This is a genomic window from Corynebacterium sp. 401_CJEI, from assembly GCF_001076435.1.
Classification (GTDB): domain Bacteria; phylum Actinomycetota; class Actinomycetes; order Mycobacteriales; family Mycobacteriaceae; genus Corynebacterium; species Corynebacterium jeikeium_D.
The window spans coordinates 57,672-99,265 of the sequence record NZ_JVIP01000023.1; the positions used below are offsets into that span (position 1 = coordinate 57,672).

At 60.0% G+C, this 41,594-nt stretch carries 33 protein-coding genes (1 of these 33 only partly in view); 26 read left to right on the forward strand and 7 right to left on the reverse strand.

The window, feature by feature from the left end; translation table 11 throughout:
* Positions 1 to 3,326 carry the 3' portion of a methionine synthase gene (metH, locus tag ADM64_RS06005; protein WP_049193510.1) on the forward strand. 334 nt of this gene lie to the left of the window's left edge, so 3,326 of the gene's 3,660 nt are visible here — the last part of the coding sequence; the start codon falls outside the window, past its left edge; its stop codon occupies positions 3,324 to 3,326.
* Positions 3,327 to 3,333: 7 nt separating this feature from the next.
* Here metH and ADM64_RS06010 read toward each other — a convergent pair whose 3' ends face one another.
* Positions 3,334 to 4,239, reverse strand: coding sequence for a thioesterase family protein (locus tag ADM64_RS06010; RefSeq protein WP_049193529.1), 906 nt, complete (start codon positions 4,237 to 4,239; stop codon positions 3,334 to 3,336).
* A gap of 155 nt (positions 4,240 to 4,394) precedes the next feature.
* Between ADM64_RS06010 and ADM64_RS06015 the strand changes: the two genes are divergently transcribed.
* The 5 genes from ADM64_RS06015 (at position 4,395) to ADM64_RS06035 (ending at position 9,338) form a co-directional block, all read left to right on the forward strand.
* Complete coding sequence (locus ADM64_RS06015; protein ID WP_080985620.1) at positions 4,395 to 5,078, forward strand: HAD family hydrolase; 684 nt, start codon at positions 4,395 to 4,397, stop codon at positions 5,076 to 5,078.
* 22 nt (positions 5,079 to 5,100) lie between these two features.
* Positions 5,101 to 5,364, forward strand: coding sequence for a phosphoribosyl-ATP diphosphatase (locus tag ADM64_RS06020; RefSeq protein WP_005510825.1), 264 nt, complete (start codon positions 5,101 to 5,103; stop codon positions 5,362 to 5,364).
* A gap of 14 nt (positions 5,365 to 5,378) precedes the next feature.
* On the forward strand, positions 5,379 to 6,224 hold the full coding sequence (gene hisG, locus ADM64_RS06025; RefSeq protein ID WP_016422792.1) for an ATP phosphoribosyltransferase: 846 nt from the start codon (positions 5,379 to 5,381) through the stop codon (positions 6,222 to 6,224).
* A 312-nt stretch (positions 6,225 to 6,536) separates the two neighbouring features.
* Complete coding sequence (gene aspA / locus ADM64_RS06030) at positions 6,537 to 7,985, forward strand: aspartate ammonia-lyase (protein WP_049193512.1); 1,449 nt, start codon at positions 6,537 to 6,539, stop codon at positions 7,983 to 7,985.
* A gap of 39 nt (positions 7,986 to 8,024) precedes the next feature.
* Entirely contained in the window at positions 8,025 to 9,338 is a 1,314-nt protein-coding gene (locus ADM64_RS06035) for an anaerobic C4-dicarboxylate transporter (RefSeq protein ID WP_049193514.1), read from the forward strand.
* A gap of 178 nt (positions 9,339 to 9,516) precedes the next feature.
* Here the strand turns inward: ADM64_RS06035 and ADM64_RS06040 are convergent, their stop codons facing one another.
* Entirely contained in the window at positions 9,517 to 10,404 is an 888-nt protein-coding gene (locus ADM64_RS06040; RefSeq protein WP_049170646.1) for a RecB family exonuclease, read from the reverse strand.
* A 115-nt stretch (positions 10,405 to 10,519) separates the two neighbouring features.
* Between ADM64_RS06040 and ADM64_RS06045 the strand changes: the two genes are divergently transcribed.
* The 15 genes from ADM64_RS06045 (at position 10,520) to ADM64_RS06115 (ending at position 27,720) form a co-directional block, all read left to right on the forward strand.
* A complete protein-coding gene (locus tag ADM64_RS06045; RefSeq protein ID WP_049170556.1) occupies positions 10,520 to 11,362 on the forward strand; it encodes a tRNA (adenine-N1)-methyltransferase in 843 nt (280 codons plus the stop codon).
* A 107-nt stretch (positions 11,363 to 11,469) separates the two neighbouring features.
* Positions 11,470 to 13,047 (forward strand): proteasome ATPase, encoded by a 1,578-nt coding sequence (gene arc / locus ADM64_RS06050; protein WP_241486341.1) that lies wholly within the window; start codon positions 11,470 to 11,472, stop codon positions 13,045 to 13,047.
* Entirely contained in the window at positions 13,040 to 14,617 is a 1,578-nt protein-coding gene (dop, locus tag ADM64_RS06055) for a depupylase/deamidase Dop (protein ID WP_049170549.1), read from the forward strand. The genes arc and dop overlap by 8 nt, the downstream gene beginning before the upstream one ends.
* Positions 14,618 to 14,678: 61 nt before the next feature.
* Positions 14,679 to 14,873: a ubiquitin-like protein Pup gene (locus ADM64_RS06060; protein ID WP_005510795.1), complete on the forward strand. Its 195-nt coding sequence runs from the start codon at positions 14,679 to 14,681 to the stop codon at positions 14,871 to 14,873.
* Between the two features lie 69 nt (positions 14,874 to 14,942).
* On the forward strand, positions 14,943 to 16,403 hold the full coding sequence (gene pafA, locus ADM64_RS06065; RefSeq protein ID WP_049193530.1) for a Pup--protein ligase: 1,461 nt from the start codon (positions 14,943 to 14,945) through the stop codon (positions 16,401 to 16,403).
* A 43-nt stretch (positions 16,404 to 16,446) separates the two neighbouring features.
* The gene (locus ADM64_RS06070) at positions 16,447 to 17,475 is read left to right on the forward strand and encodes a helix-turn-helix transcriptional regulator (protein ID WP_049189894.1); all 1,029 of its coding nucleotides are present in this window, start codon (positions 16,447 to 16,449) and stop codon (positions 17,473 to 17,475) included.
* On the forward strand, positions 17,475 to 18,506 hold the full coding sequence (locus tag ADM64_RS06075) for a helix-turn-helix transcriptional regulator (RefSeq protein ID WP_049170545.1): 1,032 nt from the start codon (positions 17,475 to 17,477) through the stop codon (positions 18,504 to 18,506). The genes ADM64_RS06070 and ADM64_RS06075 overlap by 1 nt, the downstream gene beginning before the upstream one ends.
* Positions 18,507 to 18,580: 74 nt before the next feature.
* Entirely contained in the window at positions 18,581 to 18,892 is a 312-nt protein-coding gene (gene tatA / locus ADM64_RS06080) for a Sec-independent protein translocase subunit TatA (protein WP_049170543.1), read from the forward strand.
* 18 nt (positions 18,893 to 18,910) lie between these two features.
* Positions 18,911 to 20,137 carry a twin-arginine translocase subunit TatC gene (gene tatC, locus ADM64_RS06085; RefSeq protein ID WP_065421641.1) on the forward strand — a complete coding sequence of 409 codons (1,227 nt, stop codon included), beginning with the start codon at positions 18,911 to 18,913 and terminating at the stop codon, positions 20,135 to 20,137.
* 24 nt (positions 20,138 to 20,161) lie between these two features.
* Complete coding sequence (locus ADM64_RS06090; RefSeq protein WP_049193517.1) at positions 20,162 to 22,948, forward strand: DEAD/DEAH box helicase; 2,787 nt, start codon at positions 20,162 to 20,164, stop codon at positions 22,946 to 22,948.
* 89 nt (positions 22,949 to 23,037) lie between these two features.
* Positions 23,038 to 24,153 carry a M24 family metallopeptidase gene (locus tag ADM64_RS06095; protein WP_053093005.1) on the forward strand — a complete coding sequence of 372 codons (1,116 nt, stop codon included), beginning with the start codon at positions 23,038 to 23,040 and terminating at the stop codon, positions 24,151 to 24,153.
* A 32-nt stretch (positions 24,154 to 24,185) separates the two neighbouring features.
* Positions 24,186 to 24,950 carry an SDR family NAD(P)-dependent oxidoreductase gene (locus ADM64_RS06100; RefSeq protein WP_049193518.1) on the forward strand — a complete coding sequence of 255 codons (765 nt, stop codon included), beginning with the start codon at positions 24,186 to 24,188 and terminating at the stop codon, positions 24,948 to 24,950.
* Positions 24,947 to 26,173: a precorrin-6y C5,15-methyltransferase (decarboxylating) subunit CbiE gene (gene cbiE / locus ADM64_RS06105; protein ID WP_049193520.1), complete on the forward strand. Its 1,227-nt coding sequence runs from the start codon at positions 24,947 to 24,949 to the stop codon at positions 26,171 to 26,173. The genes ADM64_RS06100 and cbiE overlap by 4 nt, the downstream gene beginning before the upstream one ends.
* A gap of 45 nt (positions 26,174 to 26,218) precedes the next feature.
* Complete coding sequence (gene cobM, locus ADM64_RS06110) at positions 26,219 to 26,992, forward strand: precorrin-4 C(11)-methyltransferase (protein WP_049193522.1); 774 nt, start codon at positions 26,219 to 26,221, stop codon at positions 26,990 to 26,992.
* Complete coding sequence (locus ADM64_RS06115) at positions 26,980 to 27,720, forward strand: cobalt-precorrin-6A reductase (protein WP_049193524.1); 741 nt, start codon at positions 26,980 to 26,982, stop codon at positions 27,718 to 27,720. The genes cobM and ADM64_RS06115 overlap by 13 nt, the downstream gene beginning before the upstream one ends.
* A gap of 24 nt (positions 27,721 to 27,744) precedes the next feature.
* Here the strand turns inward: ADM64_RS06115 and ADM64_RS06120 are convergent, their stop codons facing one another.
* The 5 genes from ADM64_RS06120 to cobG form a co-directional block, all read right to left on the reverse strand.
* Positions 27,745 to 28,050 carry a hypothetical protein gene (locus ADM64_RS06120; protein WP_038625496.1) on the reverse strand — a complete coding sequence of 102 codons (306 nt, stop codon included), beginning with the start codon at positions 28,048 to 28,050 and terminating at the stop codon, positions 27,745 to 27,747.
* 367 nt (positions 28,051 to 28,417) lie between these two features.
* Positions 28,418 to 28,627 carry a hypothetical protein gene (locus tag ADM64_RS10915; RefSeq protein ID WP_144242501.1) on the reverse strand — a complete coding sequence of 70 codons (210 nt, stop codon included), beginning with the start codon at positions 28,625 to 28,627 and terminating at the stop codon, positions 28,418 to 28,420.
* A 295-nt stretch (positions 28,628 to 28,922) separates the two neighbouring features.
* Complete coding sequence (cobJ, locus tag ADM64_RS06125) at positions 28,923 to 30,533, reverse strand: precorrin-3B C(17)-methyltransferase (RefSeq protein WP_048734064.1); 1,611 nt, start codon at positions 30,531 to 30,533, stop codon at positions 28,923 to 28,925.
* Positions 30,534 to 30,536: 3 nt separating this feature from the next.
* Positions 30,537 to 31,187: a precorrin-8X methylmutase gene (locus ADM64_RS06130; protein ID WP_048734062.1), complete on the reverse strand. Its 651-nt coding sequence runs from the start codon at positions 31,185 to 31,187 to the stop codon at positions 30,537 to 30,539.
* An 11-nt stretch (positions 31,188 to 31,198) separates the two neighbouring features.
* Positions 31,199 to 32,374, reverse strand: coding sequence for a precorrin-3B synthase (cobG, locus tag ADM64_RS06135; RefSeq protein WP_065419943.1), 1,176 nt, complete (start codon positions 32,372 to 32,374; stop codon positions 31,199 to 31,201).
* Between the two features lie 251 nt (positions 32,375 to 32,625).
* Between cobG and ADM64_RS06140 the strand changes: the two genes are divergently transcribed.
* The 5 genes from ADM64_RS06140 (at position 32,626) to ADM64_RS06160 (ending at position 41,283) form a co-directional block, all read left to right on the forward strand.
* A complete protein-coding gene (locus tag ADM64_RS06140; RefSeq protein ID WP_049170527.1) occupies positions 32,626 to 34,188 on the forward strand; it encodes a lipase family protein in 1,563 nt (520 codons plus the stop codon).
* Positions 34,189 to 34,361: 173 nt separating this feature from the next.
* On the forward strand, positions 34,362 to 38,012 hold the full coding sequence (cobN, locus tag ADM64_RS06145; RefSeq protein WP_049193526.1) for a cobaltochelatase subunit CobN: 3,651 nt from the start codon (positions 34,362 to 34,364) through the stop codon (positions 38,010 to 38,012).
* A gap of 98 nt (positions 38,013 to 38,110) precedes the next feature.
* The gene (locus ADM64_RS06150) at positions 38,111 to 38,731 is read left to right on the forward strand and encodes an FxsA family protein (protein ID WP_016422814.1); all 621 of its coding nucleotides are present in this window, start codon (positions 38,111 to 38,113) and stop codon (positions 38,729 to 38,731) included.
* Positions 38,732 to 38,769: 38 nt separating this feature from the next.
* On the forward strand, positions 38,770 to 40,458 hold the full coding sequence (gene lnt / locus ADM64_RS06155; protein ID WP_049193527.1) for an apolipoprotein N-acyltransferase: 1,689 nt from the start codon (positions 38,770 to 38,772) through the stop codon (positions 40,456 to 40,458).
* Positions 40,459 to 40,470: 12 nt separating this feature from the next.
* Complete coding sequence (locus tag ADM64_RS06160) at positions 40,471 to 41,283, forward strand: polyprenol monophosphomannose synthase (protein ID WP_016422816.1); 813 nt, start codon at positions 40,471 to 40,473, stop codon at positions 41,281 to 41,283.
* The last annotated feature ends 311 nt before the right edge of the window (positions 41,284 to 41,594 follow it).

Below are 41,594 nucleotides of genomic sequence, written 5' to 3' on the forward strand. Positions count from 1 at the left end.
GGCCGGGGCGCGAGGGTATGCGACGCTTTGTCCTCGGTTCGCTGGGCCCGGGCACGAAGCTGCCGTCTTTGGGGCACGCTCCGTACGCTCAGCTTCGCGACGCTTACACGGAGGCCGGACTCGGCATGATTTCCGGTGGCGCGGATGCGTTTTTGATTGAGACCTGTCAAGACTTGCTGCAGGTCAAGGCAGCAGTCAATGGCGTCAAGGCCGCCATGCGACAGGCTGAGAAGAAGATTCCGATTGTCGTCCACGTGACTGTCGAGACCACAGGCACCATGCTGATGGGCTCGGAGATTGGTGCAGCCCTGGCAGCGCTGCAGCCGCTGGGTATCGACATGATTGGCCTGAACTGTGCAACGGGTCCGGACGAGATGAGCGAGCACCTACGCTACCTGTCCAATTTCGCCTCCATCCCGGTATCGGTAATGCCGAATGCGGGTCTGCCAGTGCTGGGTAAGAACGGTGCGACCTACCCGCTGACCGCCCCAGAGCTGGCCACAGCGCTGCGCGGCTTTGTTGAAGAGTTTGGCCTGGCGATGGTCGGTGGCTGCTGTGGTACCACACCGGAGCATGTTTCCGCTGTTCGCGATGCTATTACCGGTGCAGGCGCTTACGCTGAGCAGGGCCCTGCTGTTCAGGCAGCACGCCCATCGACGGATCCGGATGCAAAGCCAATCGATGAGGTCGCTTCTCTGTACTCGGCAGCCCCGCTGACGCAGACAACCGGCATCACCATGATTGGTGAGCGCACCAACGCCAACGGTTCCAAGGCTTTCCGCGAGGCCATGCTGGCCGGCGATTGGGAGAAGTGCCTTAACACCGCCCGCGGTCAGGTCACCGATGGCGCACACATGATTGACCTGTGTGTGGACTACGTGGGGCGCGACGGTCGCGATGACATGGCAACCCTGGCATCGCAGATCGCCACCTCGGTGACGTTGCCGGTCATGCTGGACTCCACGGAACCGGAGGTTTTGAAGACTGGCCTGGAGCACCTCGGTGGTCGCTGCGCGGTCAACTCTGTGAACTTTGAAGACGGCGATGGCCCGGACTCGCGTTACCAGCGCATTATGCGCCAGGTTGTTGAGCACGGTGCTGCCGTGGTCGCTTTGACTATCGACGAAGAAGGTCAGGCGCGTACAAAGGACAAGAAGATTGAGATCGCCGAGCGTCTCATCGCCGACATCACCGGCACGTGGGGACTGCGCGAGCAGGACATTATTGTCGACTGTCTGACTTTCCCGATTTCCACTGGCCAGGAGGAAACTCGCCGCGACGGCATCGAAACCATCGAAGCCATCCGCGAGCTTAAGCGTCGCCACCCGAACGTGCACACCACGCTCGGTCTGTCCAACATTTCCTTCGGTCTGAACCCGGCGGCTCGCCAGGTACTCAACTCGGTGTTCCTCAACGAGTGCATCGAGGCCGGCCTGGACTCCGCCATTGCCCACAGCTCCAAGATCTTGCCGATGAACAAGATTGACAACAAGCAGCGCGAAGTCGCTCTCGATATGGTGTACGACCGCCGTCGTGAAGCGGGACACCCCGACGGGGAGTACGACCCACTGCAGGTATTCATGGAGCTCTTTGAAGGAGTCTCCGCCGCTGACGCGAAGGACGCCCGGGCCGAAAAGCTTGCCGCCATGCCGCTGTTCGACCGCCTGGCGCAGCGCATCATCGACGGTGAGCGCACGGGTATCGAGGCTGACCTCGATGAGGGCATGAAGGAAAAGGAACCGCTGGCGATTGTTAACGAGGACCTGCTGCGTGGCATGCAGACCGTTGGTGACCTGTTCGGTTCCGGCCAGATGCAGCTGCCATTCGTGCTGCAGTCGGCCGAGACGATGAAGGCCGCGGTGGGCTACCTCGAGGGCTTTATGGATGCCGAGGATGCCACGGGCTCCAAGGGTTCGATTGTGCTGGCCACGGTGAAGGGCGATGTCCACGACATCGGCAAGAACCTGGTGGAGATTATTCTCTCCAACAACGGCTACACCGTGCATAACCTGGGCATTAAGCAGCCGATCGCTACGATTCTGTCCGCCGCCAAGGAACTGGATGTCGACGCCATCGGCATGTCCGGCCTGCTGGTGAAGTCCACTGTGGTGATGAAGGACAACCTGCTGGAGATCAACTCCGCCGGCGATGCCACCCGCTTCCCAGTACTGCTCGGCGGCGCCGCGCTGACGCGTAGCTACGTGGAAGACGACCTGTCCGAGCTCTACCACGGCGATGTCTACTACGGCAGGGATGCCTTCGAAGGACTGCGCATCATGGACGAGCTGATGGCAGCTAAGAAGGGCCTCGGCCCAGACGAGAATTCGCCTGAGGCCATTGCCGCCCGCGAAAAGAAGGAAGCTCGCCGCGCCCGCCGTGAGCGCTCCAAGCGCATCGCCGCGCAGCGCGCCGCCAAGGCTGCTGCTGAAGCCCCCGAGGTGCCGGAGCGTTCCGATGTCGCCGCAGATGTCCCCGTTGCGACACCGCCGTTCTGGGGAACCCGCATTGTCAAGGGCCTGCCCCTCGACGACTACCTGACCACCCTCGACGAACGCGCTCTGTTCATGGGGCAGTGGGGACTGCGCGGCACCCGCGGCGACGAGGGGCCGAGTTACGAGGAACTGGTCGAATCCGATGGTCGTCCACGCCTGCGCGCATGGCTGCAGCGCCTGCGCGCCGAGAACATCCTCCAGCATGCGGCTGTCGTCTATGGCTACTTCCCAGCAGTTTCTGAGGGCGATACCGTACACGTACTGCCGCTACCTGCGGAAGGGGAGCAGCCCGACCCCGCGGCAGAGCCAGTGGTGTCCTGGACCTTCCCGCGCCAGCAGCGTGGTCGCTTCCTATGCATTGCTGACTTCATTCGCTCGCGCGAAGATGCCATCGCCGCAGGACAGACCGACGTCATGCCGTTCCAGCTGGTGACCATGGGACAGCCCATCGCTGACTTCGCCAACGATATTTACGCCAAGAACGAATACCGCGACTACCTGGAGGTTCACGGTATCGGCGTGCAGCTCACCGAGGCGCTGGCCGAGTACTGGCACCAGCGCATTCGCTCCGAGCTCGCGTTCTCCGACGGCACAAGTGTTGGCGCGGAAGACTCCGACGATACCCAGGACTTCTTTGACCTGAAGTACCGCGGCGCTCGTTACTCCTTCGGCTATGGTTCCTGCCCGGATCTGACCTTCCGTCAGGGCATGATTGACCTGCTGCAGCCGGAGCGCATCGGCGTGGAGCTCTCTGAGGAGCTCCAGCTGCACCCAGAGCAGTCCACCGATGCGTTCGTGCTCTACCACCCGGAAGCGAAGTACTTTAACGTGTAGCTTCGCGTTATCCCTGCGGTCGCACCAGCAAGGTCTGCATACTGCGGCCGATGGGGCCGTGCACATCGTAGAGCTCGCCCGCGGTCATGCCGATTCCGTCCGGCCCAATGGAACCGCGGGCGGCGATGCCCACCCAGCCGCCGTCTTCCGACTGCAACTCCGATTCCGCCAACTTCTCCGAGGCGCCGAGCTGGGGGAGTCGGTGCAGGTGAACCACTAAGTCGGTATTCATAAACGCCCACTGGTGCGGGCTCAGCGTGGCCCCGATACCGTTGGCGGTATCAGCTACCTGCATGACTCGCTCCACCGCAGTCGGCTCCTCCCCGAGCACGATTGGGTACTGCGCGCGAACCCAGTGAATCTGTGTCTCGGCCAGCTCTTCCGTCGCCCCTGCGCGGGCTTCAATTGATTCGATGTAACCTCCACTCCAATCGTCGGTCAGCGGAATGTACTCGGCGCTGCATTCCTCGGGCCCGGGCACCTGCTTGTCGAATGCACGCTCAATATCCCGCGTATCCGCAGTGGCCATCATCCATGCGGACGCCGTGGCAACTGGCCGCCAGGCACCCTTGACGTCGGCAAGCAATTCGGCTTCGACCTTGGCGATTTGCCGCCCCGGGCGCGAGACCCATGAGCGCGCGCGGAGCTCCGTGTACGGTACAGCCGACAACAGATCCACGGCGATGCGAGTAATACGCATCCCCTCGCTTTCCAGACGGCGGCGCTCCAACATGCGCGTCAGCAGCGCCGACGGCGGCGCACCGTGCTGAAACGGCCCCCACGCCCCATAAGTGAAGCTAGTGGGCATGAAGCGCTCGTAGCTGAGCTCGCCTTCGGTGACCGTCCCTAGCGGAATGAAGTATGCCTCGGGTTGGTCGATAGCCTGGGCGAGCGAATCTTCAGTGGTTGTCATAGCGAGTCGATGCCTTTCATTCACGCGGAACACGTTCATGCGGTGGTTTCATGCAGCACCGCAACATACTTTCCTTCCTGAAACTCTAAACCCTCATCCGACGGTTTTCCTGACATAATCGCTAAATGCTTGATTGCCTGGCATAGTCGCATGGTGTGAAAGCAATTTTGTGGGACATGGACGGCAGCCTCATCAACACGGAACCTCTGTGGGAGATTGCCACGTACGACCTCTCGGAATTCGTAGGCCGCCGCCTGACTCCGGAGTTGCGCATGCAGTGCGTCGGCAACACGCTCTGGGACACGCTGTCGATTTGTGCTGATCATGCGGGACGCACGCTTGACGACGAGCTGTTTGCCTCGGGCTCCCAATTCGTCGAAGGTCGCTTCACTGAATTGGTTCTAGAACATGGGGTGGAGTGGCGCCCGGGTGTGCCGGCGATTTTGGACCAGGCCCGGGCTGCTGACATTCCGGTGGTGTTGGTGACCAATACCCGTCGGCACGTGGCGCAACCCTGCATTGATGTCATGGGGGAGCAGCACTTCGCCGCAACAGTGTGTAGCGATGAGGTGGCCAACGGCAAACCGGCACCGGATCCGTACTTGCGTGGCGCAGAGCTAGCCGGATTTGCGCCAGAGGACTGCCTGGCTATCGAAGATTCCTCAACGGGGGTGCGCTCTGCACTCGCTGCGGGATGCACGGTGGTGTGGAATCCAATGCCGGATGTGAGCGTTTCGCAGGCTGATGTGGGGACGTTAGTACCCCCGGCGCGCTTCATTTCGGGCAATTTGGATACCTCGAATTTGGGCTTATTGCGGGCTGCTTTCGCGGGCGAGTAGACGACATGGAACAATAGACCGGGTGAAGAACTTTGATGACCTGTTTGCAGAGCTGAAGGAAAAAGCACAGTCGCGCCCCGAGGGATCGGGCACAGTCAAGGCGCTGGACGCTGGTGTGCATTTCCAGGGCAAGAAAATTGTCGAAGAGGCCGGTGAGGTCTGGCTTGCAGCTGAGCACGAATCTGACGAAGCCCTCGCAGAGGAGATTTCGCAGCTGTTGTACTGGCTGCAGGTGGTCATGGTCGGTCGCGGGCTGAGCCCCGAGGATGTTTACAAGTACCTGTAGGAGAAATCAACACCATGCTGCGTATTGCCGTGCCCAACAAGGGATCGCTGTCCGAGGCGGCAGTCGAAATCCTGAAGGAAGCTGGCTACCCGGGTCGAGGCGACTCCAAGAGCCTGACCATCCACGACGAAGCCAACGACATTGAGTTTTTCTTCCTCCGCCCGAAGGATATTCCTATCTACGTTGGCAACGGCCATCTGGATTTGGGCATCACCGGCCGCGACCTGGCCGCTGACTCGCTGGCTCCGGTCGATGAGGTTCTGAATCTGGGCTTCGGCGCCTCGACCTTCCGCTACGCCGCTCCGGCCGATGAGGAGTGGACCGTAGAAGCTCTGGAGGGCAAGCGCATTGCCACCTCGTACCCGAATCTGGTGCGCGAGGATCTGAAGGCTCGTGGCATTAACGCCACCGTCATTCGCCTTGATGGTGCAGTGGAGATTTCCATCCGCTTGGGAGTTGCCGACGTTATCGCCGATGTTGTCTCCACCGGTCGCACCCTGCGCAAGCAGGGATTGAAGCCATTCGGCGATGTTTTGGTCAGCTCTGAGGCAGTTGTTGTCGGACGCAAGGGTGTAGAGGTCACCGAGGAGCAGCAGGTGTTCCTGCGTCGCATGACCGGCATTCTGCATGCCAAGACGTACTTGATGATTGACTACAACATCCGTGCGTCCGCGCTGGAAGAGGCATCCAAGCTCACCCCGGGGCTGTCCGGCCCGACCGTGTCGCCGCTGGCTAACGAGGATTGGGTAGCAGTTCGCGCGCTAGTTCCGAAGGCAGAGGCCAACCCGCTCATGGACGCACTGGCAAAGATTGGTGCCGAGGCGATCTTGGCTTCGAATATCCGTATCGCGCGTATTTAGTGGAGACGTGACCTGCTCGAGGGGTGAGGGGGCGTGCCGTCTCAAGTAGGGGCCCATTTCGAGATGGATCCCCATCTCGAGCGGGGAACTGACCAATGCATTTTCACTCCCACCTACGTCGACGTAAGTAGTAGGCTTGGCACTGAGCATGCGCACGGCGTTAGCCGTACTGACATAGTCCCCTTATGCCGGAAAAGCGGCAGTTGCGCCAGCACTGTAGTTTTGGCGGTGTAACCAATCATCGCCACTAAATGTGGCCCACAAGGCTGCGTCTACTAGGCCTGCTAAAAGGCTAGAAGGGATTGCTTCCACATGTCCGCAACACGTACCGAGGTCGACCTGCTTGGCTCTATGGAGGTTCCGGCAGAGGCTTACTACGGCATCCACACCCTGCGCGCAATCGACAACTACCAAATCTCAGCCAAGACCATCAACGACGTGCCCGAATTCATTCGTGGCATGGTGATGGTTAAGAAGGCCACGGCCATTGCCAACCAGCGCGTCCACACGCTGCCCAGCGATGTTGCAGACATCATTGTCGCCGCATGTGATGAAATCCTGGAAAAGGGACGCTGCATGGATCAGTTTCCAATCGATGTCTTCCAGGGTGGCGCTGGCACCAGTCTCAACATGAACACCAACGAGGTCATCGCTAACCTCGCTCTGGAACTGCTCGGTCTGGAAAAGGGCCGATACGACGTCATTCACCCCAACGATGATGTCAACCAGTGCCAGTCAACCAACGACGCCTACCCAACAGGTTTCCGTCTTGCTATCCACATGTCGCTACTGAGCTTGCAGAAGCGCTTCGACTCCCTGGTTGAGGCCCTACACGCCAAGGGTGATGAATTCAACGACATCATCACAATGGGCCGCACGCAGCTGCAGGATGCCGTTCCAATGACCCTGGGACAGGCTTTCCACGCATTTGCCCACAACCTTGAGGAAGAGCAGGAGTCCATCGCAACTGCGTCGGCACGCCTGCTGCAAATCAACCTGGGAGCAACCGCTATCGGTACCGGTGTAAATGCGCCGGCAGGCTACCGCGAGGCCGTGACCCAGGCGCTGCGTGAGGTCAGTGGCTTTAAGGTGACCTCTGCGAAGGACCTAATCGAAGCCACCAGCGATACCGGCGCCTACGTCAGCGTGCATGCATCCCTGAAGCGCGCGGCCATGAAGATTTCCAAGATGTGCAACGACCTGCGCCTGCTGGCATCGGGTCCACGAGCCGGACTGAATGAAATCAACCTTCCGGAGCGCGCCGCTGGGTCTTCGATTATGCCGGCAAAGGTTAACCCGGTAATCCCAGAGGTCGCGAACCAGGCCTGCTTCAAGGTCTTCGGCAACGACGTGACCCTGACCTGGGCAGCCGAGGCTGGCCAGTTGCAGCTAAACGTGATGGAGCCTGTCATCGGCGCATGCCTCTTCGAGTCGATTGAACTGCTGCGCAGTGCTACCGACACTCTGCGCGACAAGTGCATTACCGGCATCACCGCTAACCCGGAAGTTTGCCGCGGCTATGTGGAAAACTCCATCGGTATCGTGACCTACCTGAATCCGGTCATTGGCCACCACGAGGGCGATATGATTGGCAAGGAAGCCGCTCGCACTGGCCGCTCCGTCCGGGACATTGTCCTCGAACGCGGGCTGATGGACGAGAAGGAGCTCAACCAGGTCCTGAGCACCGAGAACCTCATGCACCCGGAATACCGGGGGAAGCGCTACGTGGCAGGGGAGTCTCGCCTCGACGATTTGTCCTAAGCGGCAACAAGTCTAACGAGTGACTTTTCGGAGATACACATGTTAGTTGCCGTCCAAATCTCTATCGTTCTAACAGCGATCCTCCTTGGCGCGCGTCTTGGTTCAATTGCTATCGGGTTCGCCGGTGGGCTGGGCGTTTTGGCGCTGGGCATCACCGGGGTTCCGGTCACCAAAGACGACATTCCGTTCGATGTCATCGGCATCATTATGTCGGTAATCGCGGCAATTGCCGCTATGCAGAAGGCCGGAGGCATGGACTATCTCGTCCACATTGCCGAACGGTTGCTGCGCAAGAATCCGCGACACATCACCTACTGGGCCCCGGTTGTCACCTACCTGATGACACTGCTCGCCGGCACCGGCCACACCGCATTTTCCACCCTCCCAGTTATCGCCGAAGTATCCAAGGAGGGAGGCGTTCGCCCGTCCCGCCCGCTGTCCGTGGCGGTCATCGCATCTCAGTTGGCGATTACGGCATCACCCATTTCAGCGGCTGTGGTGCTGATGGCTTCGCTCATGGAACCCCGCGGCGTTGGTTATCTCACACTCCTGGCGATTGTCATTCCTTCGACGTTCCTCGCCATCCTTCCGACCGCCTTTGTCACGAATCACCTAGGCAAAGAGCTTGACGACGATCCGGAGTATCAAAGCCGCTTGGAAAAGGGGTTAGTCTCCAAGCCACGTGGCCAGATGAGCGAATACGTGCCAACCAAGTCGGCCAAGTGGTCCGTGGCGATTTTCCTACTCTCGATTCTCGCGGTGATGGTCTACGCGACCATCAGCACTGAACAGGTCGGCCTCATCGCTGACCCCACGCTCCCACGAAACGAGGCGATCATGTCAATCATGTTGACCGCCGCCACTGTTATCGTGCTGGCCTGCAAGTTGGACGCGGCAACCATTTTGAACACACCGGTGTTCAAATCGGGCATGTCCGCCAGCGTCTGCGTTCTCGGTGTGGCGTGGCTGGGAACCACAATTATCAACCACTACATCGACGACATTAAGGCCGCGTCCGGCAGCCTACTGACCACAATGCCGTGGATGCTGGCAATCGTGCTATTCTTTGCGGCCGCATTGCTGTACTCGCAGGCGGCCACGGCAAAGGCCATCATGCCCGCTGCACTCGCGGTGGGAGTTTCTCCCATCACTGCGATTGCTTCCTTCGCAGCGACTTCCGCGCTATTCGTACTGCCTACTTACCCGACGCTCCTTGCCGCGGTGGAGATGGACGACACTGGCACAACCCGAATTGGCAAATACGTGTTTAACCACTCGTTCATCATCCCAGGCACCTTATGTATTGCCCTGTCCGTCGCGTTCGGTTTCGCCTTCGGCAGCGCACTGCTGTAGTGGGGGGCTACCTAGAACACCGCATAGAGAAACTGACTAGGTTTATGACAAAATCGAAGCGGTTAAGTCCATTCACCTGTCATAAACCTAGTCAGTAACTTGTACTGACACCGTTACCGCCGACGGTGGCACCCCGCGAAAGCTAAGTTCGCCGCGAGAGCCACCCCATCCGCAGCTTTTACTCAGTGCCGCCATCGCCGACAGCACCCGGCCAACCGGGGTACTCCGGTGTGACCCCGCCATAGGCAGGGCACATCTCCTGGAAAGAACACCACCCGCAGAGCTTGGACTTCTTCGGTACAAAGTCACCGTTTTCACCGTCGCGCACGATCGCCGACCACAAGTCGGCAATCTCCGCTTGGAAGGCCTCTAATTCTGTCGCGTTGGGACTCAGCACCAGGTCATCGGCAACCTTCAGGTACATCAACCGCAGCTGTTCCGGGATACGACCGGTGAGCCGCCACCACACCAGCGCGTAAAACCGCATCTGGAAGAGCGCCTCATCCTGGAAGCGAGGAGAGGGCTTCTTGCCCGTCTTGTAGTCGACAATCCGGACCTCACCGGTCGGGGCAATATCGACGCGGTCGATAAAACCACGAAGTGGCACTGACAATGGCACAGTCTGATCCGCATCCGGATCGATAACCAGCTGAACGAACTTTTCCATCTCGGCCGCATCGAAGCCCATGGGGTTTTCCATCATGAAATACCCCTTGAGCAGGCCGCGGCATTCGACCAGGAAGTCGTAGTAATCATCCTCCGGAACTAGCTCAATCAGTTCCTCGTCCTTTGCACGCATGTCCTCCCAGGTCGGCTTCAGCCGTTTCACCGCTGCGGGGTAAGTGCGTTCTTCACGGGGCCAGGCATGCATCTGTTCGAGCACAGCATGCACCAACGTGCCCTTGACCTGCGCGACAGTCGACGGCTCCGGAATCTTGTCAATCGCACGGAACCGGTACTTCAGCGGGCACTGGCGGTAGTCATTAGCTCTCGACGGCGACAGCGCCAACTTAGAGCGGCGGGAAGGCTGAACTGCTGACTTAGAACTTTGGGCATTGTCGGGCATACTAGCCAGGTTAGAGTACCGCCCGGATTTGGCTGCACCCGACACAACCCGACCCAACCAAACCGAACCAGACCCACCCCGACCCAACCAAACCCCAAAAGGAGCCCACACACCTATGGCATTGAGCGGACCATTCCAGGTCGGCGACCGAGTCCAGCTGACTGACTCGAAGAATCGCCACTTCACCGTCATCCTCGAGGAGGGTGGCAAGTTCTTCACTCACCGCGGCACCATCCTCCACGACGACCTCATCGGCGCCAAGGAAGGCACCACCGTCACCTCCAGCGAAGGCACCGTCTACCTGGCCATGCGTCACTTGCTGGTCGATTACGTCCTGTCCATGCCGCGCGGTGCTGCGGTGATTTACCCGAAGGATGCTGCACAGATCATCGTCGAGGGCGACATCTTCCCAGGTGCGCGCGTGTTGGAGGCCGGCGCTGGCTCCGGCGCGCTCAGCCTCAACCTGCTCCGCGCCATCGGCGCTGACGGGCAGCTTATTTCCTACGAGGTCCGCGAGGACCACATCGAGCACGCGGAACGCAACGTTGTCGACTTCATGGGTCACAAGCCCGACAACTGGGACTTGCGCCTGGGCGATCTCAACGAGGCCTCCGTCGAGTCGCTCGGCGGCCCGGTCGACCGAGTCATTCTGGACATGCTCGCTCCATGGGAATGCCTGGACACCGTTTCGAAGGTTCTTCAGCCTGGCGGCGTGCTCATGGTCTATGTCGCCACTGTTCCGCAGCTAATGAAGGTCATGGAGGGCATCCGCGCGCAGAAGTGCTTCACCGAACCACGCGCCTGGGAATCCCTGGTCCGCGACTGGAATGTTCAGGATCTCTCCGTCCGCCCGGCGCACCGTATGCAGGCACATACCGCATTCCTGGTGTGGGCACGCAGGCTTGCCGACGGCACGGTGCCTCCGCGCCCACAGCGACGAAATCAAAAGAAGCTCTAGACCCGCCGCTACCCGCTGGGAGGTGTAGCCGTCGTAACGTGATGCGACACACGGTCTAAATCGACCAAGCAACAACGGCATCTGGCCCTATGGGTAATCTGGGATACATGACAACGCCGTCTGACAAAATCCGTGATCTTGAGCAGAAGAACTACAACCTCGGCATTCGTAATAATCGCCTGGTTGAGCTGTTGCGGGACTCCCGTAACAAGCTAGAGCTACTGCGCCAAGACATGGAGGACATGCTGGAGCCGCCTAGCACGTACGGTATTTTCCTTAAGCCAGGACCGGAGAAGGGCACCGCAGAGGTGTTTACCGGAAATCGACGGATGCGCCTGCGGGTGCAGCCGGAGATTAACGAGCGGGCGCTTCGGCCGGGCGCGCAGGTGCGTCTGAATGAGGGCTCGATAATCGTGGAGGACTGCGGTTATCCGGAAAGCGGCGACATCGCCAATGTTCGTGAGGTGCTGCCGGATCGGGAGCGCATTTTGGCCTCGGATACTCACGGTGAGGAATTCGTGGTGTCTCTGGCGGGGGATCTGTCGCCGAAGCCGGGGGACTCGGTGATGATTGACCGCAAGTCGGGCTATGCGTTTGAGGTCATTCCGAAGTCCGAGGTGGAAAACCTGGTGCTGGAAGAGGTACCGGATGTCACCTACACGGATATCGGTGGTCTGGATAGTCAGATTGAGCAGATTCACGACGCCGTGGAGATGCCGTTCCTGCAGCCAGAACTGTTTGAGCAATACAACCTGCGTCCTCCGAAGGGTGTGCTGCTCTACGGCCCTCCCGGCAATGGTAAGACGCTGATTGCCAAGGCTGTGGCTAATTCGTTGGCTCGCAAGATTGCGCTATCCCGAGGTAAAACCGAGTCGGAGGCGCAGCGGGCGCAGTCGTACTTCTTGAATGTCAAGGGCCCGGAGCTGCTGAACAAGTTCGTGGGTGAGACGGAGCGTCAGATTCGCCTGATTTTTGACCGCGCTCGCGACATTGCTGAGGATGGCAAGCCGGTTATTGTCTTCTTCGATGAGATGGACTCGATTTTCCGCACTCGTGGTTCGGGCATCTCCTCGGATATGGAGAACACTGTGGTTCCGCAGCTGCTCAGTGAACTTGACGGTGTGGAGGGGCTGGAAAACGTCATCGTGATTGGTGCCACCAACCGCGAGGAGATGATTGACCCAGCAATTCTGCGCCCGGGACGCCTGGATGTGAAAATCCGCATTGAGCGCCCGAATGAGGCTGCGGCGAAGGATATCTTCCGCAAGTACTTGCCCCCTGAGCTGCCGTACAACGCAGCCGAGGTGGAAGCGCGCGGTGGGGTGGAGCAGAATGTCGCACACCTCATTGACCAGGTTGTTGAGCGGATGTACGCCAAGACAGTAGAAAACGAGTACGTGCGAATTCGCTATGCAGATGGCACCAGCGAGGTTATGTACTACCGCGATTTCAACTCCGGCGCGATGATTTCCAACATCGTCGACCGTGCGAAGAAGTCCGCCATCAAGTCGGTTATCGCTGGCGGCGAGGCTGGTATTAGCTTGGATCACCTGCTGTCTGCAGTGGCGGAGGAGTTCGCGCAGAACGAGGACCTGCCAAACACCTCGAACCCGGATGAGTGGGCTCGCATCTCCGGTCGTCCAGCGGCGCGCGTTGCCTCGGTCGAGGTGATTCGCCATGGCTAAATCCGCCGCCAGTTCTGCACAGTCGAACCGCTTCTTCGGCACGGAGATTGAGTACGGCATTTCCAGCCCGGACAACCCGGATGTCAGCCCAATTCTCACCTCCACGCAGGCCGTGCTCGCTTTCGCGCATGAGCAGGAGGAGGGCCTGTCGGGGCGCATCCGCTGGGATTACGCACCAGAGTCGCCACTGCGCGACAGCCGTGGTTTCGACCTGCGCCGTTACCACCAGCCACCGATTGTTGACCCGAATGCCGTCGGCGCTGCAAACCTGCTGGTGCAAAATGGTGCCCGTTTCTACGTCGATCACGCGCACCCGGAGTACTCCTCACCGGAGACGGCAACCGCCCGCGAGGCGGTTATCGCTGACCGCGCAGGTGACAAGATTATGCTGCGCGCAGCTCAGCTTGCCGCCGAAGCCACCGATGCTGAGGGCAATCCAGGTCCGATGCTGAAGCTCTACCGCAACAATGTCGATGGCAAGGGCGCCTCGTATGGTGCCCACGAGAACTACCTTTTCTCCCGAGAAACCGAGTTCGATGACATCGTCGCCGGTCTGACGCCGTTTTTCGTCACCCGCCAGGTGTTCACGGGCGCTGGTCGCGTGGGTCTGGGGCAGACGGGGCAGGAGTCGGGTTTCCAGATTTCGCAGCGCGCGGACTACATCGAGACTGAGGTCTCGCTGGAGACCACTTTGAACCGCGGCATCATCAACACCCGCGATGAACCACACGCAGACTCCGATCGCTTCCGCCGCCTGCACGTCATCATCGGTGATGCCAACATGAGCGAGGTCGCCACCTTCCTCAAGCTGGGCACCACAGGTTTGGTCATCGACGCCATCGAGGACGGCGTGCGTTTCGACGACCTGCAGCTCCGCAACCCCGTCGAGGCCGTCCATAAGGTCTCCCGAGACTTGACTTGCACCGAGAAGCTGCAGCTGGCAGACCATGTCACGTGGATGTCCGCAGTGGAAATGCAGTACGAGTACCTGCGTCGCGTGGAGAGCTACGACCAGCAGGGCGACGTCGTCAAGCTCTGGCGTGAAGTGCTCGACGTGCTTTCCGACGACCCCCGCAAGGCAGCCCATCTGCTGGATTGGGTGGCGAAATACAACCTCATGGAGGGCCTGCGTACCCGCCTGGGCGCGGGCTGGGACCACCCGAAGTTGGCGTTGATTGATATTCAGTACTCGGATATTGACCCTGCTCGTGGGCTGTACCATGCGCTGGTGCGCCGCGGTTCGATGCGCACACTCGTGACCGAGGAAGAAGTCGACCGAGCGGTTGAATACGCACCGGAGTCTACGCGTGCGTATGTACGCGGTGGCATTCTGCGCCGCTTTGGCAAGGATGTCGTCGCGGGCAGTTGGACCAGCTTGGTGGTGGACACCGCGGGGGTGTATCGGAGCACTCGTGACGTGGAGTCGCCTGGAATTACGCTGGCCTACATTACGCTGGATGAAGTTGACCGTTTCACTGCCGCAGAATGCGGTGACGTGTTGGAGTCTGCGGAGACAGTGGCCAAGGTGGTTGAGCATCTGCGTACTCTCGGGGCTATCCGCGAACAATAGGCACACATAGTGCAGTAATAGAGCAGTAATACTCAAAAGTTCATTTTTAAGGAGCAATATCATGGCTGGTAACACTCAGGTTTTCGGCGGCGGTTCCGGCGGAGGCGACGAGGAAGAGTTCGGCGAGGTCGCTGGCGGCGGTCAGGCTCAGGAGCACGTTGCAGCTGCTGACGACCTGCTGGATGAAATTGATGGTCTGCTGGAGAACAACGCCGAGGAGTTCGTGCGTTCGTATGTCCAGAAGGGTGGCCAGTAAAAAGTGACTGACCAGCAGGTAGGGCAGCAGGAGCCGGAAGCAACGCCGACACCGGTACCGGCACAGGCGTTGACCCGACGCATCACCGGTATTGAGACCGAGTTCGGCATCACTCTGACGCTGGATGGCTCGCGCCGTCTGGGACCGGATGAGATTGCCCGCTACATGTTCCGCCCGGTGATCGCTAAGTACGGGGCAACCAACATTTTCACCCCCAATGCTGGTCGTATGTACCTCGATGTCGGAAGCCACCCGGAGTACGCTACCGCTGAGTGCGATTCGGTCTCGCAGCTGGTAGCGTACGACCGCTCGGGCGAGGTCATCTTGAATGAACTCGCTGAAAAGGCTGAAGCAGAGCTTGCCGACGAGGGCATCGGTGGCAAGGTCTACCTGCTGAAGAACAACGTTGATACCGTCGGTAACTCCTACGGTTGTCACGAAAACTACCTGGTTGGACGTGAACTGGGACTGAAGTCCCTGTCCAAGCTGCTGCTACCTTTCTTGGTTACGCGACAGCTCATCTGTGGCGCGGGGAAGATTTTCCTGCCGTACCCAACCTCGCCGTATCACAACGATCCGATTCAGTACTGCTTCTCGCAGCGCGCGGATCATGTGTGGGAGGGCGTCTCCAGTGCAACGACGCGCTCCCGGCCGATTATTAACACTCGCGATGAGCCACACGCGGACTCCAACCGATTCCGCCGCTTGCACGTCATCGTGGGCGACTCCAACATGAGTGAGACGACGACTGCGCTCAAAATTGGCTCCACTCAGCTGGTACTGGAGATGATTGAAGCCGGCGTGAAGTTGCCGGACTTCGAAGTCGCCAACGAAATCAAGTCCATCCGTGCGGTGAGCCGCGATATGACCGGCAAGGCCGAGATTCCACTGCGCAGTGGCGAAACTGCCACCGCACTGCAGATTCAACGCGAGTTCCTGGACGCTGCGACGGAGTGGCTGAAGGTCCGCGAAGAAAACATGGTCAATGAAGACAAGGGCATTGCCGGGGCCGGCACGTCCAACGAGGAAATGGGCCGCATCGTCGAGCTGTGGGGTCGCGCGCTGGATGCCGTGGAAACCGGTGACTGGTCTCTCATTGAGCACGACATTGACTGGGCCATTAAGTACTCGCTCATGAAACGCTACCTGGATCGCGGTCTAACGCTGGAGGACCCCAAGCTTCATCAAATCGACTTGGCCTACCACGACATCCGTCCCGGCCGAGGCATCTTCCGTGCGCTGGAAGCCCGTGGTATTGCCTCGCGGTGGATTACCGATGAGCAGGTCGCTGAGGCGGTCCGCATCGCACCGCCAACTACTCGTGCGAAGCTGCGCGGTGATTTCCTCGTTGCAGCCGAAGACTCCAGTTTGAAGACCGTAGTGGACTGGACACACCTGAAAATCTCCGGCGACGATCCCATCTCCACTATGCTCGGCGACCCCTTTGCCACGGAAAACGATGAGGTCAATGAGATGATCGAGATTCTGACGGCCGCGAAGAAGACCTCGGATACGGATTCGAATAACTAGTTCCGTCCCCGGAAACTGCCCCAGGAAAAGGAGCCCCACAGTCGTGTCTGTCTCACCGGTATCGGAAAACCCCGGATCCGCTGCGATCAGTGAGAACCAACGTCAGGTTCAGCTGCTGTTGGCGCTTGCCGACGACACCGGGTGGGTCAGCGAGTCGTGGATCTCCAAACATGTCGAGGGTTACTCCCGTGTTTCCGAGGATTCCCGGGCTCGTTATTTACGTGCGGACACCGCGGCACTCCTGGCAGCCGGGGTCCCGGTGGAGGTTTCGTCGTCAAGCGCGGGCGATAAGGTCAAACGTCTGCGCCTGAACAGACTACGGTGGCCCCAGCACGACCCCGAGTTCACTGAAGCGGAGGCTTCGGTGGTTTTCCAGGCGGCGAATGCGGCGTTTGGTTCGGAGGAGCTGAGCTCGACGGCTGTGGCGGCGTGGCGGAAGCTCGCATCGTTTGCGCAGCGCAGCGCCATTGCGAAGCCGGATGAGTCGGTGGTGGTGGCCGATGCGGTGGATATGAGTCGAGTGGATTTCAGCACACTGCTGACCGCGATGACCTCGCCGCGCCGGACAGTGGAGATGTGGTACTCCCGCCAGTACGGCGTGGATGATGAACTGCGCATGCTGGAGCCGTGGGGTCTGATTAACCTGCGCGGGCGCTTTTATGTGTTGGGCTTTGATCCGCAGCGTGAGGCCGCGCGTATGTTCCGGCTCAGCCGTATCCGCGATGTGTCGGATACAGGGACGTCGGCGACCCAGCCAATGCCCGATGGTGACTTGCAACAGATTGCGGAAAACATGTTGCACCGCGGTGGCAAGACCTATCAGGCGGTTGTTCGTATCGCTCCGAATACCTGCGCTGATGTGGTGATGAAAGCGACCGCGTTGGGGGATGGGCGCTACGAGCTGCCAGCGGCACCTGTGAGTGAGATTGTGTCCACAGGTTTGAGTTACGCACCGGATTTGATTGTGGAATCACCTGAAGAGGCACGGTCGGAGATTATTGCTCGGTTGGAGCAGGTACTCGCTCGCCATGGCGGTTCGAATGGTGCGAAGAACGCTTTGGAGGGCAACTAATGACAGTGCATGCAGCCCGGGAACTGGACGCAGGTGTCAGTGTCGACGAGTTGTTGGCGGTCGTACCGTACTTTTCGCAGCACCGTTCAATGACAGAGGCCGCTACCGAACTGGCCATACCTTTTGCCCGAATTCGGGCAATCGTGGAACAGATTGCAGATATTGACCAGCCGGGACTCCTCGGAGTGCGGGCTTTTGAAGTTGATTACCGCAACAGCTTTGATGTCCGTATTCGCCCTCAGGCAACGGTGCTCAGCCAGCCACGTGCGCTCACAGCCGAAGAAACCGCGACCTTGCTGCTCATCCTGGAAACCATCGAGGACTCCGCAGCCACCACTTCCTCCGAGGCCGCGCAGACGGCCGCGACAAAACTACGCAGTGCTCTGGGAATAAACGTCCCCATCATTGACTCGACCGCTGCGGAAAATGGCAAGGCCTTTTCCTTTTCTGAGCAGATTTATTCCGCGCTGCATCAGCGCAAGGTGTTGAAGGTGCGCTACCGGAATGCCTCAGGGCAGATTACAGTCCGTGAGCTTGACTGTGTCAACGTTTATACAGTTGAATCCACGACGTATCTCCGCGCTGTCGACCGTGCGCAGGAAGACCGTCGTCAGAAGAGCTTCCGCGTCGACCGCCTGGAGGCCGCCGAGGTCCTCGACACTCCCTCCGGTTTCCACCGCCCCGAGCCTGTCGATATCCGTGATCCCCACGCCTTTGGTGCGGAAACGGGAACGTCCGAATGGGCAAGTGTGCTTATCGACGCCGACGCCACCTGGATCGCAGACTATGAACCGGTCTTCTTTACTGAAGATGAGGGAGAAGAAGAGGATACCGAACTGGTCTCTGACCAAGGCTTAGGGCAGTCGGAATTTGTCGCTGACGTGCCGATGTCCGACTTGGCCGCAACAGTCTCCTTTGTGCTCCGCCGTTCACCGAGCGTAACGGTCGCTGAGCCCTTAAAATTGAAAAACGCCGTTGTTGCGCGAGCCCGCGAAGCTTTGGCAGAGTATGGTCGAAACGACAAGGCTTAAATCAAAGCTTAAATCGCGCACGATGTGGCAACTTGCCACTTGTATTTGTATTCATTTGAAAGGTCTCTAAGCGGATGCCGAACCTAGGTCCCTGGGAAATCATCATTATCCTGGTCGTTCTTGTCTTGCTCTTTGGTGCAAAGAAGTTGCCGGATGCCGCACGTTCGCTCGGCCGCTCCATGCGTATCTTCAAGTCCGAAGTCAAGGAAATGCGCAACGATGACGAGCACCAGGAGCAGGCTGCAATTCAGCAGGCTCCGCAGGCCCAGCCACAGCAGCCGTACCAGCCGCAGCAGCAGTACCAGCAGCAGGCACCGCAGGCTCAGCCGCAGCAGCCGTACCAGCCGCAGCCTGGCCAGAACAACCCTGGCCAGCCGCAGCAGTAGTAGAAGGCCGGTTGAAGCGTGACTTCAGCTACATCCACATCACGTCCTCGGAAGCGCCAGCGTAGGCGCAATCCCGAGGGCGTGATGACTATTGTCGAGCACATTCAAGAGCTCCGGCGTCGCCTCGTTCTCGCCCTCGCTGGTATTGCCGTCGGCACTGTTGTGGGCTTTATCTGGTATCAGACCGCCTTTACCATTGGTCAGTTCCGCATACCGTTTACCTCGGTCAATGTTGGCCCTGTGCACTTTAAGTCCCTGGGTGAGTTGCTCAAGGATCCGTACTGTCAGCTTCCACCCGAGATGCGTCTCGGCGGCGGTGAGGGCGCGGAGTGTCGTCTGCTGGCGACCAGTCCGTTTGAAATGTTCATGCTGCGACTGAAGGTCGGTGCGCTGGCCGGTCTGGTGATGTCGTCGCCATGGTGGCTCTACCAGATTTGGGCCTACATCACTCCCGGCTTGGTTCGGAAGGAACGCCGCACCACGCGCAGAGTTGTGACTGCCGCCGCGCTGCTGTTTGTCATGGGTTCCGTCCTGGCCTACTACGTTGTCGCCATCGGTCTGGAGTTCTTGCTCCAGATTGGTGAAGAGACGCAAATTTCTGCACTCACCGGTTCGCAATACTTCGGTTTCCTCTTGGCGCTCATCGTCTGCTTTGGCGTGAGCTTTGAGGTTCCGCTTTTCCTGGTCATGTTGAACATGGCCGGTGTCGTTACCTACGAGAGCATCAAGGACAAGCGCAGCATCATCATTATGTCGCTGTTCATCTTTGCGGCCTTCATGACTCCGGGGCAGGAACCAATATCCATGGTCGCAATGGCAACGGCACTGACGTTGCTGGTGGAAATCGCAATCCAGATTTGTCGTCTCCATGACCGTCGTAAAGCAAATGAGCGACCTGATTGGTTGGACGTCGATGACGAGCAAGGCTCCGGACCCATTACAGCGTCCGGCCCGATTGGCTCCGCCGGCGGTATCGGTGATGTGGGCGGCATTGACGCCCCGACTTCAGTAAGTGCGCCGACGTCGATTCAGCCGGGCGGCATGCCGACGGCATCAGCGGCCCCGACGACCTCTCCGGTCTCTGGCCCCACGCCAGTGAACGCGCCGACGCCGACGCGGGCATCCCAGATGCGTCCTACTCGCAATTCGCGTCCACCACGGCCACAGGGCATGATTCCGGAGACTCCGATGCCGACGCAGGACTTGCGAAATCGTCCGACGAGCGACTTTGATGATGTTCTCTAGCGCGGTTTATGACACTCTAGAGGCATGACTCTTCTCGGCGATTTCGTCAGCCAACAGGATTTCGATCTTGACGACTTTCAGCTCCGCGCCTGCCAATCAATTGAGGCAGGGCGGGGCGTTGTCGTCTGTGCACCCACCGGTGCGGGCAAGACCATTGTTGGCGAATTCGCTATTTATGCAGCTCTTGAGCGCGGTGGCAAGTGCTTTTACACCACACCTATCAAGGCGTTGAGCAACCAGAAGTACCACGACCTAATCGAGGACTACGGCGAGGACCGCGTAGGCCTGCTCACTGGCGACACTTCTATTAATGGCGACGCGGACATCGTGGTGATGACCACCGAGGTGCTGCGCAACATGATTTATGCGGACTCGCCGACGCTGAAGAGGCTCACGCATGTGGTGATGGACGAGATTCACTACCTCGCAGACCGCGAGCGCGGCGCTGTCTGGGAAGAGGTTATTTTGAACCTCGACCAGTCCGTGGCCGTCATCGGTTTGTCCGCGACGGTGTCCAACTCCGAGGAGTTCGGCCGCTGGCTGTCCACGGTGCGCGGGCACACGGACGTCATTGTCACGGATCTGCGCCCGGTTCCGCTGCATCAGCACATGCTGGTGGGAAACCGGCTCTATCCGCTTTTCGAGGCGAAGTCGGACAAGGTCAATCAGGACCTGTTGGAGGCGTGCCGTCGTGCCGAGTTCGGCTACGGCGACGCTGGGGCCAGGGAGCGCTACCAGTACAAAAAGCACAAGGGCGGTGGACGCTCGTATAGCTGGGGCGATAAGGGGCAGCGCAAGTTCCGCCCGCCGAAGCGCGGCGATGTTATCCGCATGCTCGGCTCCATGAACATGCTGCCCGCGATCGTTTTCATCTTCTCCCGCGCGGGCTGCGAAGGCGCGCTGGCGCAGGTCGGTGCTACGCGCGCAGAGCTCACTGACCGGGATGAGCAGGAGCGCATCGCCAAGATTATCGATGACGGTGTTGCACACATTCCGAAGGAAGATCTGCAGGTTCTCGGTTTCCTGCGCTGGCGCCGCATTCTCATCCGTGGTTTTGCGGCGCACCATGCGGGCATGCTGCCTGCGTTCCGGCACATTGTGGAAGAGCTCTTTAACGAAGGCCTGGTCAAGGTTGTCTTCGCCACCGAGACGCTTGCGCTGGGCATCAACATGCCTGCCCGCACGGTCGTGCTGGAGAAGCTGGTCAAGTTCAACGGCGAAGCACATGTGGATCTCACGCCGGGTCAGTACACGCAGATGACCGGTCGCGCTGGCCGCCGCGGTATTGACACTGTCGGCAATGCAGTGGTGCAGTGGGCCCCGGCAATGGATCCGAAGGCTGTCGCAGGGCTGGCATCTACGCGCACATACCCGCTGATTTCCACCTTCGCGCCGAGCTACAACATGAGCGTCAACCTCCTGCAGACGCTCGGTTACGACGGCTCGAAGCGCGTCATGGAGCGCTCATTCGCACAGTTCCAGGCGGATGGCGACATCGTCGGAGTCGCCGCCGAACTGTCCAAGGCAAAGCAAGAAGCCGCGGCCCTGCGTGCGGAACTGCTCGGCAGGGGAGCCGACGCGCACGCTGAAGGGGCGGAGGCTGAGGGGTCGTCGTCAAGCGAGGAAGGCAGTTCGCGTGACGACGAGCGCCTGACCCAGATGCTTGAATATCTGGATCTGCGCGCGAAGCTGACCCAGGAGGAGAAGAACGCCAAGCGCCGCAATATTGAAGACCGCCACACGGAAACAGTGACCGCGCTGCGCAGACTCCGTCGAGGCGAGGTTATTCCTCTGCCGAAGGGTAAGAAGGTGCAGCTGGCGGTCGTGTACCGAGAGGACCATTCGAAGTCGAATCCACGTCCCGGTGTCATCAGTGTCGGCGGGTTCGTGGGGCGTGTAGAGCCGCATATCTTCCCAGCGGCGCCGCAGACGGTCGGCGCGATTAAGCTGCCTCGGGATGCGGACCGGCATCCGCGACGTGCGCTCGGAATTGTGCGCGCAGAGATTGGCCGCAAGGGGCTAAAGGGACCAAAGCGGCTGAAGCGTCGCACTGGTGGCAACTCGCCGGCGGTGAGGAAGCTGCGACAGGAGCTGCGCGAGCATCCGCTACATGGCGATCCTGCGGTGGAGACGATGGCTCGTCACGCCGATACGCTACGGCAGGCCGAGGCGCATGTGGCCAAGCTGCAAAAGCGCGTCGATTCCGCCTCGGATACGTTAGCGCGCACATTCGACCGCATGCTGCAGTTGCTAACACAGATGGACTACGTCGAATGGCCGGAGGGCGCGGAGCCGACAATTACCGAGGAAGGCCTGCGGCTGGCGCAGATTCACAACGGCTCGGATCTGCTGGTGGCCACGTGTCTGCGCCGCGGTATTTGGGATGATCTGGACCCCGCGGAACTGGCCGGTGCGGTGTCGAGTTTGGTCTTTGAAAACCGCAAGGCCAGCCAAGGCAGTGACGAGGTGCCGACCGAGCCGCTGGCCAAGGCGCTGGGGAATACTTATCGCATTTGGGAGGAACTGTCGGAGGATGAGCGCCGCTACCGGCTGCCGCTGACGGACTTGCCGGATATGGCTTTTGCTACGGCGATTCATCAGTGGACTGCGGGCGCACCGTTGGGGTACTGCCTGCAGGCAGCGGCCGAAAGCGGCGCGGAGCTGACCCCGGGCGACTTTGTCCGCTGGTGCCGTCAGGTCATTGATCTGTTGCAGCAGATTAAGAAGACCGGCTACTCCACGGAGATTCGCGACAATTCCGCCGAAGCTATTCAGGCGATTCGCAGGGGCGTAGTGGCGCTGAACAATTAGTTGCCGGTTACGTTGGTCAGCCGAAGCCTCGCCGCCCCGAGGCCACTCAACCGGCGACGGGCACAGGCCGACGGGTACAGTTGGCAACTATGAGCAACGGTATCTTTAGCTTTGACATCTATCAGCAGCGTCTGGATCGCACTGCGGAGCTTCTCCGCAGCCGCAATGCAGACGCTGCAGTCTTTGGAACCGGCGCTGACCTGCAGTATCTCATTGGTTCTGCGGTCACTTCGCATGAACGCCTGACGGCGCTGGTGGTCACTGCATCCGGCACCACCACACTGGTACTGCCCGCCGTGGAGCGCGGGGATCTGCCGCTGTGTGCAATCGGTGATCTCAACGCCGATGTGGTGTTGTGGGAAGACGGAGAGAATCCGCACCGCATTGTCGCCGACTTGGTGGGCCACGTGGGCACCCTCGCAGTGGGAGCCTCTTTGACCGCTGACCACTTGATTCCTATCCAGGATCTCACCGGAGCCAAGACTGTGTTGGCCGGAGACCTTCTGAAGGAACTGTTCATGCGCAAGGACGCCGCTGAGATTGATCAGTTGCGCGAGGCCGGCGCCGCTATTGACCGCGTTCACGCTCGAGTGCCGGGCATGCTGCGCGCAGGTCGCACTGAGAGCGAGGTCGCCGACGAGATCTCGGCTGCCATCCTGGAGGAGGGGCACGTCGCCATTGACTTCGTCATTGTCGGCTCCGCTGAAAATGGCGCGAATCCGCACCACGATTTCTCCGACCGCGTCATCGAGGAAGGTGACGTGGTGGTCGTCGATATCGGAGGCACCTTGCCGCTTGGCTACCACTCCGATTGCACGCGCACCTATGTCGTCGGCAAGCCGGGGGAGAAGGAAGCTGCAGCGTGGGCGGCTCTGCGCAAGGCGCAGGAAGCTGCCGTGGCGGCGGTGCGCCCCGGTGTGACGGCTGCAGAGATCGATGCGATTGCGCGTAATAGCCTCACCGCTGCGGGCTACGGCGAGTACTTCATTCACCGCACTGGTCATGGCATTGGCCTGTCCACGCATGAAGAGCCGTTCATTATGGCTGGCAATGAGCTCAAGCTCGAGCCTGGCATGGCGTTTTCGGTGGAGCCGGGTGTGTACCTGCCGGGTGAGTTCGGTATGCGGCTGGAAGACATCATCGTTGTCACCGAAGACGGCGGAGAATCGGTCAATAATGGTCCGCACGATTTAATTACCGTCTAATCGAGGTTTAGAGGAAAGGTATTTTCTAGCGCATGGGACACGTACTCGTTCTTGGTGCCACCAGCGAGATCGGCGGGGAAGTTGCCGCGCGACTGGCCAACCACAACACCTTCACGCTCGCTGCGCGCCGCACTGAGGCGCTCGACGGCATTGCCGGTCGGCTCATCGACTCCGGTGCCGTCGCGGTGCACCGCATCCACTTTGATGCCGATGACATCGCGGCACACCGCCAGTTCGTCGAGCACGCCTGGCAGCACGGTCCCATCGACACGGTGATTGTCGCGTTCGGTATCCTCGGTGATCAACGGAAGTGTGAGGAGTCCGGCGAGGCTGCTGCGGCAGTCATTCATACCGACTTCACAGCACAGGCATCGATTCTCACTGAGATTGTCGCGCGCATGGAGTCCGACATCGCCTCCGGCACGCTGCCTGTGCGCGATAAGGTCGCGGGCCGCATCATGGCCTTTTCCTCTATCGCAGGTGCCCGCGTGCGCCGCGCCAACTACGTCTACGGTTCGGCGAAGGCCGGTCTCGATGGTTTCCTCCAGGGCATGCAGGACCGCCTGCGCGGGAGCCATATTCAGCTGACGATTGTCCGGCCGGGCTTCGTCATCGGCCGCATGACCGAAGGCATGAAGCCAGCGCCGATGTCCTCGCGCCCCGCCGAGGTCGCGGAGGCCGCCGTCACTGCTTTCGACGGTCGGAAGCCCCACGTCTGGGTGCCGCGTAAATTGGCATTGCTCGCACGCGCCACACATCTGACTCCGCGCTGGATTTGGCGGAAGATGCCCCGATGAGCCCAAAGCTTCGCGTCGTCGGCATCGGCTGCGACGGGTACCCTGGCCTATCCGCCCGCGCTGTCGAGGCGTTGTCGTCGGCTCGCCGCATCATTGGCTCTCCCCGTCAGCTCCGTTTGCTTGCCGACGTTAACCTGGACGCCGAACTCTCTCCTTGGCCCAGTGGCTTCTGGAAGGACTGGCAGGCCACCCTGGCCGATATTGACCCCGCAGTCGATGTCATCCTGGCCAGTGGTGATCCCATGTTCCACGGTGTCGGCGCGTCCCTGGTCCGCGAGCTCGGCCGCGGTGGCGTGGAAGTTATTCCAGCACCGTCGTCGGCCTCATTGGCCTGTGCCTACCTCGGCTGGCCTTTGCATGACACTCCGGTGATCTCTCTAGTAACAGGGGAGCCGGGGATACCTGGTGCTGCACGTGTTGTGCCGGTAGCAGATGCACTGCGCCCCTTCCTCGTGCTGTGTCGAAACGCGGACTCAGTGAAGGAGGTCGCTACGGTTTTAGCCGACCGCCCAGACACCAAGCTCACCGCGCTGACCAATCTCGGTGGCTCGGAGGCGACGGGGCTGCCGGAGTCTGTGGCCGAAGGAACGGTGGCGAGCCCGCCGGTTCCAGCTGGCAACCTCACGGTGCTGGCGGTGGAGCCGTCGGGAAGCGCGCGCGGCTGGCTGCGCGACGGTGACTTTGACTCGGATGGCCAGCTGACGAAGGCACCGATTCGCCAAATGACGGTAGCGGCGTTGGATCCGCGGCCGGGAGCACTGCTGTGGGATGTCGGCGGTGGCACGGGGTCGATTGGCATTGAGTGGGCTCGGCACGGCGGGCGCGCGGAAATTTTTGAGCGCGATGCTGTTCGTGCAGAGCGAATTGCTGAGAATGTGGCGAACCTGTCGGGCAATGTGACTGTCCACCACGGCGCAGCGCCGGGAGCTTTGGCTGACTCGAATCTTCGCCCCGATGCCATTTTCATCGGCGGAGGTCTCACTGCTGACGGCATGCTTGAGGCCTGTTGGCAACGCCTTGCCCCGGGTGGCACCATCGTCGCGAACACCGTCACGCTGGAGTCGGAGGCTCTGCTATGGCAGGCACGTCGCGACTATGGCGGGGATGTCACCCGGCTTTCCGTGGAGCGCGCAGGTGCAGTCGGCACTTTCACTGCGTGGCGGCCGGCGTTGCCGGTGGCGCAGTGGGTGGCGGTGAAGCCAGTAGAGCCTGCGCTACCATAGACGTAATTTCTCTGTCTAAAAATATTGAGGACTCTGTAACCCACAATGACTGTGTATTTCATCGGTGCAGGCCCGGGCGCAGCAGATTTGCTGACGCTGCGCGCGGACCGGCTTATTCGCTCCTGTCCAGTGTGCCTTTACGCGGGATCAATTGTCCCGCCTGAGGTGCTGGAGAGCTGCCCCGAGGGCGCAGAGATTATCAATACCGCGCGTATGCCGCTGGATACCATCATCGAGACCATTCAAGCGGCACATAAGGCGGGCAAGGATGTCGCACGCCTGCAGTCCGGCGACCCGTCGGTGTGGTCGGCGCTGGCAGAGCAGGTCCGTCGTCTCAGCGAGCTAGGTATTGACTACGAAATTGTGCCAGGAGTGCCGGCATTTTCTGCAGCTGCGGCAGCTCTCGGCCACGAGCTCACGGTGCCAACTGTCGGCCAGTCAGTGGTGCTGACTCGTATCTCCGGGCGTGCTTCCAAGATGCCGGAGGGCGAAACCTTGGAGAACTTCGGACGCACGGGCGCGACCCTATGCATTCACTTGGCCGCCCACGATATCGACCGAGTAGTCGAGGAGCTCACCCCGCACTATGGCGAACACGGTCCGGTGGCCGTCGTGGCTTTCGCATCCCGCCCGGAACAGGTAATTCTCCGCGGCACACTGTCTGATATTGCGCAGCAGGTCAAGGATGCAGGTGTGACTCGTACAGCTGTCATCATTGTCGGTAAAGTGCTCACTGCCGAGGCGTTCCCGGATAGCTATCTCTACAGCGATGATCGCCCACGCGATGAACACGGACGGACCATTCCATGCGTGCACTAATTCTGGGTGGAACTGCTGAGGCTCGTGCCCTGGCCAAGCGGCTAGTGGGCGAGGGCTGGTTTGTCACCTCTTCACTGGCCGGTCGCGTATCCAACCCCAAGCTGCCCGCCGGCAATGTCCGCATCGGCGGTTTCGGCGGCCCTGCGGGGCTCACGCGATGGCTGATCGCCGATGCCACCGAAGTCATCATCGACGCCACGCATCCTTATGCGGAGCGAATCAGCGAATCTGCCGCTGAAGCTGCCCGCGCCACCGGTCTTCCGCTCGTGGCGCTGCATCGCCCTGCGTGGGAGAAGCAGCCCGGCGACAACTGGATTGAGGTGTCCTCTATGCAGGAGGCCGCGGACATTGTTGCCGACCGCTTCTACAGCCCGTTTCTCACTATTGGCCGTCAGCAGCTAGCTCCATTTGCCGGCGACTCCAACGGCCGTTACCTCATTCGCTGCGTGGAACAGCCCGCGCCGCCACTGCCCAAGAATCGGAAGATTATTCTCAGCCGTGGGCCTTACGATGTCGCAGCGGAGCGCAAGCTCATGCGGGATTACGCCGTGGACTGCGTGGTGACCAAGAACTCCGGTGGTGCTGCTACCTACGCCAAAATTGAAGCAGCCCGCGACCTTAAGAAGCCGGTCGTCATCGTGCAGCGCCCGCGCCTGCCGGGCGCGGATATCGCCATTGTTGCCACAACGGTGGATGAGGCGTACAACGCCGTCATCCGCCGGGCATAGCGGCTAATTCTAGTGTGACCTAAATTACCGCACGGGCTGCCACTCTGTTTGCTCAGTGGGAACTTGCTCGATTCCACCAGAAGGACTCAATATCAGCCATGCGACAAACATAGCGATTGCTAGGAAAACAGAAATTAATGTGAAAATAATCCATCGGCGACGATATTCATCCTCGGCTTTTTTGGCCTCGAATAGCCCATAAATTCCAGTAAGAAATGGAATTGGGAATGCGATAAAAACGCCGGCCAGAAAAAGAATGACAGCAATAATCTGAAATCCCCAGTCAATTATTCCCGGCACTCTTTTATCCTTAGCACCTTTCGCTTGCATTATATTCTCCAGATGGTCGAATAGTCGCTGAGATACAGACCGTCCTTTGACCTGCCCCAATGCCGTCAACCACAATGGACTGCTCAAAGTTCTCCGAGGTTCGCACGAACCAACCTGCCCCTACAGCATACGAAGCTGGATTCGAGGCCGAACCCCTATACGACCATGTAGGAGTACTGGTTTCCCCACCGTGATCAAGAACTTTGACATTCCTAAATTTTTTACCTGGGGTTCCGCAGATTTCAACAGTCTGCCAGTAAGTGTATAGGGTGTTACCCATAATAGCCTTTTGCTCAAACCGGGCACCATCCTTTCGGCAGTAGTCAGCCCCGCCCTGCGCAAAAAGCATCGTTGAAAGATTCGACGGCTATGACAATCGTTTTACAATCAACTCACCTGGAGTTGTATAGGCTCGCAGAAGGCTTTTTTGATGGTTATCCAACTCCGCCATCGAAAGGCGACCTTCATCAATCGCCCTATAAAGTGATTCAGCCTGAGCCGCCACGGGACGTGCAGGTTCCTCAGCGCTAGCAACGGGTGAAAAGATGATACCCGCTAAAATAAGGGCAGATTCCACTAGAAGAAGTTTTTTCCTATCACCTAAACCTCCTTTTATGTCAGTGATTGCCCCGAGCATAACACTGGAATCGAGCCACGCTTAGAAATATCTCCCGATTAAATAAGTAGCCCCACTAAGAAAGGGGTAAACAAAAGTGGTAGTCATTTAAGCAAATAGAACCGTATTTGACCCTGGCCGCTAAATCTCAATTCGGCAATATCACTTTTACGCGTTTGGCAGCCGCGCGAATAATCTTTCTTTTCATTCGTGCACCGATATTTAATAGCTCAGATGTGTGCTGGAAATTCCAGAACTAACGCAGCAACTCGCCTGTCCCGCTGGTGCCGCCCTCACCGTAGTGACGTGCGGTGTAGACCCGAGTGGTCTTGCCGGCACGATACGCCTTGGTCGACGACGAACCGATAATCACCATGGTTCGCATATCGACGACATCCGGATCGAACTCCGCCAACGTGGTCACGGTAACGTTTTCCTGCTCCGAGCCAACTGCCCGTGCCACAATCACAGGCGTTGTCGGTTCGCGGTACTCCATGGCCAATGCGCGTAGCTCTCGAATCTGCCATCTCCGCGACTTGGATGCCGGGTTGTAGACAGCAAATGCCATGTCTGCTCCGGCTACGGCACGCACTCGCTTAACGACGACCTCCCAGGGCTTCAACCTGTCGGAGAGACTGAGCATCGCAAAGTCATGGCCAAGGGGAGCGCCCACTCGACTTGCGACAGCCTGAGCCGCAGTCATGCCTGGCACGACTCGAACTGGAATGTCTCGCCACATATCGTCATCAGCGACTTCCAGCACTGCGGCCGCCATAGCGAAGACCCCCGGGTCACCGGAACTGACCACCGCAACTCGACCTCCACGCTTGGCGATATCCAGCGCCATAGTGGCTCGCTCTGCCTCTACGCGGTTGTCTGAGAGGTGGCGGCGTTGCCCGGCGCGCTCAGGAACCCGGTTGATGTAGGTGGAGTAGCCCACCAGATCCGTGGCTCGGGCCAGTTCCTCGGTGACTTCTGGGGTGGTCCAGCGCTCCGCACCCGGGCCTAGGCCGACAACGACGACTTCACCAACTGCTGGGGCAGCCGACTCAGTCGCCGTATCGGTGACTGTATCGCTCGCCGCATCATTAGCTGGCTCAGGCGCCCCAGAAACACTCCGTTCAGTTCCGTAGACAGCGGAAGGCACGACGGCTACTGCGAAGTACGGAACTTTCTCCGGGTCTGCATCGGCCAGCGGGTAGCTGGTGTGCTCATTCATGGTTGCTCGCTCGACAACGTAGGCGCGCTCGAGCATGCCTGCGGACTGCAACGCTGTACGAACCTTCTCAACGTTTTTCCCCAGCTTCATAATGACTACACAGTCTGAGGCGTCAAGAACCGCAGCGATGCGCTCGGAATCAGCGGTGGCGGGAACAACGCTGACGATTTCGGTAGCCTCGCCGAGCGGCTGACCAATCTCTGCTGCCGCCGCAGTAATGCTGGCCACTCCAGGGACAATCTCAGTGGGAAAGTCCTCGCTGAGGGCGTGATGCAGATGCTGGTACGAGCTATAGAGCATCGGGTCACCGAGCGAAAGAACTGCAACACTTCGTCCCTCGGCCAAGTGCTTGTGCAGGCGAGCAGTGGCCTCTGCATAGAAACCGGCGAGCTGCTCGCGGTAGTCGACTGGGCGCCCGGTGGTCACCGGGTATTGCAATTGCTCTTCCACGGCAGCGTCGTCACGCGCGTCAATCAGTTCGGCGGCGATTGAGCGCGCCGTGGAACGTCCGTGAGTTCCTGCATGGTAGGCGATGACATCGGCTGTGCGGATGATGTCGGCACCGCGGAGTGTAATGAGACCTGCGTCGCCGGGACCGAGTCCGACGCCGTAGAGATGACCAGGCTGAGCACTGTAGGAGCCGGACATGGTTTAGATGATCTCCTTTGCGGTCGCAATGGCATTGAGGGCAGCACAGGTGATAGCCGAGCCACCGCGACGGCCGGTGACGGTGATGTACTTCAGCTCTGGGTTTTCGGCACCGGAGTCGATAGTGGCCTGCTTTGATTCCGCGGCACCGACGAAGCCCACTGGCATGGCCAAAATGGCAGCGGGCATGGGGAAGGAGCCCTCATTAATGCGGTTGAGCAGGTGGAAGAGGGCGGTGGGAGCGTTGCCGATGGCGACAACCGCGCCCTCTAGGCGTGGCTTCCACAGCTCCACGGCGGCAGCAGTGCGCGTGGTGCCGAGTTCTTGAGCCAGCTTGGGGACGCGCTCATCACGCAGCAGGCAGATGACCTCGTTGTCAGCAGGTAAGCGCTTGCGGGTAATACCCGAGGCGATCATGTTGACATCGGTGAAGATAGGAGCGCCTTCCTCGAGAGCCTGGCGAGCTGCGCGCACAGCTCCCGTGGAAAAGACGATGTCCTTGGCCAGGTCGGTCTGACCTGCTGCGTGAATCATTCTGACAGCGACGGTTTCCTCATCGGCATCGAAGCGGGAAAGATCGCTTTCTTCGCGAATGATGGCAAACGAGTTACGGTAAATATCCGCACCGTCGGTGTTGTACTCAAAGCGCTTCATAGGCTTAAAGCCTAGTCCACAGCAGTGACTTCGTATTCTCCGTCCCCGGTGGCGAGATAGTCGAAGTAACCGCCCTTGGGCTTGCCGCAGCGACGCTCACAACCGGAGAAGTGCACGCGCCCCTCGGGCAGTCGGCCATCGGCAATTGCGTGAGAAGCATCGCCGCGGGTGTCAGCCAGAGACTTTTTGCAGCCGGGGCGTCCGGTGCAGGCGCTGACGCGCAGCCAGGTGGACTTCCGATCGAAGATCAGACCATTGGGCGCCAATACCTTGACGACCTGTTCGGCAACTTCCTCTTCCAAATCATGCAGGATCAGCGAGTACCACGGAGTGATATGCACCGGCACCTGAGTGTGCGAGATCGCTCGGGCCAGACGCGCCGGGAGGACACCAAAGCGCAGGCCAGCGGCCAGGCTAACCAGGCCATCCGGCTGGTCAATCCAACCGATCTGGCGGGACAGCCCGGCGGTGGCATCGAAGCTCTCAGCCGGAGTCGGCTCCTGGCGACGAACTCGCGCGCCCAATTCCTCGACTACGGCATCAGCAACGCGCTCGGCCGCATTGGCTTCGGCGATGCGCCAGGCTGAACCACGGCTGTCATTCCACACCTTCGCTGTGGTGATGAGAGCCTCCACGACGTCGTCACGCGAGACGACAAGCCCCGAGGTCGCGCCACCAATGATGAGTTCGAACGTGTTCTCATCGTGGGCGACAACACCGAAGTCGGGGCGCTCACCGAGCACGTCACCGCGGCCATCGTCGAAAGCCATGAGTGTGCGACCTGGCAGTGTTGCCAGCGACGGCTCCGCGATGAGGGCCTTGTCGAACTCTTGAACCAGGTCGCGCACATCAGCTTTACCGCCGACGCGACCGGACAGCGGCGACTGAAGAACGTTGCGTACGCGGTCGTGGCTGGTGGAGGGAACCAGCTTCTCTTCTTCCGCGGCATCGGCGAATGCGCCGGTGTTGGTGATGCCACGGATCTGAACATTGCCGCGGGAGGTGAAGTGAATATCACCGTCGCCGAAATTCTCGGCCAAATCGGCGAGTACGGCGAAGCCCGGCGCGGGGAGAAAGCCTCCGGGGAAGCGCAGACGACCAATTGCGCCATCAGCTGCGATATGAACCTTGCGGCTGCCGGGGCAACCGTCCTGACGAGTGCGGGTTCCTTGATCAGATGCAGTCATACTCTCAAGAATACGCAAACACACACAGAGCTGAGCCCCCGAAAACAGGGGCACATTATCCAGCCCCTTTCCAGCCCAACGAAACCATCCTGAAGTGGAGTTTTCATACCCCTCCGCAAAAACATACAAATTCTTCACTGAAAATCCACCGATCTACCTTTTTAAAACCTTATTGTTTTCATAACCTAACTTCCTCTGAATTAAGGGAAGTTTTCATTGGGTTTTCAATCTGGGGTTATTCAGGAGATTTCATGCCACATCACGACGCTGAAGCACTCACGCACGAGGCACACGACACCGTCGGCACCGGCCGTGCCTCGACACAGACACGCTCTGCTTCACGACGAAACCGTCGCACAATCCGAACGGGAATCGGGGTAGCGCTAGCAGGTCTTATGACCATCGGCCTGGCTACACCTGCAAACGCACAGCCACTAAACATCCCGGGCCTATCGGATAGTGGGCTGGCGGATAAGGTGTCGTCGTCAAGCGCAAACCGCGAACTGCCTGGTTTCGGCCATGTACCGAACCCGAATATGGAGAGGCTACTCGGCATCGAGAAAGACGATGAGGAGTCTGGTAGCGAGGGCGCAGGCAGGCAGCTGACCCCGGAACAGGCTCGCGTGGCCGCAGCCTCTCCGCTGAATTCTCTGCCGCTGACCCCGTCGCGCACGGCAAATGCCGGCATGCTGGTCAGCAGTGAGGATGCCGAGATGATGGTGAACGACAAGCTGTGGAATGTGGATGCCAAGCGTATTCACTACAACTCCACGGATTCCCTCGGAAATCCCAGTGTGGACACAGCCCTTGTGGTGACGCCGAAGACGGAGTGGAAGGGCAGCGGTCCGCGTCCGGTCGTCGCAATCGCGCCGGGCACGCAGGGTGGCGCGGAAAAGTGCGACCCCTCGGTATCCTCGCAGACCGGCCTAAAGATTGAGTTCGGTCCGTTGGACATTATTGCTCCATACGAGACGATCCCGATGGTCGCGAACTTGAAGCGAGGCGCGACTGTGGTGATGATCGACCACCACCGCAATTCCCAGGGTAACCAGGACTACGTCGACAACATCGCCTCGGCACAGTCACTGTTTGATGCCGTGTCTGCCTCACACGAGCTCGGCGTGGACAAAAATGCGCCCGTGGGAATTTATGGCTACTCCCAGGGTGGCTCCGCAGCCGCTGCAGCCGCTGAGCGTGCAGGTGTCTACGCTCCAGAGCTCAACGTCGCCGCATCTGCCGCCGGCGGCCCGCCGTCCGATCTCGCAAACGTCCTCGACCAGATTGATGGCACTACGCTGACCGCCGCGATTGCACTGGCAATCAATTCTGTCCTGGATAAGGATCCGGAGCTGCGCCGAGTCCTCAAGGAAGAAATCAGCCCCGAAGGCAAAGAACTGCTGGACAACGTGGGCAACTACTGCGCGGGTGGCTTGGGTTTCCATCACTCGTTTGAAACCACTGACCAGTACACGACTAGCGGTGAGTCACTCAGCGAGATGATTAAGCGCTACGAGCCGGTACAGAAGGAACTCGCACGCCAGCGCGTCGGCAACTTCGTCCCAAATGCGCCGGTGTACCTCTACTCGGGTGAGCATGATGACATCATCCCCATCAACCAGGTTCGCAAGCTGCGCGATTCCTGGCTGAATCTCGGCTTCACCGACCTGGAGTACGTCGAAAACACGACTTCACCGGTGCTACCGAAGACGGGCATTAACCATATCGTTCCGATGCTCGCGGAACTGACTAATGCCACCGACTTCCTCTGGTCCCACTTCCCAGATCAGCCGGCGGAGCAGTCGCTGGAACTCTAGCAATAGCCCCTGCAGTAGAGTGATGGAGAAATCCACTGCCATGCCGCTGACGAGAAGCTCGGTGAAAATCCGCACGGTCGCGCCACTGTCACAGTCAGACCTCGTCATCGGTTAGAAGGCAGACTCCCGCCGACCGGGGACGCGTTGCTCCCCAGGAAGTGAATGACTACACCGTGATTCTGCTGCTGTCGACCTCGGATACCGACCTTCTGTCCGCCCGCGCGGCCGCTCAGGCCAACCCGGAGGTGTCCTACCGTTGGGCAAACCCGGCGCGTCTGCTCGACGATGATTTGCCCACGCTTGCCGACGGCGCCGATGTCGTCATCATCCGACTTCTCGGTGGCCGCCGCGCCTGGGAATCCGGCATCGACTACTTTGTGAACTCCGGTATTCCCACCGTCCTCGTCTCCGGTGAGCAGGCACCCGATGCCGAACTCACCGAGTATTCGACAGTTCCCGCAAACGTTGCCACGCAAACGCACATTTACCTGGCGGAAGGCGGCGCAAAGAACCTCGCACAGCTGCACAATTTCCTGTCGGACACACTGCTTCTGACCGGTCTTGGCTTTGAAGAGCCCACTCGCATGCCGGCCTGGGGTTTCCTGGAGCGCGACTCCAAGGTGGCCACGGAAGATTCCCGCGGCACCGTCGGCATTATTTACTACCGCGCCCAGCACCTGGCGGGAAATACGCACTACATTGAGGCGCTTGCTGACGCGGTCGAGGCTCGCGGCTACGTCGCCAAGCCTATCTTCGCCGCGTCCCTGCGCACCGCCAGCGATGAACTGCTGGCAGAGCTAGCTTCCTGCGACGCGCTCATCACCACGGTGCTCGCCGCTGGCGGCAACCGCCCGGCACTCGCGCAGGCCGGCCAGGACGATGACGGCTGGGATGTCGCCGCACTCGCAGACCTGAACATTCCCATCATCCAGGGTTTGGCCCTGACTTCGTCCAAGGCGGCATGGGAGGACAACGACGAAGGTCTGTCGCCGCTGGACGTCGCAACACAGGTCGCCGTCCCCGAATTCGACGGCCGCATCATCTCGGTCGCGTTCTCGTTTAAGGAAATCGACTCCGACGAGCTCATTTCCTACGTCCCGGATCTCGAGCGTTGCGACCGCCTGGCCGGCATCGCCACCCGTTACGCCGCGCTCCGCCACATCAACAACGCTGACAAGCGCGTCGCCGTCATGCTCTCTGCGTACCCGACCAAGCACGCCCGCATCGGCAACGCTGTCGGTCTGGACACACCAGCATCCACGTTGAAGGTGCTGCACGCGCTTGCCGACGCCGGATACAACCTCGGCGACACCACCAAAATCCCCGGATATGCCACCGCCGAGGATGGTGCCGATGAACCAGATGCGTTCATGCACGCCATCATCGAGGCCGGCGGCCAGGACCCGGACTGGCTGACCGAAGAGGTTATGGAGGCAGCCGAGCTTCGCCTGCCCGCTGCCACCTACGAGAAGTTCTTCGCTACCTTGCCGGAAGAACTTCGCTCCGACATGCAGGACAAGTGGGGTGCCGCGCCGGGCACCCTGTACGTCCACCCGGATACCCAGGACATCTACATTGCGGGCCTGACCTTCGGCAATGTCGTGGTCATGGTGCAGCCACCGCGCGGTTTCGGTGACAACCCGGTGGGTATCTACCACGACCCGGATCTGCCGCCGACGCACCATTACCTGGCCTGCTACCGCTTCCTGTCGCTGCCGCAGGCGGAGGGCGGTTTCGGCGCCGATGCCGTGGTTCACATGGGCAAGCACGGCAACCTGGAGTGGCTGCCGGGCAAGACCGTCGGCCTTTCCGCTTCCTGCGGCCCGGATGCTGCCATCGGCGAGCTGCCAATGATCTACCCCTTCCTGGTCAACGACCCGGGCGAAGGCACACAGGCCAAGCGCCGTGCTCACGCCACGCTTGTCGACCACCTCATTCCGCCAATGGCCCGCGCCGAATCCTACGGTGACATCACCCGTCTGGAACAGCTTCTCGACGAGCACCAGAACATCTCCGCCATGGATCCGGCCAAGCTGCCGGCCATCCGCCAGGAGATTTGGACGCTGCTGACCGCCGCGAAGATGGACCGCGACCTCGGCTGGGACGAGCGCCCGGACGAGGAGGTCTTCGATGACATGCTCATGCATGTCGACGGCTGGCTCTGCGAGATTAAGGACGTCGCCATCCGCGGTGGCCTCCACGTGCTCAGCCAGGCACCGGAAGACGAATCTCTAATCGGCACTGTGACCACCATGTTGCGCGCCCGCCAGCTGTGGGGCGGCAAGCAGACCCTGCCGGGCCTGCGCGAAGCTCTCGGCCTGGCCGAGGACGGCACCGATGAACGCCACGCTGTGGACTCTATCGATGCACTGGCTACGGCACTGGTAACCGCCGTGGTGAAGAATCCCGACCAACCAGTGACACAGATCACGGCTGATGTGCTCGGCTCCGAGGAATTCGCCGATATCGCGGCACCAAACGGCCTCGATCAGGTTGTCGAGCTGCTGCAGTTCACCCGCGACGAAATTCTCCCGCGCCTGGCTGCTACCAGCGAGGAGATCCCGCGCATTCTTTCCGCTCTCGATGGCGAATTCGTTCCGGCTGGCCCCTCCGGTTCACCACTGCGCGGCCTGGTCAACGTGCTGCCAACTGCCCGCAACTTCTACTCGGTCGACCCCAAGGCGGTGCCGTCGCGCCTGGCTTGGGAAACCGGCGTCAACCTCGCCGATGGCCTGATTGAACGCTACCGCGCCGACCACGGCGAGTACCCGAAGTCGGTTGGCTTGTCGGTATGGGGCACTTCCGCCATGCGTACCTCGGGCGATGACATCGCCGAGGTGCTCGCGTTGATTGGTGTGCATCCGGTGTGGGATGACGCATCTCGCCGTATTGTCGGCCTTGAGCCGATTCCGCTGGAGGAGCTGGGCCGACCGCGCATTGACGTGACCGTCCGTATTTCCGGCTTCTTCCGTGATGCGTTTCCGCATGTTATCGACCTTTTGGATGACGCGTTTCAGCTCGTCGTCAAGCTTGATGAATCCGATGAGGACAACTACGTGCGCGCCCATGCGAAGGCCGACCAGCAGGAGCGCCCGCGTCGCATCTTCGGTTCCAAGCCGGGCACCTATGGAGCTGGCCTGCTGCAGCTGATCGATTCCGGTTCCTGGCGCGATGACGCGGACTTGGCAAAGGTCTACACGACCTGGGGTGGCTACGCCTATGGCCGCGGCGTCGATGGGGAAGAGGCAGCTGACGACATGAAGACGGCCTACCGCCGTATTCAGGTTGCCGCGAAGAATGCCGATACCCGCGAGCACGATATCGCCGACTCCGATGACTACTTCCAGTTCCACGGCGGCATGATCGCCACGGTCCGTGCACTGACGGGTTCCGCTCCAGAGGCGTATGTGGGAGATTCCACGCGCCCGGACGCCGTGCGCACCCGCACCCTGCACGAGGAGACTCGACGCGTCTTCCGAGCCCGCGTAGTCAACCCACGCTGGATGCAGGCCATGCGTAACCACGGCTACAAGGGCGCCTTCGAAATGGCCGCAACCGTCGACTACCTCTTCGGTTACGACGCGACGGCGCAGGTCATGGATGACTGGATGTACGAAACGCTTACCGACGAGTACGTTGCGAACCCGGAAAACCGCGAGTTCTTTGAACAGTCGAATCCGTGGGCTTTGCACGATATTTCCGAGCGCCTGATGGAGGCCGCCGAGCGCGGTATGTGGGAAAACCCCGACCAGGAACGCATGGATCTGCTGCGCCAGACCTACCTGGATACAGAGGGCGACTTGGAGGAGCGCGCTGACCGGTAGGTAACCGCTAGGCGACCGGTAGGCGACCGCTAGTCGTGGTCTAACCGGCCGATAGCCGTAACCACTTGCTCATCTAGTGGCGGTTACACTGGGGAACTATGAGCAAGTGGTTCACAATTATTTACCTCATCGCCGAGATTGCGGCCTTTATCGCACTTGGTGAATGGATTGGCTATGGCTGGACCGTCCTGCTGGTTCTGGGTCTATTCATTCTGGGATTGGTTTTCGCCGCCATCGAGTTCAAGCGCATCTACCAGAAGTTGCTGCTGGATACTTCTCGTACTCTTACTGAGTACGGACAGAAGCATCCGGAGGAGGCAATCAAGCGCTCGGCAAAGGGCGCGGGACACTTTGTGGCTGACTCGGCAATTCTGTTGGTTGGCTCTTGGCTGATTGCCCTGCCGGGCGTCGTCACCACCGTTGTTGGTTTCCTCATGGTGCTACCGCCGACTCGCTGGCTGATTCGTAAGAGCGGATCGGTGGCGCTGCTCAACGGACTCCGCAACTTCAGTGACCGCAGCATGATGGTGGTCTCTCAGTACGGCATGAACCCCGGTGCTCCAGGAACTGGCGCTGGTGCTGGCGGTTTTTCGGGTTTCCCTGGATTCTCTGGTGGTTTCCCGGGTGCGGATGGCAAGGCCTTCCCACAGGATAAAATCGTCCCACCGGCACCGGACAACGCCTGGGATGATGACCAGGACGACAGCGACAAGCGCTAACTCAAAAACTCGCAAACGTAGAGAGTTCTCTTATACAAGTGCACACTAACCGCCAAGCGCGCTCCAGCGAGCACGGGAACGTCGCTCAGAAAGACGCTTCGAAAGGCATTCCGGAGAATCCGAATCGCTGGCAGGCGCGCTTTCGCGCGCTTACCCCACTAAAGCAGCGCCTCGTTCTCGCCTTCATTGCAATCCTCGCTGGTGGATTGCAGTTCTTAAGCTATGCGCCCATGAGCTGGTGGTGGACGGCCTGGATCGGCCTCGCCCTGCTCATTTTTGCCTTCTTCTGCGCAGCCGATTGGAAATCCAGCGTAGTGGTGGGCTTCAGCTGGGCAACAGCGACGGCACTTTTCTCACTGCCGTGGATCGGCTCCTTCGTCGGCATTGGCCCCTACGTGGCTCTCTCAATTGTGCTGGGTCTCCTCACAATTCCGGCGGCGCTTGCGATGTGGCTGATTGCGCAATCCAGTTTCCCCCTCGCGCTGAAGCTCCCTGGCATGGCCGCTGCGCTCGTGGCAGGGGAGGCGCTGCTAGCCCGCTGGCCTTTCGGAGGCTTCCCCTGGCTCCGCGTTGCCTGGGGGCAGGTCGACGGCCCGCTGGCCCCAGCAGTGGCAATCGGCAGCACTGCATTGGTCACTTTCCTCGCTGCTTGCGTTGGTGCGGGACTGGTCGCGCTCACGCTACGTTCCTATGCAACCTCCGCTGCGCTTTTGGCGGGAGCGTTATTCGTCGGCTGGGTTCTTCCTGCGTGGACTCAACCGCTGCCTGAGCCTACGGCCGCTGACAACACCCGTGTCGCTGTAATCCAAGGCAATGTTCCGCGCCTCGGTTTAGAGTTCAATGCCCAGCGCCGCGCAGTGCTGCAAAACCACGCCGATGCCACCAATGAGCTGGCACGACGTGTCCACCAAGGTAAGGAACAGCAACCGGACATCGTTATCTGGCCTGAAAACTCCTCTGATGTCAGCCCGTTTACGGATGGGGAAGCGGCACGCATTATCGAAAATGCCGCGATGAACATCGGCGCTCCCATCGTGGTCGGCACCTTTACCTACACCGATGGTGTGCAAAACACCATGGTGGTCTGGGATCCACAGACCGGCCCCGGCGATCAGCACGAGAAAATCTATCTCCAGCCCTTCGGCGAAACCATGCCATTCCGCGAGCTACTGCGCCACTTTTCCGACATGGTCGCTCACGCCGGAGACATGACTCCGGGCAACGGCGATGCCGTGGTCACAACGCCAGGCACAGATGGTTTAAAGAAGGTCAATCTAGGCGTGGCCACCTGTTACGAAGTGGTCTTCGATGGCGCCTTCCGCAACGCGGTCAACCACGGCGCAACCATGCTGGCCACGCCCACAAATAACGCCACCTTCGGTTTCACCGACATGACCTACCAACAGCTGGCCATGAGCCGCATGCGAGCCATGGAGTTCCAACGCTCCACGGCCGTCGCCGCAACCAGCGGTGTGAGCGCGATTGTGGATGCGCACGGAGACGTCGTAAAGCAGAGCAAAATCTTCGAGCAGAAGGTACTCACTGAAACTCTGCCTCAGTACGCCCACCTGACTTTTGCAGCCCGTTTCGGGACGTGGATTGAAGGTCTACTGACCGCATTCGGTATTCTTTGTGTGGTTGGTGCCGTCCTGCGTCGCCGTGGCGGAGATGCCAGGGCAGGCGCAGATGAAGTTGATGGCCGGGATACTGAGCAGAACATGCACTAAGGAGAATCACGAGTGACTGCCCTAAATGAGTCGACGCTGGTTGTCATTCCCACTTTCAACGAGCGGGAAAACCTGCCGGGCGTGATTGCACGCCTGCGCGCAGCGGAGCCTCGCGTCGACATTTTGGTTGTCGATGACTCTTCACCAGACGGCACCGGTGAGCTCGCCGATGAAATCGCTGCCGCTGACAAGTCGGACAACGGCGAAGAGCACATCTACGTCCTGCACCGCGAGGGCAAGGGCGGTCTCTGGGGTGCGTACCGCGCGGGCTTCGCTTGGGGTCTCGAGCGCGACTACGAGGTTCTCTGCGAGATGGATGCCGACGGCTCCCACGCACCAGAGCAGTTCCATCTGCTGCTGGAGAAGCTCGAGGACGGTGCCGATGTCGTCATCGGTTCCCGCTACATTCCGGGCGGCAAGACCGTCAACTGGCCAATGAGCCGTCAGGTTCTCTCCCGCGGCGGCAACCTCTACATCTCGCTGGCGCTCGGCGCGGGCATCTCGGATATCACCGCTGGCTACCGTGCTTATCGACGGGAAGTTCTCGAAACCCTTGACCTCGAGAACATTGGCAAGGCTGCGTACCTGTTCCAGACCGAGCTCGCTTTTGAGGCTGTACAGGCGGGCTTCTTGGTGGAGGAGGTTCCGATCACCTTTACTGAGCGCGAGTACGGCGAGTCCAAGATGGATGGCAGCTTTGTGAAGCAGTCTCTGCTGCAGGTCACCAAGTGGGGATTCAAGCACCGCTCGCAGCAGGTAAAAAACCTGGGGTCGGAGATTGGTCGCCTGGCTGGTCACGAGTTTAAGCAGCGATTCCGCAAGTAGGGCTAGGGCAGCCCCAAAGATTGCGGCCTACCTGTGTGGAGACGGGCTGCCTGTATGACTGCGGGCTGCAAATGTGAATACGGGCTGCCTGTATGAATGGGGGCTGCAAATGTGAAACTGTCTTAGTTTATGACAGTTTCAAGCCATTTTTCAGGCGGTAGGGTCAGGCGGTCATTGCATCATGGATAACACCAGAGATTACCTCCCGGGGAGTTAACCCGTCGAGCACTACCCGCGGCCGGTTATTCAGCAATGCTTCCGCCTCGGCGACCTCTTGGTCGGTGACATCGGTAAAGTTGGTGCCTTTGGGG

Excerpts from the sequence above, each read along its gene's own strand:
- ADM64_RS06010 (WP_049193529.1), bottom strand. The coding sequence starts at position 4,239 with ATGACAACCACTGAAGATTCGCTCGCCCAGGCTATCGACCAACCCGAG.
- hisG (WP_016422792.1), top strand. The coding sequence starts at position 5,379 with ATGCTGCGTATTGCCGTGCCCAACAAGGGATCGCTGTCCGAGGCGGCA.
- aspA (WP_049193512.1), top strand. The coding sequence starts at position 6,537 with ATGTCCGCAACACGTACCGAGGTCGACCTGCTTGGCTCTATGGAGGTT.
- ADM64_RS06035 (WP_049193514.1), top strand. The coding sequence starts at position 8,025 with ATGTTAGTTGCCGTCCAAATCTCTATCGTTCTAACAGCGATCCTCCTT.
- ADM64_RS06040 (WP_049170646.1), bottom strand. The coding sequence starts at position 10,404 with ATGCCCGACAATGCCCAAAGTTCTAAGTCAGCAGTTCAGCCTTCCCGC.
- ADM64_RS06045 (WP_049170556.1), top strand. The coding sequence starts at position 10,520 with ATGGCATTGAGCGGACCATTCCAGGTCGGCGACCGAGTCCAGCTGACT.
- arc (WP_241486341.1), top strand. The coding sequence starts at position 11,470 with ATGACAACGCCGTCTGACAAAATCCGTGATCTTGAGCAGAAGAACTAC.
- dop (WP_049170549.1), top strand. The coding sequence starts at position 13,040 with ATGGCTAAATCCGCCGCCAGTTCTGCACAGTCGAACCGCTTCTTCGGC.
- ADM64_RS06060 (WP_005510795.1), top strand. The coding sequence starts at position 14,679 with ATGGCTGGTAACACTCAGGTTTTCGGCGGCGGTTCCGGCGGAGGCGAC.
- ADM64_RS06075 (WP_049170545.1), top strand. The coding sequence starts at position 17,475 with ATGACAGTGCATGCAGCCCGGGAACTGGACGCAGGTGTCAGTGTCGAC.
- tatA (WP_049170543.1), top strand. The coding sequence starts at position 18,581 with ATGCCGAACCTAGGTCCCTGGGAAATCATCATTATCCTGGTCGTTCTT.
- ADM64_RS06090 (WP_049193517.1), top strand. The coding sequence starts at position 20,162 with ATGACTCTTCTCGGCGATTTCGTCAGCCAACAGGATTTCGATCTTGAC.
- ADM64_RS06095 (WP_053093005.1), top strand. The coding sequence starts at position 23,038 with ATGAGCAACGGTATCTTTAGCTTTGACATCTATCAGCAGCGTCTGGAT.
- ADM64_RS06100 (WP_049193518.1), top strand. The coding sequence starts at position 24,186 with ATGGGACACGTACTCGTTCTTGGTGCCACCAGCGAGATCGGCGGGGAA.
- cbiE (WP_049193520.1), top strand. The coding sequence starts at position 24,947 with ATGAGCCCAAAGCTTCGCGTCGTCGGCATCGGCTGCGACGGGTACCCT.
- cobM (WP_049193522.1), top strand. The coding sequence starts at position 26,219 with ATGACTGTGTATTTCATCGGTGCAGGCCCGGGCGCAGCAGATTTGCTG.
- ADM64_RS06115 (WP_049193524.1), top strand. The coding sequence starts at position 26,980 with ATGCGTGCACTAATTCTGGGTGGAACTGCTGAGGCTCGTGCCCTGGCC.
- ADM64_RS06120 (WP_038625496.1), bottom strand. The coding sequence starts at position 28,050 with ATGCAAGCGAAAGGTGCTAAGGATAAAAGAGTGCCGGGAATAATTGAC.
- cobJ (WP_048734064.1), bottom strand. The coding sequence starts at position 30,533 with ATGTCCGGCTCCTACAGTGCTCAGCCTGGTCATCTCTACGGCGTCGGA.
- ADM64_RS06130 (WP_048734062.1), bottom strand. The coding sequence starts at position 31,187 with ATGAAGCGCTTTGAGTACAACACCGACGGTGCGGATATTTACCGTAAC.
- cobG (WP_065419943.1), bottom strand. The coding sequence starts at position 32,374 with ATGACTGCATCTGATCAAGGAACCCGCACTCGTCAGGACGGTTGCCCC.
- ADM64_RS06140 (WP_049170527.1), top strand. The coding sequence starts at position 32,626 with ATGCCACATCACGACGCTGAAGCACTCACGCACGAGGCACACGACACC.
- ADM64_RS06150 (WP_016422814.1), top strand. The coding sequence starts at position 38,111 with ATGAGCAAGTGGTTCACAATTATTTACCTCATCGCCGAGATTGCGGCC.